58 protein-coding genes and 2 riboswitches (2 of these 60 cut by a window edge) are annotated in these 57,671 nt (G+C 39.8%); of the genes, 16 read left to right on the forward strand and 42 right to left on the reverse strand.

Going from position 1 to position 57,671, the window contains the following annotated elements; translation table 11 throughout:
* From AA0X95_RS24765 to cax, 5 genes are all read right to left on the reverse strand, one after another.
* On the reverse strand, positions 1 to 176 hold the start of the coding sequence (locus AA0X95_RS24765) for a fumarate hydratase (RefSeq protein WP_413302801.1). 1,378 nt of this gene lie to the left of the window's left edge; only the first 176 of its 1,554 coding nucleotides appear in the window; its start codon is at positions 174 to 176; the stop codon falls past the left edge of the window.
* A 172-nt stretch (positions 177 to 348) separates the two neighbouring features.
* Positions 349 to 546: an SE1561 family protein gene (locus tag AA0X95_RS24770; protein ID WP_308080863.1), complete on the reverse strand. Its 198-nt coding sequence runs from the start codon at positions 544 to 546 to the stop codon at positions 349 to 351.
* 155 nt (positions 547 to 701) lie between these two features.
* Positions 702 to 1,463: a YfkD family protein gene (locus AA0X95_RS24775; protein ID WP_413310230.1), complete on the reverse strand. Its 762-nt coding sequence runs from the start codon at positions 1,461 to 1,463 to the stop codon at positions 702 to 704.
* 127 nt (positions 1,464 to 1,590) lie between these two features.
* Positions 1,591 to 2,208 carry a YczE/YyaS/YitT family protein gene (locus AA0X95_RS24780; protein WP_413302804.1) on the reverse strand — a complete coding sequence of 206 codons (618 nt, stop codon included), beginning with the start codon at positions 2,206 to 2,208 and terminating at the stop codon, positions 1,591 to 1,593.
* 373 nt (positions 2,209 to 2,581) lie between these two features.
* Positions 2,582 to 3,628 carry a calcium/proton exchanger gene (cax, locus tag AA0X95_RS24785; RefSeq protein ID WP_413310233.1) on the reverse strand — a complete coding sequence of 349 codons (1,047 nt, stop codon included), beginning with the start codon at positions 3,626 to 3,628 and terminating at the stop codon, positions 2,582 to 2,584.
* Between the two features lie 192 nt (positions 3,629 to 3,820).
* On the opposite strand from cax, the gene AA0X95_RS24790 reads away from it, so the two are divergent.
* Both AA0X95_RS24790 and AA0X95_RS24795 read left to right on the forward strand, forming a co-directional pair.
* Positions 3,821 to 4,999, forward strand: coding sequence for an MFS transporter (locus tag AA0X95_RS24790; RefSeq protein WP_413302807.1), 1,179 nt, complete (start codon positions 3,821 to 3,823; stop codon positions 4,997 to 4,999).
* Positions 5,000 to 5,187: 188 nt separating this feature from the next.
* A complete protein-coding gene (locus AA0X95_RS24795) occupies positions 5,188 to 7,104 on the forward strand; it encodes a heavy metal translocating P-type ATPase (protein WP_413302810.1) in 1,917 nt (638 codons plus the stop codon).
* A gap of 233 nt (positions 7,105 to 7,337) precedes the next feature.
* Here the strand turns inward: AA0X95_RS24795 and AA0X95_RS24800 are convergent, their stop codons facing one another.
* Positions 7,338 to 8,174 carry a YihY/virulence factor BrkB family protein gene (locus tag AA0X95_RS24800; protein WP_413302813.1) on the reverse strand — a complete coding sequence of 279 codons (837 nt, stop codon included), beginning with the start codon at positions 8,172 to 8,174 and terminating at the stop codon, positions 7,338 to 7,340.
* 13 nt (positions 8,175 to 8,187) lie between these two features.
* Entirely contained in the window at positions 8,188 to 8,559 is a 372-nt protein-coding gene (locus AA0X95_RS24805) for a YtxH domain-containing protein (protein WP_413302816.1), read from the reverse strand.
* Positions 8,560 to 8,787: 228 nt separating this feature from the next.
* On the opposite strand from AA0X95_RS24805, the gene AA0X95_RS24810 reads away from it, so the two are divergent.
* Positions 8,788 to 9,015, forward strand: coding sequence for a DUF1128 domain-containing protein (locus tag AA0X95_RS24810; protein WP_413302819.1), 228 nt, complete (start codon positions 8,788 to 8,790; stop codon positions 9,013 to 9,015).
* Positions 9,016 to 9,051: 36 nt separating this feature from the next.
* On the opposite strand, the gene map is transcribed toward AA0X95_RS24810, so the two are convergent.
* On the reverse strand, positions 9,052 to 9,801 hold the full coding sequence (map, locus tag AA0X95_RS24815) for a type I methionyl aminopeptidase (RefSeq protein ID WP_413302821.1): 750 nt from the start codon (positions 9,799 to 9,801) through the stop codon (positions 9,052 to 9,054).
* A gap of 268 nt (positions 9,802 to 10,069) precedes the next feature.
* Between map and AA0X95_RS24820 the strand changes: the two genes are divergently transcribed.
* The gene (locus tag AA0X95_RS24820) at positions 10,070 to 10,402 is read left to right on the forward strand and encodes a helix-turn-helix domain-containing protein (protein WP_413302823.1); all 333 of its coding nucleotides are present in this window, start codon (positions 10,070 to 10,072) and stop codon (positions 10,400 to 10,402) included.
* A gap of 77 nt (positions 10,403 to 10,479) precedes the next feature.
* Here the strand turns inward: AA0X95_RS24820 and AA0X95_RS24825 are convergent, their stop codons facing one another.
* The 3 genes from AA0X95_RS24825 to AA0X95_RS24835 all read right to left on the reverse strand — a co-directional run bounded on the left by AA0X95_RS24825 (position 10,480) and on the right by AA0X95_RS24835 (position 12,873).
* Complete coding sequence (locus AA0X95_RS24825; protein WP_413302825.1) at positions 10,480 to 10,611, reverse strand: anti-repressor SinI family protein; 132 nt, start codon at positions 10,609 to 10,611, stop codon at positions 10,480 to 10,482.
* Between the two features lie 30 nt (positions 10,612 to 10,641).
* Positions 10,642 to 10,731: riboswitch (cyclic di-GMP riboswitch) on the reverse strand.
* A gap of 262 nt (positions 10,732 to 10,993) precedes the next feature.
* Positions 10,994 to 11,908, reverse strand: a complete 915-nt coding sequence (locus tag AA0X95_RS24830) for a pseudouridine-5'-phosphate glycosidase (RefSeq protein ID WP_413302828.1) — start codon at positions 11,906 to 11,908, stop codon at positions 10,994 to 10,996.
* On the reverse strand, positions 11,905 to 12,873 hold the full coding sequence (locus tag AA0X95_RS24835; RefSeq protein ID WP_413302831.1) for a carbohydrate kinase family protein: 969 nt from the start codon (positions 12,871 to 12,873) through the stop codon (positions 11,905 to 11,907). Before AA0X95_RS24835 ends, AA0X95_RS24830 begins: the two co-directional genes overlap by 4 nt.
* A gap of 263 nt (positions 12,874 to 13,136) precedes the next feature.
* Between AA0X95_RS24835 and AA0X95_RS24840 the strand changes: the two genes are divergently transcribed.
* Entirely contained in the window at positions 13,137 to 13,277 is a 141-nt protein-coding gene (locus AA0X95_RS24840; protein ID WP_413302835.1) for a hypothetical protein, read from the forward strand.
* Between the two features lie 704 nt (positions 13,278 to 13,981).
* On the opposite strand, the gene AA0X95_RS24845 is transcribed toward AA0X95_RS24840, so the two are convergent.
* On the reverse strand, positions 13,982 to 14,359 hold the full coding sequence (locus tag AA0X95_RS24845; protein WP_413302838.1) for a DnaJ family domain-containing protein: 378 nt from the start codon (positions 14,357 to 14,359) through the stop codon (positions 13,982 to 13,984).
* Between the two features lie 146 nt (positions 14,360 to 14,505).
* On the opposite strand from AA0X95_RS24845, the gene AA0X95_RS24850 reads away from it, so the two are divergent.
* The gene (locus AA0X95_RS24850) at positions 14,506 to 14,715 is read left to right on the forward strand and encodes a hypothetical protein (protein WP_413302840.1); all 210 of its coding nucleotides are present in this window, start codon (positions 14,506 to 14,508) and stop codon (positions 14,713 to 14,715) included.
* Between the two features lie 34 nt (positions 14,716 to 14,749).
* On the opposite strand, the gene hutH is transcribed toward AA0X95_RS24850, so the two are convergent.
* Together hutH and AA0X95_RS24860 are read right to left on the reverse strand one after the other, a co-directional pair.
* Positions 14,750 to 16,276 carry a histidine ammonia-lyase gene (gene hutH, locus AA0X95_RS24855; protein WP_413302843.1) on the reverse strand — a complete coding sequence of 509 codons (1,527 nt, stop codon included), beginning with the start codon at positions 16,274 to 16,276 and terminating at the stop codon, positions 14,750 to 14,752.
* Positions 16,277 to 16,601: 325 nt separating this feature from the next.
* The gene (locus AA0X95_RS24860) at positions 16,602 to 18,791 is read right to left on the reverse strand and encodes a DNA topoisomerase III (RefSeq protein WP_413302846.1); all 2,190 of its coding nucleotides are present in this window, start codon (positions 18,789 to 18,791) and stop codon (positions 16,602 to 16,604) included.
* A 163-nt stretch (positions 18,792 to 18,954) separates the two neighbouring features.
* Here AA0X95_RS24860 and AA0X95_RS24865 point away from each other — a divergent pair, with 163 nt between their 5' ends.
* Both AA0X95_RS24865 and AA0X95_RS24870 read left to right on the forward strand, forming a co-directional pair.
* Positions 18,955 to 20,226: an MDR family MFS transporter gene (locus AA0X95_RS24865; RefSeq protein ID WP_413302849.1), complete on the forward strand. Its 1,272-nt coding sequence runs from the start codon at positions 18,955 to 18,957 to the stop codon at positions 20,224 to 20,226.
* A 361-nt stretch (positions 20,227 to 20,587) separates the two neighbouring features.
* Positions 20,588 to 21,820: an aminopeptidase gene (locus AA0X95_RS24870; protein ID WP_413302852.1), complete on the forward strand. Its 1,233-nt coding sequence runs from the start codon at positions 20,588 to 20,590 to the stop codon at positions 21,818 to 21,820.
* A gap of 42 nt (positions 21,821 to 21,862) precedes the next feature.
* Here AA0X95_RS24870 and AA0X95_RS24875 read toward each other — a convergent pair whose 3' ends face one another.
* The 3 genes from AA0X95_RS24875 to AA0X95_RS24885 are packed head-to-tail and all read right to left on the reverse strand — an operon-like array spanning position 21,863 to position 24,026.
* On the reverse strand, positions 21,863 to 23,035 hold the full coding sequence (locus tag AA0X95_RS24875) for a hypothetical protein (protein ID WP_413302855.1): 1,173 nt from the start codon (positions 23,033 to 23,035) through the stop codon (positions 21,863 to 21,865).
* A gap of 13 nt (positions 23,036 to 23,048) precedes the next feature.
* Positions 23,049 to 23,435 carry a DUF6114 domain-containing protein gene (locus tag AA0X95_RS24880; protein WP_413302857.1) on the reverse strand — a complete coding sequence of 129 codons (387 nt, stop codon included), beginning with the start codon at positions 23,433 to 23,435 and terminating at the stop codon, positions 23,049 to 23,051.
* Between the two features lie 15 nt (positions 23,436 to 23,450).
* A complete protein-coding gene (locus AA0X95_RS24885; protein WP_335530422.1) occupies positions 23,451 to 24,026 on the reverse strand; it encodes a DUF6230 family protein in 576 nt (191 codons plus the stop codon).
* Positions 24,027 to 24,391: 365 nt separating this feature from the next.
* On the opposite strand from AA0X95_RS24885, the gene AA0X95_RS24890 reads away from it, so the two are divergent.
* A complete protein-coding gene (locus AA0X95_RS24890; RefSeq protein WP_413302859.1) occupies positions 24,392 to 25,894 on the forward strand; it encodes a LuxR C-terminal-related transcriptional regulator in 1,503 nt (500 codons plus the stop codon).
* Positions 25,895 to 25,958: 64 nt separating this feature from the next.
* Here AA0X95_RS24890 and queF read toward each other — a convergent pair whose 3' ends face one another.
* Entirely contained in the window at positions 25,959 to 26,459 is a 501-nt protein-coding gene (gene queF / locus AA0X95_RS24895) for a preQ(1) synthase (RefSeq protein WP_309866633.1), read from the reverse strand.
* 82 nt (positions 26,460 to 26,541) lie between these two features.
* Positions 26,542 to 26,588, reverse strand: a riboswitch (PreQ1 riboswitch).
* A gap of 154 nt (positions 26,589 to 26,742) precedes the next feature.
* On the opposite strand from queF, the gene mscL reads away from it, so the two are divergent.
* Together mscL and AA0X95_RS24905 are read left to right on the forward strand one after the other, a co-directional pair.
* Positions 26,743 to 27,144 carry a large conductance mechanosensitive channel protein MscL gene (mscL, locus tag AA0X95_RS24900; RefSeq protein ID WP_413302863.1) on the forward strand — a complete coding sequence of 134 codons (402 nt, stop codon included), beginning with the start codon at positions 26,743 to 26,745 and terminating at the stop codon, positions 27,142 to 27,144.
* Between the two features lie 48 nt (positions 27,145 to 27,192).
* Positions 27,193 to 27,831, forward strand: coding sequence for a Bax inhibitor-1 family protein (locus AA0X95_RS24905; protein ID WP_413302866.1), 639 nt, complete (start codon positions 27,193 to 27,195; stop codon positions 27,829 to 27,831).
* Positions 27,832 to 28,261: 430 nt separating this feature from the next.
* On the opposite strand, the gene AA0X95_RS24910 is transcribed toward AA0X95_RS24905, so the two are convergent.
* The 12 genes from AA0X95_RS24910 to safA all read right to left on the reverse strand — a co-directional run bounded on the left by AA0X95_RS24910 (position 28,262) and on the right by safA (position 40,847).
* Positions 28,262 to 30,007: an aromatic amino acid hydroxylase gene (locus AA0X95_RS24910; protein WP_413302869.1), complete on the reverse strand. Its 1,746-nt coding sequence runs from the start codon at positions 30,005 to 30,007 to the stop codon at positions 28,262 to 28,264.
* Between the two features lie 42 nt (positions 30,008 to 30,049).
* Positions 30,050 to 30,568, reverse strand: a complete 519-nt coding sequence (locus AA0X95_RS24915; protein WP_413302872.1) for an RNA polymerase sigma factor — start codon at positions 30,566 to 30,568, stop codon at positions 30,050 to 30,052.
* A gap of 100 nt (positions 30,569 to 30,668) precedes the next feature.
* Complete coding sequence (locus AA0X95_RS24920; RefSeq protein ID WP_413302874.1) at positions 30,669 to 32,000, reverse strand: polysaccharide biosynthesis protein; 1,332 nt, start codon at positions 31,998 to 32,000, stop codon at positions 30,669 to 30,671.
* Positions 32,001 to 32,112: 112 nt separating this feature from the next.
* Complete coding sequence (locus tag AA0X95_RS24925; RefSeq protein ID WP_413302876.1) at positions 32,113 to 33,879, reverse strand: FTR1 family iron permease; 1,767 nt, start codon at positions 33,877 to 33,879, stop codon at positions 32,113 to 32,115.
* Between the two features lie 30 nt (positions 33,880 to 33,909).
* The gene (gene efeB, locus AA0X95_RS24930) at positions 33,910 to 35,178 is read right to left on the reverse strand and encodes an iron uptake transporter deferrochelatase/peroxidase subunit (protein ID WP_413302878.1); all 1,269 of its coding nucleotides are present in this window, start codon (positions 35,176 to 35,178) and stop codon (positions 33,910 to 33,912) included.
* The gene (gene efeO, locus AA0X95_RS24935) at positions 35,179 to 36,027 is read right to left on the reverse strand and encodes an iron uptake system protein EfeO (RefSeq protein WP_413302881.1); all 849 of its coding nucleotides are present in this window, start codon (positions 36,025 to 36,027) and stop codon (positions 35,179 to 35,181) included.
* A gap of 346 nt (positions 36,028 to 36,373) precedes the next feature.
* Positions 36,374 to 37,006, reverse strand: a complete 633-nt coding sequence (locus tag AA0X95_RS24940; RefSeq protein WP_413302884.1) for a response regulator — start codon at positions 37,004 to 37,006, stop codon at positions 36,374 to 36,376.
* Positions 36,999 to 38,048 (reverse strand): sensor histidine kinase, encoded by a 1,050-nt coding sequence (locus tag AA0X95_RS24945; protein WP_413302886.1) that lies wholly within the window; start codon positions 38,046 to 38,048, stop codon positions 36,999 to 37,001. The genes AA0X95_RS24940 and AA0X95_RS24945 overlap by 8 nt, the downstream gene beginning before the upstream one ends.
* Positions 38,045 to 38,779, reverse strand: coding sequence for a cell wall-active antibiotics response protein LiaF (gene liaF / locus AA0X95_RS24950; RefSeq protein WP_413302888.1), 735 nt, complete (start codon positions 38,777 to 38,779; stop codon positions 38,045 to 38,047). The genes AA0X95_RS24945 and liaF overlap by 4 nt, the downstream gene beginning before the upstream one ends.
* Positions 38,780 to 38,883: 104 nt before the next feature.
* Positions 38,884 to 39,528 carry a PspA/IM30 family protein gene (locus tag AA0X95_RS24955; protein WP_413302891.1) on the reverse strand — a complete coding sequence of 215 codons (645 nt, stop codon included), beginning with the start codon at positions 39,526 to 39,528 and terminating at the stop codon, positions 38,884 to 38,886.
* Between the two features lie 198 nt (positions 39,529 to 39,726).
* Positions 39,727 to 40,074, reverse strand: a complete 348-nt coding sequence (locus AA0X95_RS24960; RefSeq protein WP_413302893.1) for a flagellar basal body rod protein — start codon at positions 40,072 to 40,074, stop codon at positions 39,727 to 39,729.
* Between the two features lie 161 nt (positions 40,075 to 40,235).
* On the reverse strand, positions 40,236 to 40,847 hold the full coding sequence (gene safA / locus AA0X95_RS24965) for a SafA/ExsA family spore coat assembly protein (protein ID WP_413302896.1): 612 nt from the start codon (positions 40,845 to 40,847) through the stop codon (positions 40,236 to 40,238).
* 111 nt (positions 40,848 to 40,958) lie between these two features.
* Between safA and AA0X95_RS24970 the strand changes: the two genes are divergently transcribed.
* From AA0X95_RS24970 to AA0X95_RS24980, 3 genes are all read left to right on the forward strand, one after another.
* The gene (locus AA0X95_RS24970; protein ID WP_413302899.1) at positions 40,959 to 41,333 is read left to right on the forward strand and encodes a DUF1360 domain-containing protein; all 375 of its coding nucleotides are present in this window, start codon (positions 40,959 to 40,961) and stop codon (positions 41,331 to 41,333) included.
* Positions 41,334 to 41,459: 126 nt separating this feature from the next.
* Positions 41,460 to 41,606 carry a hypothetical protein gene (locus tag AA0X95_RS24975; protein WP_413302902.1) on the forward strand — a complete coding sequence of 49 codons (147 nt, stop codon included), beginning with the start codon at positions 41,460 to 41,462 and terminating at the stop codon, positions 41,604 to 41,606.
* A gap of 194 nt (positions 41,607 to 41,800) precedes the next feature.
* On the forward strand, positions 41,801 to 43,330 hold the full coding sequence (locus AA0X95_RS24980; protein ID WP_413302905.1) for an FAD-dependent oxidoreductase: 1,530 nt from the start codon (positions 41,801 to 41,803) through the stop codon (positions 43,328 to 43,330).
* A gap of 850 nt (positions 43,331 to 44,180) precedes the next feature.
* Here AA0X95_RS24980 and AA0X95_RS24985 read toward each other — a convergent pair.
* From AA0X95_RS24985 to AA0X95_RS25005, 5 genes are all read right to left on the reverse strand, one after another.
* Positions 44,181 to 44,315 carry a hypothetical protein gene (locus tag AA0X95_RS24985; RefSeq protein ID WP_413302907.1) on the reverse strand — a complete coding sequence of 45 codons (135 nt, stop codon included), beginning with the start codon at positions 44,313 to 44,315 and terminating at the stop codon, positions 44,181 to 44,183.
* Between the two features lie 69 nt (positions 44,316 to 44,384).
* Positions 44,385 to 45,848: an amidase family protein gene (locus AA0X95_RS24990; RefSeq protein ID WP_413302910.1), complete on the reverse strand. Its 1,464-nt coding sequence runs from the start codon at positions 45,846 to 45,848 to the stop codon at positions 44,385 to 44,387.
* A gap of 141 nt (positions 45,849 to 45,989) precedes the next feature.
* Positions 45,990 to 47,123 (reverse strand): DEAD/DEAH box helicase, encoded by a 1,134-nt coding sequence (locus tag AA0X95_RS24995; protein WP_413302913.1) that lies wholly within the window; start codon positions 47,121 to 47,123, stop codon positions 45,990 to 45,992.
* 103 nt (positions 47,124 to 47,226) lie between these two features.
* A complete protein-coding gene (locus AA0X95_RS25000) occupies positions 47,227 to 47,526 on the reverse strand; it encodes a DUF5658 family protein (RefSeq protein ID WP_413302916.1) in 300 nt (99 codons plus the stop codon).
* A gap of 151 nt (positions 47,527 to 47,677) precedes the next feature.
* Positions 47,678 to 48,481 carry an MBL fold metallo-hydrolase gene (locus AA0X95_RS25005; protein ID WP_413310236.1) on the reverse strand — a complete coding sequence of 268 codons (804 nt, stop codon included), beginning with the start codon at positions 48,479 to 48,481 and terminating at the stop codon, positions 47,678 to 47,680.
* A gap of 351 nt (positions 48,482 to 48,832) precedes the next feature.
* Between AA0X95_RS25005 and AA0X95_RS25010 the strand changes: the two genes are divergently transcribed.
* Positions 48,833 to 49,453: a copper resistance protein CopC gene (locus AA0X95_RS25010; RefSeq protein ID WP_413302919.1), complete on the forward strand. Its 621-nt coding sequence runs from the start codon at positions 48,833 to 48,835 to the stop codon at positions 49,451 to 49,453.
* Positions 49,454 to 50,548 carry a copper resistance D family protein gene (locus AA0X95_RS25015; RefSeq protein ID WP_413302922.1) on the forward strand — a complete coding sequence of 365 codons (1,095 nt, stop codon included), beginning with the start codon at positions 49,454 to 49,456 and terminating at the stop codon, positions 50,546 to 50,548.
* A 219-nt stretch (positions 50,549 to 50,767) separates the two neighbouring features.
* Here the strand turns inward: AA0X95_RS25015 and kynB are convergent, their stop codons facing one another.
* The 7 genes from kynB to AA0X95_RS25050 all read right to left on the reverse strand — a co-directional run.
* A complete protein-coding gene (gene kynB, locus AA0X95_RS25020) occupies positions 50,768 to 51,388 on the reverse strand; it encodes an arylformamidase (protein WP_413302925.1) in 621 nt (206 codons plus the stop codon).
* Between the two features lie 123 nt (positions 51,389 to 51,511).
* A complete protein-coding gene (locus AA0X95_RS25025) occupies positions 51,512 to 53,488 on the reverse strand; it encodes a WG repeat-containing protein (protein ID WP_413302928.1) in 1,977 nt (658 codons plus the stop codon).
* A 147-nt stretch (positions 53,489 to 53,635) separates the two neighbouring features.
* The gene (locus tag AA0X95_RS25030) at positions 53,636 to 54,601 is read right to left on the reverse strand and encodes an ABC transporter ATP-binding protein (RefSeq protein WP_413302931.1); all 966 of its coding nucleotides are present in this window, start codon (positions 54,599 to 54,601) and stop codon (positions 53,636 to 53,638) included.
* Complete coding sequence (locus AA0X95_RS25035; protein WP_413302934.1) at positions 54,598 to 55,578, reverse strand: ABC transporter ATP-binding protein; 981 nt, start codon at positions 55,576 to 55,578, stop codon at positions 54,598 to 54,600. The genes AA0X95_RS25030 and AA0X95_RS25035 overlap by 4 nt, the downstream gene beginning before the upstream one ends.
* A 9-nt stretch (positions 55,579 to 55,587) precedes the next feature.
* On the reverse strand, positions 55,588 to 56,511 hold the full coding sequence (gene opp4C, locus AA0X95_RS25040; protein ID WP_413302936.1) for an oligopeptide ABC transporter permease: 924 nt from the start codon (positions 56,509 to 56,511) through the stop codon (positions 55,588 to 55,590).
* 13 nt (positions 56,512 to 56,524) lie between these two features.
* Complete coding sequence (locus AA0X95_RS25045) at positions 56,525 to 57,481, reverse strand: ABC transporter permease (RefSeq protein WP_413302940.1); 957 nt, start codon at positions 57,479 to 57,481, stop codon at positions 56,525 to 56,527.
* A gap of 55 nt (positions 57,482 to 57,536) precedes the next feature.
* Positions 57,537 to 57,671: the end of an ABC transporter substrate-binding protein gene (locus AA0X95_RS25050; RefSeq protein WP_413310239.1), read on the reverse strand. It continues 1,545 nt past the right edge of the window; 135 of the gene's 1,680 nt are visible here — the last part of the coding sequence; its start codon lies beyond the right edge, outside the window; its stop codon occupies positions 57,537 to 57,539.

The raw sequence follows: 57,671 nt of genomic DNA on the forward strand, positions 1-57,671 counted from the left end.
TGATCGTCTGCCATTTTGATGTTGTTCGTGATGGTAGCAAGGCTCATTGCCGCACTTGTACCGGCATTTTCAAGTTCCTTGGCTTTTTTTACAGCCCGGCGGACATCCTTAGGAAGCTTTGTAGACGTTTCAACGATTAGCTTGTACATGCTTTCTTGAAATTTTTCGATATTCAATTCGAGTACCCCTTTCCCTCTGTTCCCAAAATGTATCTATTTTCAATTTTATAACTTTTTCACGTTACCATTATACTCCTATACTCACGTGAATTAAAGGATTTGCTTGCAAACGAATTCATTCCATTATGAGGAAATTCTCTCCCCTCCTCAAATAAAAAGAGCCTGCTTATTAAACAGACTCTGGAATATCGCGATTATTAAATTCCTTACATTTAGACTCCATATCATCCAACATAGAGATTAAACGATCAATATCCTCAAGATCCGTATCTTCCGGATCAATTGCATCAAGCACATCGATAAACATATTTAAACGCTGTTTTAAAAAAGTAACTTGTGTGTTTTTATCTTGTAATGGACTGCCCAAGCTGCTCGCTCCTTTCGTGTTCCGTTTCATCCTATCGTAAATAGACGGTTGTTGGCAATAGTTATCCTTATTTTACCCAACTTTTAGAAAAGAAACTCACCATCCACCTGCAAAAAAGACCCCTGCAACCATTAAGCAGGAGTCATCTCTCAAAGTCATCGTGGACGCTCAGAAGCAGCAAACCCAAATGATACATAATCTTGAACAGGAATCCAAGCGCCAATTCCTTGTGATGTCACGTTCTTAACAACAATAAACTTTTTACTGCCCTTAAGCATCAAATACACTTCACCGTAAGTCACTTTACCTTTTTCATTTACCCCAGGTGCATACGCATAAAGGTAACCTAAGCGGTTTGGCGGGATATTGTAAATATGATCATTTTTGGTTCCAGCACCGATGATCGTCTCAAAGGCCAATGGAAGACGCGTCTTTTCCATCGCCTTTAACAGCATCATCTTTTTCACATCTTCAGGATTAGCAATTTTGGCAGTCAGGCCACCTCTAACGATTTTTTGAGCCTCTTGCACATACTTAATTTGGTATGGCACTTTTCCGCCACGGTTATCAAAATAATTGGTGTTAATTTTTTGGTACTCCCAATTCGGAGAGGTCTCCGTTGACTCATAGTTTAATGGCCATTGTCCGAGATAAATAATGGCTCGGTATCCAAGTGCAAACGGAGTGCTGTTGATACTTGACTCATTGAGCATACGAATTAAATCTGGATTTTGAATCTTTACTTTAGAAGAGTTGATTAGTTTTTTTGTTAATTCACTCGGCTGCAATAAAGGTAAGTCCTGTGTTGAATTCGGATACGTATTTTCCTTCGTGATATTTCGAACCGAGGCTGGAACTTGATACTTCACCTGGTCCTGTGCTTTTTGAGCGAAAGCAGATGGAATAAAGGTTAGCATTAATAGCAGTGTCATCAGAATCGATACATTTCTCTTCACGAGTTAAACTCCTTTCACTAATAGCATTACCATGTCTGATATTAGTTTTTTCGGAGTTCATAAATATTATCCATTCAAGCAATTAATTTCAATATTTCGCCTGCAGCCGAACCATTAATTTTTCAAAAAAAGGAAAAAACAGCTGAATAGCCGGGCCTACTGTAAATGTAATAATAATTGTTCCATATGAAATCGGTCCGTGTAATAAGAAGGCGGGAATTAATGCGGTAATCTCACCGATGGTTTTTGCCATCATTAAATTCACACGAAAACGTTCCTTTATGGCTAACATAAAGTTATCAATTGGACTCTGCGGAAATTTCGCCTGAATATAAATCGCCGCACCAAATCCGATAATTAAAATTCCTACCAAGAGCATCGCTAGTTTTGCAATAAATCCATGTACTTCAAATAATTCAAAGAACGTCATCAGCCAAAAATCAACTAAAGACCCAATCACTATAATTGTAAAAAGTGAAAGGATTGCCGGTCTTCTCTTTAATAGTAAGGAATTGACAATAACTAAAATAGCCCCATCAATCATGACCCATTTCCCTACTGATAACCCTATCTTCTCTGTTAAGGCTACATTCAGTGCATCCCATGCACCTACCCCAATTTCCGCTACCTTAATAGTCATACATACACCAAAAGTCATAATGACTAAGCCAAAAATAAAAAATAATAGCCTGATAAAAAATTTCATCGGTTTCTCCTTTAACATTGGTAAAAAAGTAATGTAAATGTAATAATCTGATTATTTACAAAATTCTAACTTGGATTTATAATAAACTTAACCTTTAAAAAAGGAGGGCAGTAATCAATCGACTACTTATACTTAATTGACTAAGGAGGTTGGGATTCCCGTCTTATATGAAATTCAACACTCGTGTTTTTATTGTCTATAACTAAACATGAAGGTTGGTGGTTGATGGTCCCAAAGAAATACGATTGATTTTTGAACCCTAGAAATCATGCTGTTTTATTATAGCATAGCCATTTAAAATTACTTCGTACATTTTAAAAAAGTGAAAAAAAGAGACTCTAGGCCAGTTAGCTTAGAGTCTCTTTCAGTTTTGTTAGAGTAGATAAAACCCAATGCCCATGATGACATAGGCTGCTAGCAATGTTAATCCTTCAAACCAGTTCGATTCTCCGTCGTTGGAGATAACGACCATTAATAGGACCGAAGAAACCATGGCGATTAATTCCTGCCAGCTAAATAAAAGCGGCATGGTGGAATCAAAGAACAATGAGACCAAAACGAGTACTGGTAAAACAAACATGGCCACTTGCAAAGTGGAACCGATCGCAATTTCAACTGCTATGTCCATTTTATTTTTATAAGCCATAACAATCGCAGATGCGTGTTCTGCCGCATTCCCTACAATCGCTACGATAATGACCCCGATAAACAATTCGGACCAGCCGAAGGTATCGCCTACATATTCAAAGGTATGTACAAGATGTTCAGATATATATCCAACCGCAACGGTCGCAATCGCTAGGATAGCAATCGCTTTTCCTTTGCTCCATTCCGGCTCTTCTTCCTCATGTGCTGCATGCTCATTATTTGACTGATACACGCCACGGTGCGTTACCAGTTTAAAAAATAAGGCAGCCAGATAGAGAAGTATCAAAATAACGGAAATTCCAATACTTAATGAAAGAGTTTTTGTCTCATTCATGTTCATGGCAAAAACCTCAGGAATAACAAAGGCAATAATCACAGCAAACATAAGTAGACCAGAATTATGGCGGGCATCATACACATTAAATTGCTGACGTTTGAATTTTATGCCGCCAATAAAAAAGGAAAGCCCTGCGACAAGTAGTAAATTTCCTAATACAGATCCAGTTAATGAAGCAAGAACCACTCCCACAAGTCCCGCCTTCAAGGCGAATATCGAAATAATCAGCTCAACTGCATTTCCGAAGGTGGCATTTAACAACCCGCCAATCCGCGGCCCCGCTACGATAGCCAAACTTTCTGTTGCTCTCCCCATATAGCTTGCTAGCGCAATAATAGTTAAACAGTACACTATAAATAAAACAATATATGACCAATGCATCAGCGTTCCTATAATGGATAATGGAACACCAATGAATGTCATGAGCATAAAGATTTTGTTCGTCACTACGTTACCTCCAAATATTATTTTCAACTATTATATATGTTTTTTCTATTTTCCCCTAAATTTTCCTTTAAAACATAAAAAAATTCAATTCCTTTTTCTCTTGCAAATCTTGATTTTTCTCGTTACCATTATTTAGGAACAATTTAAACAATTTGAAATTCGGAAACTGGAGAAAGTATCATGAATAAAATGTATTTACGGTTTTGGATATTGGTCAGTATCGTGGCCATTTCTGGTTTTTCTCAAGGTATGCTTTTGCCGCTGATTGCCGTTATTTTTGAAAAAAGTGGGGTTTCTCCTTCATTAAACGGTTTCAATGCTACAGCACTTTATATCGGAATTTTACTGGTCTCTCCGTTTATGGAATGGCCCCTAAGAAAATATGGGTATAAACCGGTTATTATTTTCGGTGGCGCACTTGTCTTTCTATCATTAGCATTATTCCCTTTATGGAAGACCTTTTGGTTTTGGTTTGTTTTAAGATTATTGATTGGTATAGGGGATCACTCCCTCCATTTCGCCACTCAGACCTGGATTACTTCGTTCTCACCACCTGAAAGACGAGGGAGAAATATCTCATTATACGGCTTATTTTTTGGAATTGGCTTTGCCACTGGACCATTAATGACACCGTTAGTGAATGTCAATGAAGCCTTACCATTTATTGCATCTTCCATTCTATGCTTAATTGGCTGGGGATTTGTTTTTCTTTTAAAAAATGAACTACCTGAACAAGAAGTAGCGATTAACTCTTTTCTAGGAACAATTAAGCAATTTAGAAAAGCCTTAAAGTATGGTTGGGTGGCCTTCTTACCTCCCTTTTCTTATGGATTTTTGGAATCATCATTAAATGGCAGCTTTCCTGTTTATGCTTTAAGAATGAATATTGATGTTTCTAGTGTCTCCATCGTTTTATCTGCCTTTGCCATTGGAAGTATTATTACCCAGCTACCGTTAGGCATGTTAAGTGATCAATACGGTCGGAGAAATATTTTAATTACAGTGCTTTTCCTAGGCTTTTTCAGTTTTACCGCTGCGAGTTTTATGGAGCATTCCACTATCGGACTTTCAGTTACCTTTCTTATTTCTGGAATGGTTGTTGGGTCGACCTTCTCTCTCGGCATAAGTTATATGACCGACTTGGTACCTAAAGAACTACTTCCGACAGGAAACTTATTATGCGGTATTTTCTTCAGTCTAGGCAGTTTAATGGGACCCATCATCGGAGGTTTATTTATTAAATACCTGCAAGATGTAAGTTTCTTTTACATTATTAGTACAATGCTTTTAGTTTTATCAGTTATCATCTTTTCTTTTGGCAAAAAATCATATCTACTGGTTGAACAACAAAATTCATAAGGATTTATATGAAGCAAGTTGATATTCATTGAATAGAATGTATGGTAAGATTAAATCAAATAGAAGTAAGAATTTTCGCTGTCATCCATTGATGACAGCTTTCGTGTTTTTTAGGGGTAATGAGTTTGATTATTCTTCTCAATTGGAAAAAAACTATGGACAAAGAGAATTTAAGGAGGGAGAAACAGATGAGTTCAGAAGCAAAGTCATTAAGCAAGGGAATTCAGGAACCGAGCTTTTTAGAAAAGATCAAACCACATGCAGAACTAATTGCCGCTGGCCTCAGCGGGGTATTGATAGCGGCCGGCTGGCTTCTTGATCAATACGGGCAAGGGGCTGATTCCATCGTTGCCTATCTGTTGGCATTTGTTATAGGCGGCTTCGCAAAAGCCAAAGAAGGGATCGAGGCAACCTTTGAGGATAAAGAATTAAACGTAGAAATGCTGATGATTTTTGCTGCCGTTGGATCAGCTATCATCGGCTATTGGACAGAAGGGGCTATCCTCATCTTTATTTTTGCAGTAAGTGGTGCCCTTGAGACCTACACAATGAATAAGAGCCACAAAGAAATCTCTTCTTTAATGGAGCTTCAGCCAGAAGAAGCCCTCTTGATATCAAATGGCTATGAAAAACGAGTCCCTGTTTCAGAACTTGCTGTTGGCGATCACATTCTAATCAAGCCCGGTGAGCGTGTCCCTTCTGACGGAATGATTATCAAAGGACAAACCAATATTGATGAAGCGGCAATTACGGGTGAATCCATGCCTGTTTCCAAGGGAGAACTAACAGAAGTCTTTGCAGGAACAGTAAATATGACAGGCTCAATTACTGTTGAAGTAACAAAATCAAGCAATGATACATTGTTTCAAAAAATAATACAGCTTGTTCAATCAGCCCAAAGTGAAAAATCTCCTTCTCAGCTTTTCATTGAACGCTTCGAAGGAGCTTATGTAAAGGTTGTCTTGCTTGTTGTTTTGGCCATGTTTTTTGTTCCCCATTTTTTACTTGGTTGGAGCTGGCATGAATCGTTCTATCGGGCTATGATCCTATTGGTTGTCGCTTCTCCTTGTGCGTTAGTTGCATCAATTATGCCTGCTACCCTATCCGCTATTTCTAACGGAGCCAAACATGGAATTTTAGTTAAAGGCGGTGTCCACCTAGAAAATCTAGGTCATTTAGGAGCAATTGCTTTTGATAAAACAGGGACACTTACGAAAGGAAAACCAGAAGTAACAGAGGTCATCGTAAAAGAGGGATTAGATAAAGAAAGTTTGATTTGGAAGGCTGCCTCTATCGAAAGCCATTCCAATCATCCTTTGGCACAAGCGATTGTAAAATTCGTGAAGCATAACACCCAGAAAGAACTTTTTCATCCAGACAGCCTCGAAGATGTTCCCGGCTGGGGCGTAAAGGCGGAAATCAAGGGCGAACAATGGAAAATTGGTAAGGCCGCTTTTGTCGGGAAAGAAGCGGTCGACAGGTTCTCAGGTGGAAAAGCAAAAGAACTTGCTAGTCAAGGAAACACACTTGTGTTTATCGAAATTAATGGAGAGCTTAGCGCGTTGATTGCCTTAAAGGACGTTGTTCGTGAAGAAACAAAGGTTGCAATCGACCATCTAAAGAAACAAGGAATCCGTACTGTTATGCTTACCGGTGACAGTGAAAAAACAGCTCGAGCGATTGCGGCTGAGAGTCATGTTGATGAAGTGTTTGCAGAATGCCTACCAGAGGAAAAAGTGGAGCATCTTAAAGCTTTAAAATCGAAGTACACTACAGTAGCGATGGTTGGGGATGGAATCAATGATGCCCCTGCTTTGGCCATTGCCAATGTCGGAATTGCCATGGGGGAAGGTACGGATGTGGCCCTAGAAACAGCAGATATTGTTTTGATGAAAAATGACTTGCCAAGAATAGCCGAGGCCGTCAATTTATCGCAGCGGATGAACAGAATTATTAAACAAAACGTTGTGTTCTCGATTTCTGTTATCATGCTCCTGATTTCATCGAATTTTTTCCAGGTTCTCGACCTGCCATTTGGTGTCATCGGCCACGAGGGAAGCACCATCCTGGTTATATTGAACAGCTTAAGATTGTTAAAATCTTAGGAGGCAAAGGTAAAGGAGGTTGACTCGGGAGTCACCCTCCTTTCTTTCATTAGTGGTAGCCATTCGAACCATTGGCTGATCCAGATGTTTTATTTCCTTTACTACCCTTGCCTTTTTGCTTTGTGCCGCCATCTTTTTTCGTATGTTTGGTCATCGCTTTTACCCTCCCTTACTATGGGGTTGTCCTTCCTTCATAGTTTGAACAGAAGAAGTATTTTCATGAAGGGAAAGTATTAGCAATTTGTCTTATTTTTCTCACTGTAAAAAGCATTGATTTCCCCGCCCAAAATAATAATGAAAGCAGAGATATATAACCAAATCATTAACACAATAATCGCACCAATACTGCCGTAAGTAAGGGAGTAATTAGTGATATTTCCAACATAAAAAGATAAGCCAATGGAAGAGATAATCCAGCCAACCGTGGCAAATGCTGCACCTGGAAAAGCACTGCGGCATTTTAGTTTTACATTGGGTGCAATCCAGTACAGGCCTGTGAAAATGAGAAACAGTATGATTGCACTCACTAGCCAGCTTAAGGCGTTCCAAAGCTTAATAAATTCTGTTGTATAACCTAATTGCGAAAAAAGAAACAGACCTATTTCTCTACCGAATACGGGTATGATAAGGGCAAGGATAAAAACAAAAATCATCCCGAATGTTAAGAATATAGCTGTTCCTCTTGCCACGATGAATGAGCGGCTTTCCTTGACGTTATACGCTTTGTTAAAAGCTCTCACAATCGCATTAATTCCATTGGATGCGGACCAAATAGTCCCGATAATTCCAAAAGATAATAGTCCACCATTACGATGGTTCATGATTTCATTCACATTTTTATCAATGAGATTAATTGCCTCTGCCGGCGCAAAGTCTCTAATCATCCCCAGCATATCCTCATGCGGAAACGGTATGTAGGGCAGTAGTGTAAATATTACGATAAGGAGTGGAAACAAAGAAAGTAGTAAAAAATAGGCCAATTGCGCACTTAATCCAGGAAGGTCGTCTTCTTCAATCCTGTGCCAAAGTAATTTTAGCAAAGATGAGCGTATATTTGCTGCTTTGTCCATTTCCTTCCTCCCTCTATTTATTCGTTATCTCTTCTCCAAGAACATCCTCTAATAAGTCATCTTCCTCGCTCTTAGCGAATGTCTCTTTCGTTTCTTTAATGATATCCGTCACCTGAGGTGTTAGTTCACGTAACTCGTCCACTTTGTCCGTAATATAGGCAATATCCTCACTCACTTGCTCAAAGGTTTCCTTAAGCTTAGAAGCCGTCCCCTTCACCTTATCGGCAATTTCTCCTGGGTTTCTCGCAATGTAGGATACCTTTCTAGACGTCTTTAAGACATTTTCTTTCATCGCCTGACGGGTTGGTTTATCTAGTAAGCTGATGGCTCCACCAGCGATTGCACCAATCAGCATGCCCCTCCAAAATTGATTCTTCTTTGTCATCTTAAACTCTCCTTAATCCTAGTAATTATCATTCATCTTTTTTAAAAAACAATGCCAAAGATTCCCTACATTTATTTTGCGTTATCTCCGTTACCTATGCAAGTCCGCGTTCTATTTTATACCCATTCTTTAACGAGATTAATCGTATGAATTTAAGAGAAGATTATATTGACAGATCATTTTTAACATGAAAAGATGAGATATATGAATTCGGAAAGGGTGACCGAAATGAATCTATCAGAAAAATCGATCGAAAATGTGGAATATATGATTGAACAAATAAAAGAAAAATTAAAGGTATTGAACCTTGGGGCTATTAAACCTTCTCACTTTGATGAAGAAATGTACGAAGAATTAAAAGAAATTTATGAAATGGTTCTAAAAAAGAACTCTTTCAGTCCTAATGAAATGCAGGCATTAGTTGAAGAATTAGGTAGTCTGAGAAAAAACAAATAAATAAAATGAGGTTGACTCCAAGGAGTCAACCTCATTTTATTTTTGCTCTGTTAAGATAATAGGGCCATCCTTAGTAACGGCAAGTGTATGCTCATATTGTGCTGAATATTTTCCGTCTACAGTTCTTGCGGTCCAGCCATTCGTATCCATCTTCGTTTGATATTGACCGATATTCACCATTGGCTCAATCGTAAAGACCATTCCTTCTTTAATCCTGGCCCCTTTTCCTGGCAGCCCGTAATGAGGAACATCCGGTTTCTCATGAATCACAGCCCCAATGCCATGTCCAATAAAGTCCCTAACAACCGATAATCCTTCACTTTCCACATAGGTTTGAATCGCATGCCCAATATCACCGATTCGATTGCCGACAACGGCCTGCTCAATTCCTTTATATAGTGCTTCCTTTGTCACTTTTAATAAATGCTCTGTTTCCTTAGAGACATTTCCTACTGCATAAGACCACGCAGAGTCCGCTAAGGCACCATTATAATTTACGACCATATCGATGGTAACAATATCTCCTTCTTTTAATGGCTCTTTTCTTGGAAAGCCATGGCATATTTCATCATTGATACTTGCACATGTTGCATATTCATAGCCTTTGTATCCTTTTTGCTCTGGGGTTGCCTTGTGTTCGGTTAAGAATTTATTGACAAACTGGTCAATTTCCCAAGTAGTTACTCCTGGCTTAATTAATTTAGCAATTTCCTTATGACAGGCCGCAAGGATTTCTCCAGCCTTTTTCATCGCTTTAATTTCACGTGGTGATTTCAGGACAATCATTCTTTTCCCTGCCTTTTTGATTATTTTTATGTATAGTAAGCTTTACAGTAAGTAAAAGAAGTTTAAGATACATTCTCATTTGGAAACACTATTAATATTAACTCGAATCCGTCATTTTTTCAAAAGAACTTCTTACCCGTGGGTTTTTCAAGATGACCATTTTATAATATTCACTATTTTGTCATATTCCTTCGTTCTTAATATGGTACTTTTTCATTCTTTTTGATAGAATTAACGTATAAATATGTTTAATAGGTGTGTGAATGGAATGATTGGTGATCGCGTAAAAAAATTTCGCTTAGAAAAGAAGATGTCTCTTTCAGAACTTGCAGAGCAAGCTGGGGTCGCTAAGTCTTATTTAAGCTCTCTGGAGAGAAACCTGCAAAAAAATCCATCTATACAATTTCTCGAAAAAATTGCTGCCGTTTTAAATCTACCCGTCGAACATTTAATTCATGAACAAATTAACAAGGATGATTTAGACAGTGAATGGATGAACTTAGTTAAAGAAGCTATGGGTTCTGGGGTTTCAAAAGAGCAATTTCGTGACTTTCTAGAATTTAATAAGTGGAGAATAAATCAAAATAATAGTAATGATTAATTTTATTCTATAAAGAAGAAAAGCATTCTACAAAAGAAACCTCTTTTAGTAGAATGCTTTTTTAAATATGTAACAAGTTAGTTCTTTTGAACTTCTTGGTGGAGGAAATCACGAACATCTGTAATAGATAAGCCAAGTTCTTTTGCTTCTAAAATTAGCGCCATCCATTCCTGATCAATTACATCCACGTCTCTCTCTGCAATAATCATTTTTTCTCCCCCTAAAATACACATAGTATTCCAGGTAACCCGGCCATCATAGCAAGAAAGGCCTGCCTTAGATCCTCGGCTTTGCGTCCCTACTTTTCAACAGGTTTGCCTTTTTCTGTTTATTCTACAACTTAAGTATTGCATTCTTCCATTTTTATATTATTTATCTAGGTATAAATACTTAATACTAAATGATATGTTCATTATATCTAGTCCTTTTATATTAGGTTGTTGTTTTTTGTCTTTTTTTTATAATTTTCAAACTACTTTTATACACAAATTATCCTATTTTTCTACAAAAACTCCCTTTTCCCTCCACTTTCAGTAAAAGAAATTAAAAAAAGAAGGATATTAGGTCAAATCCTCCCTTTAAAATAGTATATTATTTGCCGCCTTTTACTGCTGCAATACGAGCACCTATTTTGGCATTATGTTTTACCAGTGCAATATTTGCTTCTAAACTTGACCCTGCTGTTAGCTCTTTTACCCTGCTTAAGAGGAAAGGTGTGACCTCTTTACCATGAATCCCTTTACTTTTTGCCTCGTTTAAAGCAATCTCTATAACATTATTAATTAAAGCTTCATCCATTGCATAGGGTTCTGGAATGGGGTTGGCAATGACGATTCCACCTTCTAAACCTAAATCCCATTTAGTCTTCATTAATGCTGAGGCTTCCTCTGGTGAATCCACTCGGAAATTTACTTTATAAGGGCTTGTTCTCGTATAAAAAGCTGGCAGAATCTCTGTTTGATAACCAACGACGGGCACTCCGTTGGTTTCTAAATACTCCAATGTTAAGCCTAAATCAAGAATTGATTTTGCTCCAGCACAAACGACTGCTACATTTGTTTTTGCTAATTCCTGCAAGTCGGCGGAAATATCCATTGTTACTTCTGCGCCGCGGTGAACACCGCCAATACCACCTGTCACAAACACGTTAATTCCACCCATTTGTGCACAAATCATGGTCGCTGCAACCGTTGTGGCCCCGTGTTTTTGTGTTGCGATTATGTAGGGAAGATCCCGCCTGCTAGCTTTCATGATCTCCTTACTAGTGCCTAAGAATTCTAATTCCTCATCAGATAAACCGATTTTGATTTTCCCATTAATGATGGCAATAGTTGCTGGTACAGCGCCATTCTGCCTGATAATTTCTTCTACTTCTCTTGCAGTCTCTATATTCTGAGGGTACGGCATTCCATGTGAAATAATCGTCGATTCAAGTGCAACAATTGGCTTCCCTTCTCTTTTTGCTTCAAGTACTTCCTCTGAAAAGGACAGGTATGCTTGGTTCATCGTTTGGTGACCCCTTTACTAAAGTATTTCTGGTAGGTTTCAAGTAAGGATTGCTGGTTTAATTCGGGATTTACCGTTTCATTTGAATGAATGGTTATCAATGAGCATGAAAGACCAATTTTACAAGAATCTTCGGTACTCAAACCCTTAAGATATCCAAATATAATTCCGGCAATGAGAGAATCGCCTGCCCCAGTTACATCCACAATAGGAACAGTTGGAGGTATTAACGCTCCCGCTTCGCCATCCTTTGTATAATAAATTAATCCCTTCTCACCTCGGGTAATAACTACTTTCTCCACACCTTTTTTCATAATGACTTCAGCTGCTTGGTAGAAGTCTCCTTCTGATCTTATTTCTAGGTTGGATAACGCCTCTGCTTCTTTATGGTTGGCTACAAGCCAGGTTACACCTTCAAGGGATGCTGGGAGCTTTTCTGTTTTAGGAGCGGAAACTGTAGCAATACAAATAGGTTTGTTGAAGTTTTTACAGTCAGTAATTACTTGTTGAATGATGTTTTTTGGAAAGTTTGTATCTAATAAAATCATTTTTGACTGTTCTATATGCATCCATATCTCTTCAAAAATGGTATCTTTCACTTCATCATAAATAGCCATATCGGCTAGTGCGATTTCCATTTCACCTAATGGATCAAGTACGGCAGTATAAGTGCCAGTAGATTTTCCTTGTATGATTTGTGTAGGGCATACTTCTACAAAATGTTTAGTGTTTTCTAGGAGCCATTCCCCTTCAGGATCTGAGCCAACATATGCAAACAGAGATGCTTTTAGACCTATTCGGCCTGAGTTTTCTGCAATATTTCTTGCGACTCCTCCCCGTGACATGGAGCTTATGGCTGGGTTTGATGTTCCATACTTCAACTGTTTAATCGCCTGAATTTTACGGTCTACATTCGCTCCACCAATACAGAGAATATCAAAAATGATTGCTTCCTCTTTGTTCATTGTTAGCATCCACTCCTTAAGATCCTTTGTTAAGCAAGTCAAAATTTCAAAATATTCCCTACTCATATAACTATTACGATACGTATCTTGAAAATCCTGTTATAAAAATAGAAAAACATTTTGCTATTTGAATACACTGCTTAGCAACAAGGATTTATGTTAATAAAATTTGTCTAAAATGTGACAGATAACATATAATATAAACAACATATAAATATACTAAATATTATTAATATTCAAAATAAAGGTCGGTGTTTAATGCTATGACTGTGATTCATGTTTTAAATTACTCGATTCCGATTGCGTTTATGGTGTTTGCTGGTTTTCTACTCGACCGTATGTGCAAACCGGCCAAACAGGAAGACGCCTCGACTGGTGAGACTTCAGGGGGAGAAATAAAATAAAGCTGGTGAAAGTGTATGCGCCCACTTTCACCAGCTTTTTTTGTTAGCTTTATTAATTTGTATCAAGCGAGAACGACCCTGCGTGACCGATTTGCCTTTTCCACATGCTTTTGGGGCTCTTAGACCTCTTCTTCGGACCGGTTTGCCTATACTACGTGCCTTAATTGCCTTGTGGAAATAATTTAGTTCGCTTAGACGGGGGCTATGAGACCGTTCTGCCTGTTGGAGAAGGGCTTTGGTCGCTTAGACCGGGGTATGAGACCGAACTACCTGATGGAGAGGGGGTTTGGTCGCATACACGGGTTCTATGCGACCGTACTGCCTAATGGAGAAGGATTTTGGTCGCTTAGACGGGGGCTATGAGACCGTACTGCCTCATGGAGAAGGGGTTTGGTCGCTTAGATGGGGGCTATGAGACCGTACTGCCTCATGGAGAAGGATTTTGGTCTTATAGACGGGGGCTATGAGACCGAATTGCCTCATGGAGAAGGATTTTGGTCTTATAGACGGGGGCTATGAGACCGAATTGCCTCATGGAGAAGGATTTTGGTCTCATAGACGGGGGCTACGAGACCGGTGTGCCTTTTCCACTACCTTTGGAGGCACGTATACCTTTTCCACAACCTCTTGAGGCACGTAGATCACTTCTACGTTACTGATTCCTCACTTTAGCACCCACCTTGGGCACGTAAAGATCTCTTATATTAATATCTTATTTTCTTCTGTACCTTGTGCTCATAATTTTTAAAAATGGCGGAGTTCGTTTTAACCCCTCGTTTGGACATTAGTTGGTTAAACCAAAGGAGTTTTTCGTTTAATTTCTTTTGGAGGCTTTCTTTCTCATTGGAGTCATCACATTTCTTCATTAAATCCTCGATCGTCATCATTTCTTGCCGCAACTGACCTTCTTCCTGGGTATATCCTGCATTTTTCAGCAATTTGTAGGCCATACGGAGCTCCTCAGGAATTCCCGATAAATCCTCTAATTGCAATGGTTTACCCAATCCTGGCAGATTTTCAAATTCACCATCTTGATAAGCCTTTTTTATGCGGTCTTCTGAGACAATGTGAAACAGATCCATGCTTTAGACCTCCTTATTATTACCATTTTCCCTATAGTAAGTATATCAAGTCACGTCTAATAATTAAAATGGCAACCTAGTTCAATCCGTAATTATTTTACGAAGATTTGGGAATGCTACATGCGTAGATGAAAGGAGTGTTGATTTTGTCACGCGGAGAACATTTTAACCATAAGAACAAGAATCATCCTGGTAATTTTCCACAAGATAGCTTAACCGAGAAAAAAGGAAAAGAAGCAGTTGGGGATGAAGAATTCCTAGTAGTAAGAGAAGCATTTAAAAATAGAGTCGAGAATGAAGAAGAATATCGCGGCGATACTGCCCGATTGCTATCTGAACAGGATCAGACAGAGTAAAAGGCGTGAGTTTTCACGCCTTTTCCAATGCACATTAATATTGTTCTTTTTCCAAACTGAACTCTTTTATAAAATGAGAAATCTCAATTTCTTTTAGCCATTTAGCCGCTTTCTCAATATCCTTTGAGAACACGCGGTCTTGTTTAATGGAAGCTACTTGCTCGCGTCCCTTTTCATAGAATTCTTTTGTTTGAGTAGCCATTTTTTCAATCCCACGAATCTCAACCGCCTGCATGGCACAAATCAATTCAATAGCTAACACTCTTCTAACATTTTGAATGATTTGATACGCATGCCTAGAGGCAATGGTTCCCATACTCACATGGTCCTCTTGGTTAGCTGAGGATGGAATCGAATCCACACTCGCTGGATGTGCTAGTGTTTTATTTTCTGATACAAGTGCCGCAGCAGCATACTGCATAATCATTGCACCTGATTGCAAACCAGGCTGTGGGCTTAGGAATGCCGGTAAATCATTTAATTGCGGATTCACTAAGCGTTCAATTCTCCGCTCTGAAATATTGGCCAATTCTGCAACTGCAATTTTCATAAAATCCATCGCAAAAGCAATTGGCTGTCCGTGGAAGTTTCCTCCCGAAATGACTTTTTCCCCATCATCAAAAATTAAGGGATTATCGGTTGCTGCGTTCATTTCTATTTCTAATTTTTCTTTTACATAATCCAAGGCCTGCCATGATGCACCGTGAACTTGCGGGATACAACGTAAGGAGTAAGCATCCTGTACTCTCAACTCGCCTTGCTGAGTCGTTAATAAACTATCACTTAAATAACCACGAATTCTTCGCGCCGTATCAATTTGCTGTTTGTAGCCCCTTGCTACATGAACTTCTTCCGCAAAGGCGTCAATAATACCATTCAATCCTTCAATTGTCATAGAAGCGATCAGTTCGCTTTCATACGCCAGCTGCTCTGCTTCTAGATAACCAACCACACCCATGGCTGTCATCGCCTGTGTCCCATTAATTAGAGCCAGGCCTTCTTTTGCCTCTAATGTAACTGGTAGGATTCCTTCTTGTTGAAGAGCACCCATAGACTCCATCCGATTTCCTTTATAAAAAACTTCCCCTTCCCCAATTAAGACTAAAGCAAGGTGGGACAGCGGCGCTAAATCACCGCTGGCACCTAAAGAACCCTGTTGCGGAATAACAGGAATTATCTCCAGATTAACTAACTCTAAAAGTTTTTCAATAATAATCGGTCTAACCCCAGAAAAACCCTTAAGCAGTGCATTAGCACGAAGAAGGACCATTGCTTTAGAAACAATCTCAGGAAATGGTTCTCCCACACCACATGCATGTGAGCGAATTAAATTTAGCTGAAGGTCCTGAACATGATTTTTATCAATTAACACATCGCTGAACTTTCCAAACCCAGTCGTAATCCCATATACTACTTTCGATTCTGAAACAATTCGATCAACAGCTTCTCTACTCTTTTTAACGGCATCCATACTCTTCTCTGAAGCGCGAACCTTTTGACCGCGGTATAATACTTCCTTCATTTGTTCTAGCGTTAGACTTTCACCTGTTAATGTAATCATTTTTCTCGCTCCTCTACCACTTTAATATAATAAAGAAAGAGGCTAGACTCCTTATCATCTTAGATTTGGAATCCAGCCTCTTTTATAATTGATTTTAAATATGGAATTGTTTTTTGACGATTGCTCATGAAAATCATTCCATTCAAATTTATTATTATGATTATAACTATTGTATGAGAGGAAAACTCAACATGTCAACTAAATTTTCTGAATTTTAGTACAATAATACTTTAGCAGAATAACGAACGAAAGGAATGTACAGTTCCTCTTATAAGTAAAAAAGCGCTAATCCTTGTTACGGGATAGCGCCTTATTAAATATGGAATTAATCAAACTTTAATCCTTTTAATGCTTCTGCCAACGCATTGTTTATAGGTTCTTCCTCTTTGTGCTGGTTTTTCAAATATTTTTGTACTGTACGTTTATCGACCTTTCCACCTGATTCTTTTTTGCGACGTGCCTCAAAAGCAGAAAGTTTTTCACGATATCCACACTTACATGCGAAGATTTGCCCTTCCCCTTCACCACGCAATTCTAGTTTCTTATGGCATTGTGGGCAGCGTGCATTTGTTACGCGGGAGACATTTTTACGATGTCCACATTCACGATCTTGACACACGAGCATTTTACCTTTTTTACCGTTCACTTCAAGCATCGGTTTTCCACAGTCTGGACATGATTTTGTGGAAATATTATCGTGCTTATATTTCTTATCACTGGCTTTAATTTCAGCAACGATTTCTTTTGTGTAGTTTTTCATTTCGTTGATGAACACGTCTTTTTTTAACTTGCCCTGAGCTATTTTATCAAGCTTTTGTTCCCACTCCGCTGTCAATGTAGGTGATTTTAGCTCTTCAGGAACTAAATCCAACAATTGACGACCTTTAGAAGTAATATGAATGTCATTGCCACGCTTTTCAATTAAGAATGAATTGAATAGCTTGTCAATAATATCAGCACGTGTCGCAACAGTCCCTAGTCCACCAGTCGATTTCAAGGTGTCTGCAAGTTGCTTATTTTGTGTGTCCATATACTTCGTTGGATTTTCCATCGCTGACAGTAATGTCGCCTCAGTAAATCTAGCCGGCGGTTTAGTTTGACCTGAAGTTTGTGCGATTAATTTTACGTTTAATGTATCCCCTTTTTCGATACGAGGTAATATTTGCTCTTTCAGATCATCTGTATTATCGTCGTCATCAAGTCGATTATTGTACACTTCTTTCCAACCCATCGATAGAATGGTTTTTCCCCTTGCAACAAAGTTCTCCTCACCAATTTTTGCACGAAGGGTTAATTGCTCGTACTCGAATGCGGGGAATAACACAGCTAAGAATCGCTTTACCACTAAGTCATAAATTTTTCGTTCTTTATCTGTGAAGGCTGAGAAGTTTACATATCCTTCTGTTGGAATAATTGCATGGTGATCAGATACTTTACTATCATCGACGAATGCTTTCGAAGCCTTTATCGGCTTACTTAAGATTTTATTGGTTAATGGACGGTATTCTCCCACTCCACACGCTCTCAACCGTTCAGGAAGCGTTCCGACAATATCTGAAGAAAGATAGCGAGAATCTGTACGAGGATACGTTAAAACTTTATGCTGCTCGTACAACTTTTGCATAATATTTAGTGTCTCTTTCGCAGAGTAGCCGAATATTTTATTGGCATCTCGCTGTAATTCAGTTAAGTCATAAAGACCTGGAGAAAAGGACTTCTTCGGCTTTTTCTCAATTTCTGTTACAGTAGCTTTATTGGTGCCTAGCTTTTTCACAATCGTATCTATTTTTTCTTTGTCAAAGCTACGACTGTTCCCTTTGGCATCTTGCCAAGTCAGCTTTAATTGCTCTGTAGTTTGAGCTTCAATGCCGTAATAGGTTTGTGCTTTGAAGTTTTTGATTTCTTCCTCACGTGCTGCAATGATCGCAACAGTAGGGGTTTGAACACGACCACAGTTCAATTGGGCATTGAACCTGGTGGTTAATGCCCGTGTTGCATTCAGACCGATGTACCAGTCTGCTTCTGAACGTGCGACAGCTGAAGCATATAAATTGTCATAGGCTTTACCAGGCTTCAGGTTGGCAAAGCCGTCTTTAATCGCTTTATCTGTAACAGATGAGATCCATAGACGTTTAATTGGTTTGTTGACTTTAACTTTATCAATAATCCAACGTGCAACTAATTCTCCCTCCCTGCCTGCGTCTGTTGCTACGATTATTCCATTAACATCACTTCTAGTCAGTTGACTTTTGACCGCATGAAACTGTTTTCCAGTCTGCTTAATGACTGTCAATTTCAAGCGGTCAGGCAGCATAGGTAGATCTTCTAAATTCCATGTTTTATATTTCACATCGTAATTTTCTGGGTCAGCAAGTGTGACTAGATGTCCAAGTGCCCATGTAACGATATATTTATCGCCTTCAAGAAACCCATTTCCTTTTTTATGACAATTAAGCACACGTGCAATATCACGTGCGACAGAAGGTTTTTCAGCAATTACAACACTTTTTACCAAATCTAAAACATCCTTTCAGGTTTTCGTATGTTAACTATAGCATACGTCCCATTTGGATTCAGTAATTCCGAAGTTTCCAATGTATTCCCTGCTTTTTTCTTGAATCTCCTTCCCTGAGAATAGTATGATGAATTGACATGATTATGAGAAATGGGGATTCAACATGAGAATTAGAGATTGGGACCCAAATTTAAAGGTTCGCTTGTATAGTGAAGCCATGATGAATATTACCTTTTGGATGTTTTTCCCGTTCTTAACCATCTATTTTGCAGATGAGTTCGGTAAAAATAAAGCAGGATTACTCTTAGTTTTTTCGCAGATTTTCTCAGTAGCTGCTAATCTGATGGGCGGATATTGTGCAGATCGTTTCGGAAGAAAAAGAATGATGGTTCTCTCGGCAATTGGGCAAGGGCTTTCCTTTTTAGTATTTGCAGCAGCCAGTTCGCCATGGCTCCATTCCCCTTGGATTGGATTTATATCGTTCGCAGTTGCAGGGGTATTTGGTTCCTTTTACTGGCCTGCGAGCCAAGCGATGATTGCAGATGTCGTGGAAGAAAAGCACAGAAGCAGTGTATTTGCCATTTTTTATACATCTATTAATATTGCTGTTGTGGTCGGCCCTATTTTAGGATCCATTTTTTATGTTCACTACCGCTTTCAGCTATTACTTGTAGCTGGATTTGTTTGTATTTTATTTGGATTGATTCTTGCTAAAATGATTAGAGAAACGGCACCAGTTAAACAGAATGCTGCTCTTTCTAGCGACGGAAAGTGGTATTACTTTTTACTCAATCAACTGAGGGATTATTCCCTCATCATAAAGGATAAGACCTTCCTATTATTTATCCTGGCGGGAGTCTTGGCTGGGCAGACGTTTATGCAATTGGACCTCCTAATTCCTGTTTATATAAAAGATTTCGTAAAAAATCAAACACTCTTTTCTGTGGGTGATTGGGCGTTTACGATTAAGGCTGAACAGGTATTTGGAATCGTCCTTGCCGAAAATGGCTTGCTTGTATCCTTGTTAACGGTGTTTGTAACAAAGTGGATGGATCAATATTATGAAAGAAATGTATTCGTTATCTCCTCCGTTGTGTACGCCATCTCCATCGTTATCTTCAGTCAAACTCATTGGATATGGGGATTAATTTTGGCAATGGCTGTTTTCACGTTTGCTGAATTAATGGGTGCAGGACTACAGCAGAGCTTCGTTTCGAAGCTCGCACCTGAGCATATGAGGGGCCAGTATTTTGCAGCAGCCAGTTTGCGGTTTACGATCAGCCGGACCATTGCTCCGCTTGCCATCCCAATGACCGTGTGGATTGGCTATAATTGGACGTTTTTCGTACTTTGTATTCTTGCCCTCGCAAGTGCGGCACTGTATTGGATTATGTTTGTACATTTTGAAAAAAAAGCTACCATTACGGGATCGTAAACACGGTCCCATTTTTGTATTTAAGTTCAAATAAATTTCGAAAAATTGTACTAAAATGTTCACATCTACCTCTTTTAATATTATAATTAACTTGTAAACGGTTAATATATAAGGACGGTGGAATGGATGGAATTGTCACAGTTCATGTCTCCAACCTCAGTATCAGGAATCATTACTTTTCTAGTGGTATTTTCAGCAGGTGTTTATTTTAATATAAAAGTGTACGGTAGTAAGCTGCAGTAGAGATGAAATGTCTCTACTGTTTTTTTGTAAGTAGATTCCAGCTACATTTTGTTATCGGTTTCTTTTTCCAAAGAAAAACGATACAATATAGGAAGATTCTGAAAAAGGAGATATACATATGAGTGATTTTCAAAAAAACCTTGAGAAATATGCTGAGCTTGCTGTTAAAGTCGGTGTAAATGTTCAGCCAGGCCAAACGTTGGTCGTCAATGCCACTCTTGACGCGGCAGAATTTATTCGGTTAGTGGTGAAAAAAGCCTACGAATCAGGTGCTCACAATGTCATTGTGAACTGGAACGATGATACGGTTACAAGAACAAAATACGATTTAGCTCCGGATGAGGCATTTCTTGAGTACCCTGTTTGGCGTGCAAAGGAAATGGATGAACTTGCAGAAAAAGGTGCTGCCTTTATGTCTGTCGTTTCCCAAAGCCCAGACTTGCTAAGTGGCGTTAACCCAGAACGTATTTCCAACTTCAACAAAGCGGCTGGAAAAGCTTTAGCGAATTATCGTAAAGCTGCACAATCAGATAAGGTGAGCTGGACTGTTATTGCCGCTCCATCCCCAGCTTGGGCAGCTATGGTTTTCCCTGATGAGCCAGCTGAAAACCAAGTAAGCAAACTTTGGGATGCGATTTTCAAAGCTACACGCGTAGATGTAGAAAATCCAGTGGATGCTTGGAAAAAGCATGACGAGACTCTCCATGAAAAGGTAAAATACCTAAATGAGAAACGATACCAAAAGCTTCACTATACAGCTCCAGGTACAGATTTAACGGTTGAACTTCCTGAAAAACATATTTGGGTGGGTGCCGGAAGCATTAATGAAAAGGGCTTCGAGTTCATGGCCAACATGCCAACGGAAGAAGTTTTCACTGTTCCATTAAAAACGGGTGTCAATGGTACGGTTGCAAGCACAAAGCCGTTAAGCTATGCAGGAAACATCATTGACCGTTTCTCGATTACATTTGAAAACGGACGGATTGTTGGATACCAAGCAGAACAAGGCGAAGAAATTTTGAAGCGTCTTGTGGAAACTGACGAAGGTTCTCATTATCTTGGAGAGGTGGCGCTGGTTCCTTATAATTCACCAATCTCCCAATCAAATGTTCTTTTCTTTAATACCTTGTTTGATGAGAATGCTTCAAACCATTTAGCGATCGGAAGTGCCTATGCTTTCTGTATCGAGGGTGGTAAGAAAATGTCATCTGAGGAATTAGCTGAGAATGGACTTAACGAAAGTCTTACACACGTAGATTTTATGATTGGATCTCCTGAGATGGACATCGATGGTATCACAGCCGATGGAAAAACTGAGCCAATCTTCAGAGCAGGAAACTGGGCTTTCTAATATCACACAGAGAGAGGATGACCATTATGGTCATCCTCCTTTTTATTGAGAATACACAATCGCTCCGTCCTTTTCTTTCGCTATTTTTTCACGCATTTTCTTTAGCTGCTGGACCGGGTCCTCATTTAATACCTTACCTAATAAATTTACTAGTCCTAGTGAGCTTAGTAGGCTCTTTTCCCAGCTTTGAAGTTCTTTTGTTAGTGTCGTGTCATTCTGACAGATTGAATTCAAAGGTACCTTTTTCGAAATGGCTTCATCAATCAGGTCTAATGCCAATTCCTTTGTGATGGCTCCCTTGGCAGTCTTTAACTGCTCGCACGTCGTTTGAACGACTTGATCAACCTTTTCTTTTGTACCTGTTACAATAGGCTCCACTGGTTTTAATACTGGTTCAAGTGGTTTCGTAACTGGCTCTAAAGGTTTTAACACCGGTTCTAGCGGCTTTAGGACTGGCTCGAGTGGTTTCAACACAGGTTCTAGCGGTTTCAACACCGGCTCGAGTGGCTCCAATACAGGCTCAAGTGGCTTTGTTACTACACCAACCACATCTGGAAGCGGGTCGGTGACAACTCCGATACTGCCAGAAGACTCATCACCCTTGCCACCTTCCTCACACGTCAGCGGCAAATGTCCATTTGATATTTTTTCAATCTCTGTATCTATCTGATTAATAGGTAACATACTTAAATCTTGTAAAAGCTTACTCTGATCTGGATGAGGAGCCCCCTGCTTACCAGCGACTGTGTCGAGGAGTAACTGGTCAATAATACTGTTTTTAGATTCCATATAATGAGCATTCATAACCACATTTTCCATCCCCAGCTCCGGAATCGTCTCTGATGCATTGACACAAGCACCTTTAAAGGAAATGGCCGTTGTATCCACTGTCATATCTTTTACAGTGACGGGACCTTTTGCCTTTAAGGTAATCGTAACTGGGCCATTGGAAGATTCTAACTGCTTCGTTAGTCTCATTCCATAGATGACCGCAGATTTATAGTGGAATCGCAGCATGGGCTCCTGATCACTCTCAGACGTTTCCCGCTTCACAATGGAAGCGGTCATACCCGATCCAACTACACGGTCCGCTTCTATAACAAAGCCTTCATTTGCTTTACTTTCGGCCTTTGCAGAGGAGCCGAAAGGGAAGAATGATAAAAACACTAGCTGGATACAAATGTTTATAACGAAGTATTTGCTTTTCCACCACATAGTTTGCTCCCCTTTAGACAGTATGGACCGTCTCATCAACTCTGTTTGGAGGTGCTGCCTTCACTTGAACGGGAGCAAGACGCCATGCCATTAACAACGCCCCTCCGATAATTCCAAAAAGGGTTCCAAACAGGAAGCCTCCTAATGCCCCAATCACCGAGAGAATGGATAGAAAAATAGTAAAGATTCCTAGTATTTTAGATGCATTAGGGAAAAATAGGGCAACGATACCTAACAACGTAATGACTCCGCCAAACAGTAAACCTATAATGGCTATGGAACCAGGAAGAAATGTACTGAGATAAAGGTTTAATGGGACCCACGAGATCATTAGACCACTAAGAATGGTAATCGCTGCTCCCCCTAGCGGCCGCTGTTTTCGCCACATTTTAAATGCCATGAAAGTCCCTCCTCATTATTTCTTATTAATCTTTTCAACTGTTAATCTCATTCCGTTCATGTTTATCGTCTTCTGAAATAAGTAATGAGTTTTTAATTTTGCATGTTCCAATGTAATTTTAGAAGAGGTTTGCTGGAATTGTTTCTGCCAGTCATCGCTATGCTTTTCCTGGAGTACTAAGTTCTGAAATTTGGCGTTGGCTTCAATAAGTCCGGCATCATGCTGCAAACCAGTAATTTGCACCGGCTTGGAGGCAGTAATTTTAACACGGATCCATTCTCCACCAACTTGGAAGTCCTTGTATAGCTGTAGATTGTCGATCGTTAAGGTTTCGATTAGATTAGTGCCTTGTGGGGCTGAATCAGAAGAGCTTGTTTCTCCCATTTTCGGGTAGAAAACATAACCATTTCCTTCTAATTTATCAAACTCTACATAAAAGTCCCCTACACCTGCTATAGGAACCGCATAGGCAACCCCAGATATCCCAAATGATACTAAAAGCAGGGCAAGCGCTATGATTCCTGTTCCTAATGCAGACCAAAAAACCTTTTTACTTGTGGTACCCTCAACAAGCTGAATCGTACTTTCCATGAAACCCCTCCTATTTTCCCAATTTTCAATAAACAACCTTTCCTTTACAATACTATCTAAGGTATCCTCCTTACAATCACGGAAAATATCGTAAAAAATAGAACCCCCCGACAAATGTCGGGTATAGTTTTTTCACTACGGACATATTGGAAATTTTTTCTTCGTATTATTTAAAAAAGATACGTTCATGCTCATTGGTGATTTTGGCACACTGTTTATTGGAGCGGAAGGCGCGAAGACTCCTGCGGGAGTACGGAGCAGGGGAGACCCCGCAGGAGCGAAGCGACGAGGAGGCTCCCCGGCACGCCCGCGGAAAGCGAAGCGCCTGGAGCGGATCAAAAATACTTGTTACGGAGGTGGATGAAATGAAGCATAAAATCGAACAGCTTGTACAAAAGGGACTGACCCTCTTACTTGAATTGAAAGAGCCATTCTTGATGGAATGGAGGAAACTTCAACCTACATTAAAAATTCAAAACGACCATTTAGTAGATGAAATTGATTCGATGATTCAAATAGCATTAAAGAAGGTTTCAGCCGGAAAAGCTCCCAATGCAGATACCTTCATCCATTCAATCCTCATAGAATGGCAAAATCGATTTTCGACCGAATACAATGAATCCGATTCCATTTCACTCGTCTCAACAATCGAAAATATATTTCATAAGCTCCTAGCAGAAAAACCGGCAGCCACTTTTCTTGACCACCAGGCCATTCAATCGTTTTTTTCGCGAATGATGGATCAGGCATTGTTAACACAAAGCTGGGAGGAACAAAATAAGAAGTGGATGAAAAATATGATCGTCACCAATATCATTCCCATGAAGTGGGCTGCTGTGGTTAAGAAGGAGCTGGAAAACTACCAGATTGAAAGTATTGTCTGTTCAGACGATTATCCAGTAGACACCCACTTAATCGACATGTGCTCCAATTTAAAAGCCAGCCAAATCTGCCATCTATCATCAGCGATAAATAAACTAATCGGCACAGGCGAGGAGGAAAGTGACATTGTTCAAGTACCTTGTCTGAATGATGTGTTACTTGTTTGTGTACGTGATCCTGGAACGACGATTACAGAGCATCAGTGTGATTTTATAAGAGGCATGTATCTTCGACAGTTAAAACTCCAACAGCTTGAGAGCAGGATGGAATGGAAGGATGGTTCCCTTCTCTTCTTACAGCATTTATTACGTGCACGGAGCGTGGATGATGCCGTAAAGGCGATTACAAAGGGCTTAGTCGACTATATGCCATTTAGTCGATGTGGGTTGTTTTTATATAATCATTACGAAGACAAAGGGATTGGCGTTTCGGGCTATAATGTCAACATTCCTTCTGTACAGCAAATCCAGGAAGAAATATTAGGGCTCTCCTTAATAGAAAAATATTTAAACTCGTTAACCCATTCGCAGCCGCTTTACTTTTCGAACGCTTTAGATGTGTTACCAAAAAAATACGTAAATGAATTTCAACTTCGCTCATTAGTTGTGTTACCTATCTTCGTTCCCACAAAAAGCAAACTGCTTGGGATTGCTCTATTAGATCAAGGTGAAAATTCGCAGTTTGATATCAGCATGCAAACCTTATCGACGCTCATCAAATTTGGGCATTATGCCGGCGAATTGTTGTATTCGATATGGGATGAGGCCCTCCATCAATTTGGCGGTACGCACTCTGTCTTAACCATGCGTGAAAAAGAAGTATTACAACTGATCGCCGGAGGTGCTTCTATCAACGAAGCCGCTGAAAAATTACACCTGAGCAGCTATACTGTAAGAGATTATGTATCAGTTATCATTCAAAAATTAGAAGCCAAAAACCGAACAGATGCCGCTGTGAAAGCCATAAAAATGAAACTCATTTCATAAAAAGGAGCAGCTTCTATCAGCTGCTCCTTTTACGCACTAACGCATCGGGGGACTGTCCCCAAAATTAGCGGTTATCAATTTTTTCTGGGTATAGATCGTGGTTCATCATACGGTGATCGGCCATTTGCTCGTATTTTGTTCCTGGTCTTCCATAGTTGCAGTAAGGGTCAATGGAGATTCCGCCTCTTGGTGTGAATTTGCCCCATACTTCAATATAACGAGGATCCATTAACTTGATTAAATCATTCATGATAATATTCATGCAGTCTTCATGAAAATCTCCATGGTTGCGGAAGCTGAAAAGATAAAGTTTTAAGGATTTACTTTCAACCATTTTTTGATCTGGGATATAGCTAATATAAATCGTTGCAAAGTCAGGCTGACCGGTTTTCGGACAAAGACTTGTAAACTCAGGGAAATTGAATTTAACAAAGTAATCACGGTTTGGATGTTTATTATCAAACGCCTCTAAAACCTCTGGCGTGTATTCAAATAAATACTTTGTTCCTTGGTTTCCTAATAATGTTACACCTTCTAATTCAGCTTCTGTTCTTCCTTCTGCCATTGTTAGTCCTCCTTATATAACCCGTTTATAACTATAAGAAAGAAATAAAAAACCATATCCTAAGGATATGGTTGAATTCTCCATTTCCATAGTTTTTTATAGAGGGTGTCTGCTATGAACCTCTCCCCAGTATTCGGGTATCCATGTAATTAATTTCATAGTAACTATAGTGAATTTTGTGTCCACTGTCAATCAGCATTTTATGGGAAGCCCTGGATGAGTTGAGAAGGGAAAGCTATAAAGGTACAATAGTAGTAAGTATAATTGTAGGAGGTTGTATGCCATGTGGAACGAATTTAAGAAATTTGCCATGAAAGGCAATGTCATTGATTTAGCAGTCGGGGTTATTATTGGGGGAGCATTTGGAAAAATCGTTTCTTCTCTCGTTGCCGATGTCATCATGCCGTTAGTAGGGTTGCTCCTAGGAGGCGTCAAATTTACGAACCTTATGGTAAAAATAGGGGGAGCCGAACTAAAGTATGGACAATTTATCCAAAACGTCGTCGATTTCTTTATCATCGCCTTTTCCATTTTCCTTTTTGTAAAGTTCATTAATCGCTTTAAAAGGAAAGAGGAACCTGCTGCAGTTGTTGAAAAAATCAACCGCCAAGAAGAACTCTTAGCTGAGATTCGCGATTTATTAAAAGAAGATCGAGATCTTTTAAGAAAAAATGAAACATCTTGACCTCTTGTACGTATATTCTATTAATAAATAAATTTAGAGGTGAAAAACTTGTATACTCAAACATCAACTGAGTTTATGCCATCCGTTTTACGGACATTTGCTCTATCGCTTGCTATCGCTTTCTTAGGCACGATGGCTGGTGCGTTTGTAGTACCACCGGGACTCTTTATCCCATTAATGATTGTAGAATTTGTGATGCTTATGGCCGCATTCTTTTTTAGACGAAAAAAAGCCATCTCGTACTCATTCCTTTATGTCTTTACCTTTATTTCAGGGATCACGCTATATCCTATTGTTGCACATTACCTAGCGACATCAGGAGCAAACGTAGTAGTTATGGCCTTTGCAAGTACTACCGTTGTTTTTACTGGTATTTCTATTTATGCTGCGAAGTCAAAACGTAATTTCTCGTTTTTAGGTGGATTTTTGCTGGCTGCCTTGCTTGCTTTAGTAGCCATCTCTATCTTTAATATTTTCTTCCCGTTAAGTTCAACAGGAATGCTTGCTTACTCCTTTATTGGCGTACTTGTATTTAGCGGTTATGTACTTTTCGATATCAGCCGAATGAAGCATTATGGTGTAAGAGCAGAAGAAGTTCCATTAATGGCCTTAAACTTGTACCTTAATTTTATTAACCTATTTATCAGCATTCTTCGTATCTTGGGGATCTTCTCAAGTAAAGATTAATAGCAAAAGGAGCTTGGGATCGAATCCAAGCTCCTTTTACTTTATTAGTACCTGGTTTATCACGTAGATTGGTTTTATGTTACCCGGCTTTCTTTTCCGTATCCACTTCGGGCACGTAGACCGCTTCTACGTTACCCAGTTCCCTTTTCTGTATCCATTTCGGGCACTTAGACTGCTTCTATGTTACCGGTTCCCCTTTTCCTACACCTCTTCGGTCACGTAGACCGCTTTTACGTTACCGGTTCCCCTTTTCCTACACCTCTTCGGTCACGTAGACAGCTTCTACGTTACCCAGTTCTCTTTTCAATACCCATTTCGGGCACGTAGACTGCTTCTACGTTACCCGATTCCCTTTTTCAATCACATCTTGGGCACGTAGACCAACTACTACTCCCTACAAAAAACACGATGTTTCTTTTTTTAAACCTTGTTATTTTTCAAAGGAATTGATTAAAGTTAATCCCCGGTTAATCATTTGTTTAACTGATGAGTCCCAGTCAGTATTTTGCAACCCGCCCATGATAGCGTTTACATTTTGGTGACCCTCATCATGCATTTTATAAAGTTCTAGAATCTCTAAGCGCAGTAACCACTCTTTAGGATATCGGTCATCTAAGATGGCTAATACGTCATCTACATGAAATGCACTTTGATCATTCCAAACTGAACCTTCACGTATGCTACGAATCTCTTCATATAAGCTTTCTAGCTCATTCCATTTCGGCTGCTCTGCATCTTCCTTAGTTTCTTCGAGTTCCGTCCATTCAAAATAAGCATCAGGATCTGCAGCACCAGCAAAAACCGAATCAATGCTTGCACCCACGGCCATATCGAATGTTCCCCATGCTGGTTCAAACAAAACCTGGTCTTTATAGGTTACTTGGCAGTCTTTAAAGGAGATGATCACAGGTTTGGAATCTGAAAAAAGAACTTCTTTTACCGTTCCCTCAACCAATACTCCACTCTCAAATGTTAATTGAGCCTTCTTATCAACCTCAATACCCAAATCCTTTAATTCAACCTTAGAGCATTGTTCAAGGACTACATTTCCCTTTAAACGACCAATTGGTGTACCAAAGCCTTTACGATGTGTTTCTTTCCCATGTCCATCTAGTTGTTGATTTTTGCAGGCTAATGCTGTTGGACCCTTCGTCTTGAGATAAACGGCTTCCTTTTTTTCATTTATTAAGACATCAGCTAGAGTTCCTGTAACTTGCAGGCCTGAGGAAAAACAAATCGTTGCCGTGTTTTCTGTCTGCAGTGCTTGAACGAGACTCTCAGTTCCTCCTTTTCGGAAGGCCATTGTCGAAGCAAAGTCATCAATAGCCGTGACTAAGTCATCAAAGCTTTTACAAACAAATAACTGTGGCTGCGGTTTCGTAACATCATACGGGGTACTTATGCAGGCTTCAACGGAAAATGGAATTTTACGGACATCATCCTTCAAACAGCTTTGGCTCTCTCCCACCGAAGATAGCAAGCCAGCCCCGTATATGATTGGGTGATCGAGCTCACCAATTAATCCGTATTCCACCGTCCACCAAAACAATCGTGATACCTTATCTGCTTCCGATAAACCTTTCAACTTGCTGCGCGCTTCAGCTACCTGCATCTCCGCCTCTTTTACTTGCTCCGGAGTAGAATTGGGGTCTTCTGCCACAATCGTTAAATGACGAACCGCCATAAACACCTGGGCCTTTTCTTTACTTGAGAGAGCCTTTGCTCCCATTTCACCGATTTTCCTTACAAATTCGCGGTAGGATTCATCTAAAAGAATGGGCGCATGGCCAGCTGCTTCATGGAGCATATCTGGTGCAGGCGTATAGGCAATGTTTTGTACGTTTCGAATTTCAGTGGCAATCGGTAAGAGGCGATTGGCTAAAAATCCATAGAAAGCTGAGCCTGGAATGAGTCCATCGATGGTCACCGCACCCCAGCCAACCTTCGAAAGACTCGTATTCATATCCTCGACTTTTGGAATGGATTCCGTCTTGATACCTGAATCTCTTAATCCATTCACATAAGCAGGATGGGCAATTCCCTTTAAGAAATAATGGTTTTGCTTCATAACAAAACGCCAAACTGCATGCTCAATTGGCGTATAACGATGGTAATGTTGCTTTGAAATATATGGCAGTAAATTTGCAGGAATATTTTTTGTTTCTTTTCCATTCATTTTAAACTTCCCCTTTTCAAAGAATAATTACATATGGAGCTTTTAAGCTAGTGATCGCATTTTTGGTCGGAGCCGTTCCTTCGCTCTTTTCATTCTTGTTTTTACAGTAGACATAGGAAGATTACTTTTTTTCGCAATTTCTAATAGAGACAGATCTTGATAGTAATAAAGATAAATAGGATAGCGATAAATTTCGGGTAACAGGTTTATCTTTTCCGCCATTTGCTTAGCAGAAAAATTATGTAGGACTTCCTCTTCTGGAATGTAGGGAGATTCGAATGAGACAGAATACGAATACACTTCTTCCTTCCAAAAATGCTTTGACTTATTTTCCTTACGCCAATAATCCCGGCATTTATTAATTGCAATCGTATATAACCAACTTTTATATTTACCTTGCTCCTTAATTGAAGGATATGCTAAATAGGCAGAGAGTAATACTTCCTGATATAGATCCTCCGCTAGTTCCTTATGTTTGACTAACGAGAAAATATATTTATAGATGGTTTTTCCATATTCATTAACTAATTCCTCAAACGAATTCACTAATTGCTGTTTCATTTCAACCATTCCCTCCAAACAAAAAAACTTTCTATATTAATAGACGGAATGGACAGACCTGACCCCTACACTTTCTTTGTGGGGACAGTCCCCCGGCGCTTTAGCGCAACGGGGGACTGTCCCCCGCCTTCATAAAAAGTGAGACGCCAATTTTTTTACAGATGGTTAAATAATGCATCAGTGCCAGTAGAACGGAGCCTGTATTCATTCCTATAATCACTCCATTCATTCGCCAATCCGGCGAGGAACCAAGCCATAAGATGAGCCCAAAGGAGATGACAATCGACCAAACGATGTGTATAAAGGCATCTTTAATCATATCAAGACCGATCATAAAGGCTTGCATTGGCATGATAAAAAAGTGAAATAAGAAATACGGCCAGAGTAATTGCAAAAATACAGCCGATGTATCTGATTTAAAAAATAATGATGTTAATTCAGGAGCAAAAAAATAAAAAATGGTTACTGCTGCGACTCCATAGATAAAAGTAAGCTTCATCACTTGTTGCAACATTTTTTGTAGAGTAGGATAATCCTTTTGTGAATGGGTTTTTGACACGGCTGGAATCAGGACAATCATTAAAGAATGGGCAATAAAGGCCGGAAAAAATCCGATTGATACAGCTACACCCATTAACATCCCAAATTGTTCGGTTGCCAGTACATCAGTCATTCCTGAGTGTACCAATGCGGCCTTGATGATAAATGGTTGAATCGCACCGGTGAAAGCAGAAAACAACCGAAGTCCTGTCGTAGGGACGGAAACGGCCATTAGATTCTTCCGTACCACTTTGCGATTGATGTTGGAAAAAGGCTGGCGCTTCAATTGTTGGAATTGAATAATAAACAAGTAGACTAGGTAAAGAAAGACGACAATCTCACTGCCAATCAAAGTACCAATCGCAATTAACAGTGATTCCTGTGGATCAAATTCAAACAAACGGAAGAGGATAAACAATCCAACAAGTTGGATAATTTTTCTTATAAAGTTAGAGATGGCGATTCTTCCCATCTGCTGTTTACCCATAAAATAGCCTCTGGCAACGCTAGTAAACGCAATAACAGGAATAAGAATCATCACCAGCCAACGAATATAAGGATGATAGGCATTAAAGACTGGAATAAACGGAAGAACGGCCGCTGTTAGCAAAAAAAGAATACTGGTAAACACAACTGTTATGGTAATCGCATGATGCAAAATATTCCGATGGTAGCGCTCTTCTCTTTCAGCAATAAACTTAGAAATCGATACCTGAAGTTCAAAGCTTGATAGTAAAACGATTAAAAAGATGGAAGGCAGGATGGACATATAAAGCCCTAACCCATGTGATCCCAGCTCTCGTGCTAGAATCATATTCACTAGTATTTCAATCCCTTCCCCCAAGAAGGCGGAAGCTGCCAAAAATAAGATCCCTCTATAGTAAATAGCCATACATCGACTCCCCTTTGACCCAATCTTACTTTTAATAACCTATGAGACAAGTTGTAAGATTAGTAGGAGAATTTTTTTCAGCTAACGAAAAAAAGGGCTTATGAGTGCCCTTTTAAACTTCTGCAGAAACCATCTGTTTTCCTTCTCTTTTTTTCATAAAAAACACTATTAACATAATCACAACAAGTAAAACTACTTGAGATATAGTTGTTTCCCAAGTTGGATAAAGTCCAATCCAATCCACAAATGGGAATCCTTCAACCGTACTTGTTGGAATCACATTAGATATTTGCAAGGCATGAATACTGATTCCAAGAATTTTAAAAGCCAAAAAGTAGATTAAAATCGTGGCCGTTTTAAAGAAAAGTCGAATTGGAATCTTCACACTGTACTTGATAATCACAAAGCCGACAATGACTAAAATAACAATCGCTAACAAGACTCCGCTTATAAGCTGCATTAAACTTATATAGGGAGTAATTCCTGTATAGAAGATAATCGTCTCTGCACCTTCACGAAAGACGGATAAAAAACTTATGAAGGAAAACGAGAGAAGACTCCCTTTGGCGATCGCCTGATGCATTTGTTGATTGATGTACTTGTTCCAATTTCCAATACTCGATTTATTGTGTAGCCAAGCCCCTACTGTCAGCATCATCACAACCGCAACCACACCGGTTAATCCCTCAATATATTCCCTGCTTGATGCCGCGACAATTTGTGAAAAGACGATGTTGATGATAATCGCTAAAACCGCACTAGCTAAAATCCCTGCAACAACCCCAGACCAAATCCATTTCTGTTTTGAAGACTGTCCCATCTTTTTCAAGAAGGCAATTAACGTAGCAACAACGAGTAACCCTTCTAAACCTTCTCGTAAAATAATCAAGGCTGCATCCCATAATGTGTAATTCGTTTTACTAAGTAAAGGGGCAAGTCGGTCACTGATTTTTTTAATGATATCAGTAGCTTTTTGAGCTTTCACCTTTTCCGAATTTAACAGACTGATGGCCGTAGGGATCTTCGTTTCGATATCACTATACAACCCACTGTCCCTTGTCTGAACATCGCCTTCTACCATTGGCCAAATGCTTAGAATCTCATTCAGCTGAGAGCTCGCACCTTTGTAATCTTTTTGAGAAATCTGCTTTTCAGCCTTATCCAACAAAGTAGCTACGTTGGTTAGCGAAGCGTCACTCTGGAGTTGTTTTGAAGTCTTTCCAGCCAAAAAGTTATCCACTTCAATAGTTAACTGTTCAAGTTTTTCCTTTGCTTTTTCCAGGTCGGCAGGCTCTTGTGTAATCGCGATTCGTACGAGAGCCATATATTTTTCAATATTCCCGTATGCAGCAATACTTTCATCATGAACGAGTTTTTCAGAAGCCGTCCACTGGTTCAACACTTTTTGGTATTGACCTTTTAAACTGGTAGTCTCTCCTTTTTCAATAGAACTCTGCATAGTGCTAATAAGTGGGAGTAATTGCTTGACCTGCTCTTTTGCTTTTTCTTTATCCTGTGGATTTTGTTCTTGGTCATACAAAACAACGGCACTTGAAAGAGACGAAAGGCTTTTTGCAAGTGTCTCATTTTCTACATTGCCTTTGGCTAGTAAGCTTTGAACCTCTTTTAATTCCTGGTCAACCTTTTTAGCCTGCTTACTATCGGCTTTCTTAATTCCCTTCCAATCGGCTGCAAATTGCTCCATATTACTAGAAACAACAGCAAGTTCTCCATCCTTTGCCTTCATTAAACTATCTCCGATTAGCACAAAAAGCTCATCATGATTCTCAGCTGCTGAGACTGGATGGATGGTTTGAAAAATTATAAAAAGTACCGCTATTAATAGTAAAGGCTTGGAAATAAGCTTAAATCGTTGCATTTGTCTCTCTCCCTTGAAAAAGGAAAAACACTAGTTAAATAGTGTCTCTCCTATAAAACTTCCCTTTTTAGCCCCTGGTAAACAGGCAAAAATCGCACTTCCACGGTGGGATATATATTCATTTAATTTATCCATTTTAGCTAGTCTTTGTTGGATAGGAATAAATTGCTTACTTGGCTTTCGCTGATAACCTAGGAACAACAATCCTGCATCAAAACTACCTGTTTTCTTATCCATCCCATCGGAATATGAAAAGGCTCTGCGAAGAATTTGCTCTGAGCCATCCCCAAGAGATAACCGTACATGCGAATCCGCAGGAATGGAATCAAGATCCACTTTGTCAAATTCATCTTTTTTCCCTAATGGAGCTCCACTATCACGATGTCGTCCAAATGTATTTTCCTGTTCCTTTAAATTGGTCCGGTCCCAAACTTCGATAAACATTTGAATTCGACGGACCACAAGGTAACTGCCATTCACCAGCCAATTAGGACCATCACCAGGCTGGACCCATACCTGCTCATTCATTTCTTTTTCACTATTTACATCAGGATTAATGGTGCCATCCTTGAATCCCATTAAATTTCTTGGTGTTTCATTTTTGGCATCAGCTTGTTTAGTCCGCTGGAAGCCCGTCTGTGCCCAACGTAATATCGCTTTCCCTCTAGCAATCCGAATGAGGTTTCTTACAGCATGGAATGCTACCTGCAAATCATCCGCACAAGCTTGGATACACAAATCCCCGCCAGTCCATTCTTCTTCTAAGGCATCTAGCGGAAATTTTGGGAGATCCACTAATTCTTTCGGCTGCTTATTTTTCAACCCAAACCGGTCTTGATTATCTTTTTGAAAAAGAGAAGGTCCAACTCCGAAGGTAATGGTTAAGTTTGATGCTGATAATCCAGCTGCCTCCCCCGTATCTTGTGGTGGCAAGAATTCATTCCCTGTGAGTTCGCCGATCGACTTCCCTTCTGTCATCAAAGCCGCCGCTTTTGTCCAGTCCTTAAACAGTTTGACCAACTCTTCTTTTTTCGAAGTGGTCACATCTAAGGAAACAAAATACACATGGTTTTGTGTTTTTGTCGTGATTCCGCTTTGGTGTTTACCATAAAAGGGGACGATATCCTTATCTGTTCCCGAAGTTGCTGCCTTGCTTTCCTGGATGGAAAGGATTCCGCCAAGACCAGATGCACCGAGAATCACTCCTACCCCGCCGATTCCAGCCGTTTTAAGGATATCGCGTCTCGAAACCTTTTTTTCATTTATTGTCTCTAAGCTGTTAGTCGTATTCGTTGTCAATTAAGACGCCTCCGTTACCATTCCAATTTGAGATAGCGGTTCTGCCAACGCATCAATCGCTTGGCTCAGTTCCTTCACTTGCGCTTCTGTTAATTCCGTATAAAGTTTATAGCCTTCACCGTTTTTATGCTGATTCAATAAAGCATACACATCATCAAAGCGATCCTGAATTTCTTTAGATACCTCTTCATCTTTTTCCTTTAAGGCCGGTTGGAGAAGCTTATAAATTTTTTCTGCCCCCTCTACGTTAGCTGCAAAATCATATAAATCCGTATGAGAGTAACGGTCTTCCTCCCCGGTTACTTTTGAAGTGGAAACCTCATTTAAAAGATCGACAGCTCCGGTAATTAGCAGATCAGGTGTCACCTCTACGGTATCTACCTTTGCACGTAAGAGGTTTACATCTTTCATCAGTTGGTCAGCGATTTGCTCATACCCCTTTGTTGTCTTGTCAATCCATAAACCTTTTTCAAGTTTATGGTAGCCGCCCCATTCTGCATCAGGTACGTCCCCTTCACGTGCATCGATTTTAGGATCGAGATCCCCAAATACCTCTGCAATCGGTTCTGCCCGTTCGTAGTGCATCCGTGCTGGTGCATATAGTTGCTTCGCTTTTTCTACTTCTCCATTTTTCACGGCAGTTGTAAAGGCCTCTGTTGCCTTAACAAATTCTTCGATTTCACCGATCGCGTACTCGCGGTATTCTTTTGATACACCTTCAAGAGCAACTGATGTTTGATTTTTTGTTTCTTTTACTTTTTCTGTTGTTGTAGTTTTCTCTGTATTTGAGCATCCGAATAGCAGACTGCTAGATAATAATAATGTTCCTGATACTTTTAATAGTTTCATATGTAAAAATCCTCCCGGTAGATGATAATGATTTTCATTATTAATATAATAACAGTAATTGAGAAGGATTTTCAATTACTTTTTTAAAAAAAGCTCAACTTACTATTAAACTCATGAAATTTGTTTAGGAGCTTTGTAGTGTGAATGGTAATAATGACAAGGGCTAATTAGTGGAGTCAACTAGTTACCATCAACCGTGAATATTTGCTTCAATAGGCAATAGTCACCTCAACTAGTTACCATCGACCGTGAAAATTGTCCTCAACGGACAATAGTCACCTCGACTTACGCATTTATAGCCTGAAAAAACAAAAAAACTATCCACTGTAGGGATAGTTTCTCGTTTTTATTTGATTAAAGAATGCTTAAACGCATAGATCACTGCTTGGGTTCGGTCTTGTACATTTAGCTTACTTAGGATGTTGCTGACATGGGTTTTGACTGTCTTAAGTGCGATAAATAATTCATCGGCAATATCCTGGTTGGCTTTTCCCTCTGCCATTAGCAGTAGGATTTCCAATTCCCGACTGGTCAGATCTTCGTGTGGCAGATGAGTATGTTTCTGGCGCATCTTCACCATCATTTTCCCCGTGACTTCCGGCTCAAGTACGGATTGACCATGGTATGTAGCACGAACAGCATTGGCAATTTCGCCCGCTTTAGAAGTCTTCAGCATATAGCTGGTTGCTCCCGCCTCCAGGGCTGGGTACACCTTCTCATCATCTAAAAAGCTTGTAACAATAATAACCTTTGCTTCCGGCCATTGTTCGATGATTTGCCTTGTTGCCTCAATCCCGTCCATTTCCTTCATAACCAAATCCATTAAAATGATATCAGGACGCAGTTCGAGTGCAAGCTCGACTCCTTTTTTTCCATCATCCGCTTCACCTACCACTTCAATGTCAGGCTGCGCGGATAAATAGGAGGAAACCCCGATTCTCACCATTTCATGATCATCAACAAACAAAACTTTAATCATACGCACCATCCCCATTTACCATCACCGGAATTTTCACTTCCAGCCTTGTCCCTTTATTTTTAACACTAATGACTTTTAGCGTACCGCCTACTTCAAGTGCCCGTTCATGCATATTTTGCATTCCGTAAGAACCAGCTTTCATTTCGTTTACCTCAAAACCAATTCCATCATCTACAATCCTAAGAATAGCAAAATCATCTCGTTTGACCATCAGGACCTCTAAGCTGCTCGCTTTTGAGTGTCTCAAGGTGTTCGAAATGGATTCTTGCAGAACCCGGAAAAGATGGTCTTCTACACCTTTATCTAACGGAAAATCTTCTACTTTCCAATTAATATCCATTGTTACCTTTTGAGATAATTCGATTAACAACTCTTCAATTCCTTCTTGCAGCGTTTTATTCTTTAAGGCAACGGGTCGCAAATGAAGAAGGAGTGCACGCATTTCAAGCTGGGATTGATGGATCATCTCTTCCACCAATTTCAACTGCTTTGCTTCGCGGTCATTTTCTGCCTCTTGTTTTGTTTCATTAATGGCGGACATCATCATTGATGCGGCAAAAAGTTGTTGACTGACTGAATCATGTAATTCACGAGCAAGACGGTTCCGTTCCTGCTCAATCATTTCTTGAATTCTTGCTTCCTGATCTTCTACTTTTTCAGTAGCTAACCGTTGGGACAGCTTAACTTGCTCTGACATTTGTTTACCAATTTTGTCAATCCGCTCGGCAATGGTTTGCATTTCTGCAATGGCAGGCTTCCCTTCTGCGTCCATTACTCGTCCCTGCTCTAATTGATGAAGGGAATGATCAATAGCAAGAAACTGTTTCCGCCAAAATAAACCAGAAACCGCACCCAAGAGAATCCCCATCACAATGCTGAAAGCAGGAATAAAAATAACAAATGGAATATCCATAAAATGCCGTTCCCACAATTCGGACCAGCTGTTTAATGGAAACACAATGGTAAAAATCGCTGCAACAATAAGGGCCATGAGAAACGAGCAAGCGACACTCCAGACTATCTGGCGCTGGGTTGTACTCATATCCTGCTCACCTCTAAATTCCCAACAATAAGTGAGGTAAAGATTTTCACCTTTTGCTCTGATTCCTCATAACCAGGAGTTTTTAATTGAAAAACTTGATTAAATATCTTTGGTTCATGGTTACCAAACACCATGGTTGAACCTACCACACAGGAGTGGTTAATGCATACATCTATTTCATATGGAACATGGATGTGAATATTGCCGATAAGGTTTCGAATGAAAATCACTGTTTCCCCTTTTGGCAGCATCGTGTAACTGAGGTCAATAACGGTATCCCCTATCCCCGTCTGGATGTTAACATCCTTCCATTCATACACACCAGTCGGTGTCTTCTGCTGACCTACTAACAAATTTTCAAACAGTGGTTCGACTTTTATGATGGTCTCTTCTTGCAGTGATGTTTCAGGTGTCTGAATATCCAGTGAAATTTTCTTTGGATTCTTTTTTGATTGTAGGTATTGAATAAAAAAGTGAAGTAAGATGGCTAATAGTAAAAATCGAAAGGTCATCATATTGAACACACTAATGACAAAGATGACAATTCCAGCTATAGTAAGAATTTTTCCTTTTTTTCTCCCGGCCTTCCTCCGACCTAAATATATAAACACGCTGGCGATAAAAAGGGAGAATATAAGCCCTTTGTTGAAAAATAAAATCTCCAACAACAAAATGACCACACCGATGATCACCAGCCATCCTAAATAATCATTTTTTGTATGTTTAAACATCGACTCACCCTCCCTTTTTATGCCTATGTATGTAGTCCTTGCGAATTTTTTATTGGGTAAAAGGCGTAGAAACCTACGCCTTCTTTAGAATACCATATTTGTTATTAAATGGACTTGCTTTCTTCTAATTTCATTTCTTTTTCCAGTTGAGCGATTCTTGCATCAATCGTATTACGATAATAAGAGCTGTTGACTTGATTCTCCAAACGATCGAGATAGTTCTCGATGTCTTTGAATTTTGAAAAAGCCGCATCGGAATACGTATTTGAATCAAGCACTTTGTTGATTCGGAGATTGGCGCGAGTGACGTTTTCACGTCCCATCAATTCCATTCTGCGAAGGTGCATATCCTTAAGCTTGTGCTTCATCTCTTCATATTTTCTTTCTAACTCCCCAAGTTGGCCTTTTACCTGTTCGAGTGAGGCACTTAGACGGCTTGCACGTTCAGCATATTGTTGATGTTCTGCAGCAGCAAATTCATATAGCTCCGTTTCTCCTGCTTTTGAAGCAACTTCCGCTTGGTGTTTTCTTTTTTCTGCTAATTCCATCGCTTGATGATATTCTCTTGTAAATTCATCTCTTAATGTATTTTGGCGTTCTAAAAGTTTTCTTACCTTTTCTGTTTCTTGCTCGGATTGGCGAAGGTATTGATTCAGTAAGGCAATTGGGTTGTGTTTTTCCTTGTTGTCTAGAGCCTCATGTAAATCAGCAGTAATCGTGTTTTTAATTCTTGTGAATAAGTTTGTCATTTTAAATTCTCCTTTAAATTTTAGTTTTTTTAAATTGGTTGTTGTTTTCCGCTCCAGGCGCTTCGCTTTCCGCGGGCGTGCCGGGGAGCCTCCTCGTCGCTTTGCTCCTGCGGGGTCTCCCCTGCCCCGTACTCCCGCAGGAGTAATCGCGTCCGCTCCAATCAACAGAGCACCAAAATCAACAATGGTTTCCAATTCTTAATAATTTTTTAGTTCATTCCACTGTTTTTCAAAATTGGTGAATGGATCTGATTCTTCTTTTTTCATGCTGTGCTTGTTCCCGTTCCATTTTTTATAGACGAGGTAAAGCACATAGGCTGCTCCTACTCCAATGATGGCTGGTGCGTTGTGAAGGGAAGCCACTAGGACGATGAGACCGATGATTCCAAGCCCAATTTTTCCTCCTGTAGATTCAGCCTTTATAAATTGTTTGAATATGAAGTAGAGAAGCACCAAGCTAACAAGTAACCCCACCATTGGACCGATTGTTGAAAGTAAGATGATAGCTGCTATCCCTCCAGCTACCAATAAACCGAATTTCTTCATTTTGTTTCACTCCTTTTCTTTTCTTGATTTCATCTTACCTTTTTTCTTTTGTTCTCATAATTGCGCCTGAGCTTGATTTTTATATCGGTCTCAAGACGTAGAAAGGGTCAGTCCCTTAAGCCTATCGCTTAAAAAACTGACCCTTTTTCATTATTTAAGTCTTATTTCGAGATAAACATTTGCACCCAATAATAGCCGTAAGAGCCGCCTTTGGCGTAGCCCACGCCAATACGGGTGTTGGAGCTTAAGATGTTGGCACGGTGGCCTGAACTGTTCATCCAAGACTGTACCACTGATGCAGGTGTCGTTTGACCGGCAGCTATATTTTCTGCAGCCGAACGATAGGAAATTCCAAAGTTCTTAATCATATCAAATGGGCTTCCATAGGTTGGGCTCGTATGGCTGAAATAGTTTTTATCGCGCATATCATTTGCCTTATAGCGAGCAACCCTTGATAGCTCCCAATCTGCCGTCATTGCCGGTAATCCATTTTTGGCACGTTCTTGATTGGTTAATTGAATGACTTGATTTTCTACACTCTTAATCGCATCGAAATTAGGGATGGTCACCTTTTGGCCAGGATAGATCAGGTTAGGATTTTTAAACTGCGGGTTCGCCGCAATTAACTCAGAGATTCCAACCTGATACCTAACAGCGATTTTCCAAAGCGAGTCTCCTGGCTGAACCGTGTAATATTGCTGAGCAAATGAGACGCTAGGAATACAAAAAAGAGATAGGAAGAACAACAAACTAATCCAAAAAGATTTTTTCATTTTTTCGCCTCCTCCGAATATATAATCTTGATTTCAGGCTCAAAATATACAAGGAACTAAAAAAATATATCATTTTGCCTGTTACAAATTGATTTTTTGGAGGATGAAGATTTGAAGGAAATTTCATGGATGACCTATATTATGTTAATTTTAGCGAGCTACCGCTTAACACATTTAATTGTCTTTGATAAGATTACCGAATTTATTCGCAGACCGTTTGTCAAAAAAGTGAAGGTAGAAACGCAGGATGGTACGGAAACAAAGGAAGTTCCCACTTCCATGTTTGGTTATCTTTTGAAATGCTATTGGTGTGCAGGCGTTTGGAGTGCCATTTTACTTGGCGGCGCCTATTTGCTTTTTCCAAGAGTTTCCTTTGTCGTTATATTAATCTTTTCCATTGCCGGCGGTCAGTCTATTATTGAGACCTTCGTGGGTGTCAATATTAAGAAGGTTGATTACTATTCAAACTTAAAGAAGAAAGACTAAATAAAAGCTTTGAAACATTGGTAAAATTAATCCCCCCTGAGCATATATTTTAGAAAAGTGGCTGGCTTAAAAGGAGTACGATTCCTTTGCATCTAAGACAGCCTCAATAAAAAAGGGGGATTTTCAATGGCTGTTTGGTGGGTCACAACCATCGGTTTTGTCCTTTGTCTTGGTTTTGTAGGTGGTACACTCTTTCATTTCCTACGAGGAGCACTCGATTCAGAGGATTCTACCCGAATCGATAAAATTAACTCCGATGAGGATTCCCTTTAATCTGGTTTGACCTGGAATCAGGTATGTATTAAGAAATTCTTTGAAATCATTTGAACTCATACACTGTTTTTCGGACCCTGAGTTACTCTCAGGGTTCTTTTTCCGTTCTAGAAAAATAAATTTGCGTTAACTACATGATTTTTTTAGTTTAGGAAAAATTATACATGTGATTATTACGAGCTGGAGGAATACATATGAGTTCATCTGAAAATACACCAAAGTTCCCGAAAACCTTTTGGCGTGAAATAGAATTTCCCTCTTATCCAAAATTAACTGAGGACCTCTCTGTGGATGTAGCGATTGTAGGTGCCGGAATTACCGGTGTTACGACAGCATATTTATTATCCATAGAAGGTTTAAAGGTTGCCCTTATAGAGGCAGGGAGTGTCTTAAATGGAACAACCGGCCACACCACCGCTAAATTAACAGCACAGCATGGGCTGATTTATGATGAATTGATCAATCATTTTGGAAAAGAAAAGGCAAGACATTATTTTGAATCACAGATGGATGCTATTCAATTTGTCGAAAGTACGGTACAGGAAAAAGGAATTGATTGTGATTTTAGCAAAGAAGATGCCTATATTTATGCCGTGACAGACGAGTATTCAGAAAAGCTGAAAATTGAATGGGAAGCTTACAAAAGTTTGGGAATTGATGGTGCTTTGAAAGACTCTATTCCCTTTAATATTCAAACAACAGCAGCCCTAATGATGAGCAATCAAGCCCAGTATCACCCACTCAAATTTCTAAAAGCTTTGCTAGAAGAAGCTGTAAAGGCAGGCTGCATGGTATACGAGAACACAACGGCTGAGGATATCGAAGACGATTATTCCGAACCTAAGGTGGTAACGAAGGATGGGCAAAGAGTAAGCTGTAAGCACGTAATCGTGGCCTCCCATTTTCCTTTTTATGATAAGCCTGGGCTTTATTTTGCAAGGATGTATGCAGATCGTTCGTATGCCATTGGCCTGAAGACGGATAAAGAGTATCCAGGTGGAATGTATATTAGTGCAGACAGCCCATCTCGTTCGATTCGGTATACACCTTATAACGGGGAGAAATTATTAATCATCGGTGGTGAAAACCACAAAACGGGTCAGGGCGTCGATACATTAAAGCATTATGAAGCATTGGAAGCATTCGCTGAAGAGGTATTTGGGATTAAGGAGTATGAATATCGGTGGTCTGCTCAGGATCTAGTGACCCTTGATAAGCTGCCATATATTGGGGAAATCACATCTGGACGTGAACATATATTAGTAGCTACAGGTTATAAAAAGTGGGGTATGACGACGGGAATTCTTGCCGGTCAATTGCTATCGGATTATGTCATGCAACGAGGCAATCCTTACCAAGAACTCTACTCCCCTTCACGCTTTCAGGCAGATCCAGATTTATCGAATGCCCTCACAACCAATGCTGATGTTGCCAAGCATCTCTTGAAGGGTAAGCTTGAAATCGTTGAGAAGATTACCGATGATCTTCAAGATGGTGAAGGCGCGGTTGTTATGTATAAAGGAAAAAGAGCAGGTGCCTATAAGGATAAGAATGGTAAGCTTTATATTGTGGATACTACTTGTACTCATTTAGGGTGTGAATGTGAATGGAATCATGCCGAAAAATCATGGGATTGTCCATGCCATGGTTCTCGTTTCTCGTATGCCGGCGATGTAATCGAAGGCCCAGCAAGAAAACCACTGGATCTGCTTGAAAAAGGTTAAGTTTTAGAGAGTGGAGTTTGTGGCTATTAGTTTGGATGAAGGACATTTTCATTGTGCTCGTTCTTGGTTTTGTCCTTCATCCCCTTGATGAAGGACATTTTTCATGTGTCCCCGCTTGGTTTTGTCCTTCATGAGCTTGATGAAAGACATTTTCTATGTGTCCGTGCTTCGTTTTGTCCTTCATCCACTTGATGAAGGACATTTTCCATGTGTCCCCGCTTGGTTTTGTCCTTCATGAGCTTGATGAAGGACATTTTCTAGGTGTCCGTGCTTCGTTTTGTCCTTCATCCACTTGATGAAGGACATTTTCTAGGTGTCCGTGCTTCGTTTTGTCCTTCATGAGCTTGATGAAGGACATTTTCTAGGTGTCCGTGCTTCGTTTTGTCCTTCATAAGCTTGATGAAGGACATTTTCTAGGTGTCCGTGCTTCGTTTTGTCCTTCATCCACTTGATGAAGGACATTTTCTAGGTGTCCGTGCTTCGTTTTGTCCTTCATCCCCTTGATGAAGGACATTTTTCATGTGTCCCCGCTTGGTTTTGTCCTTCATGAGCTTGATGAAGGACATTTTCTAGGTGTCCGTGCTTGGTTTTGTCCTTCATCCCCTTGATGAAGGACATTTTTCATGTGTCCCCGCTTGGTTTTGTCCTTCATGAGCTTGATGAAAGACATTTTCTAGGTGTCCGTGCTTCATTTTGTCCTTCATCCCCTTGATGAAGGACATTTTCCATGTGTCTGTACCTGGTTTTGTCCTTCATCCCCTTGGCTCCCGAGACCCTTAAGGGAGTAAAAACAAAAATGCACACGCGATTTCACGAAAAATGAAATCACGTGTGCATGATTAAATCCTTTTTATTTACTATTCGGGCGGTTATGTTTGATCGCTTCGCCGGTTGTAAACTCAACCAGCTCCTCGCTCATAACCATTGGCTTTTTACGATTGTTATTACGGTTTGCATTCTGATTTCCCAGTTTCTGTCTACCCACACTTACCAGCTCCTTTTCGAGAAATAAGAAATACAATGATAGTATGGGTGAAAACAAATCAGCTTATTCTTATTTAAGGATAGGGGCTTTTCTACATTTTGTCATCTGTTCATAAGTATAAGCTACTTCAATTAACAGTGGCTCACTATACGCCGTTCCTGCAAACGTAATGCCTACAGGTTCCCCTACAGCTGTAAATCCAGCAGGAACAGCAATCGATGGATATCCCGCCTTTGCGCTAATATGTGACCCTTCTTCACCAGGGAAAATGATGACATCCAACTCATATTTTTCTAAAGCATAATCAATCCCTTGCTTCGTCGAATGATACAGATCAAACTCCAATGCATCAAGATAAGCAGCCTCCGTTAGCCTACCACTCGTGCCTTCTGATTCAAGCAATACTGCTTGCCCATATTTAAGCATTTTTTCCTCATCCTTCTGATTAAACTCAATCAGATCAGCAAGTGATCGAATACCAGCAGAAGGGTGCAACTGATTCAAATAGGCATTTAAATCTGGCTTAAACTCATAAGTTAACACATCATACTTCCATTCCGCTTTTGCAGAAGGAATCTCAATATTTTCAACAATCTCTGCTCCTGATGCTTTCAACACTTCTAAAGCAGAAGACACAACCGCTTGCTTCTCTTTACTTAAAAGCTCCATGAATCCATCGACTGCAATTCCAATTCTTTTACCTTTAAGTCCTTCTTTTAAAAGGAATTCCGTAAAGTCAAAGTGATTAAACGGATTTGTTTTCGTAATAGGATCCAGTTCATCCTTTCCACACAAGGCATTTAGCAGAATGGCCGCATCTTGTACCGTCCTAGCCATCGGTCCAGCGGTGTCCTGTGTATGCGCAATCGGAATAATCCCTCTTCTGCTAATTAATCCCACTGTTGGCTTAATTCCTACAAGAGAGTTTTGACAGGATGGGTTCAAGATTGAACCGGAGGTCTCCGTCCCTACTGCAGCGGCTGCAAAATTGGCCGCTATTGCAGCTCCTGATCCAGCACTAGAGCCACCGACATCAAAGGTTCCTGGTCCATATGGATTGAGCACCTGACCGCCTCTTGAACTATAGCCGCTTGTCATTCCATATGACATAAAATTAGCCCACTCGGTCATATTAGTCTTTCCAAGAATAACTGCTCCGGCTTTTCGTAGCTGCTCTGCAACAAAAGAATCCTTTACTGCAATCGAATCCTTTAAGGCTAGAGATCCCGCACTTGTATGCATTTTGTCGTGAGTATCAATATTATCTTTAATTAAAATGGGTATTCCATGTAATTGGCTGCGCGGGCCATTTTCCCTTCTCTCCGCATCCAGCGCTTCTGCAATTTGCAAAGCATCTGGATTAATTTCAAGGATCGAATGCAGCTTTTGATCATATAGTGAAATTCTATGTAAGTACATGAGTACCAATTCTTTTGATGTAAGCTCACCGCTATCCAACTTCTCTTGGATTTCACTGATGGTTACTTCCTCAAGCCACTCATCATGCATTTGTTTTAATTTTACGTTTTCCATTGTCTTCCCCTCCAATTCTTTTTACAATTCAAGATAAATGGTCTAAATCCTTTTCTCGAGGCAAAAAAAAGCAGTGGAGCCTCCACCGCTTTTTTGGGGACAGTCCCCCGGCGCTTTAGCGCAGTGGGGGACTGTCCCCCACTATCTTGTTCTTTGTTTTTCATCAACAATTTTGCCTTGATAAAATACTCTCTTTTCAAGCGGAACATTTAGCTCTCGACAATAACGCTTAAGCTCTCTTTCTTCTCGTTCTGTAACAAGAGAGATTACTGTTCCATTTGCACCCATTCTTCCTGTTCTACCTGCTCTGTGGACATATTGAGCAATGTCCTTTGGTGAATCAATCTGAACAACATGGGTTACTCCCTGAATATCAAGTCCTCTTGCTGCTACATCCGTCGCAATAAGCATATTCATTTTACCATCACGGAACGATTTTAAAGCCGCCTGACGCTCCAGTTTCTTCATGTCACTATGAAGAATGCCGATGGAAAGCTCCTTAAAAAGTAATTTTTCTTTCAATACTTGAATCTCACCAATATCATTAATAAACGCAAGAGACTTGCTATTCTCTAAGCGGACAATTTTTTCAAGAAGCTTGATTTTATCTCTTGGTTCACATAGAAAATAAATATGTTCTACCTCTCCAGAGGAAGCTATTTCATCCTTTTCAATGCGTAGAACCTCCGGATCCTTTGTAAGATCCTTTGCTAATTTTTCTGTTACTGCTTTCATCGTCGCAGAGAATAAAACCACTTGACGGTCATTCATCGTTGATTTAACAATGTTTTGAACTGTGTTTAAATGCTCTGGAATGAGCAACTGATCGCCTTCATCAAGGACAACCAATTTCACTTCGTGCATTTTCACCTTTTTCTGTTTAATTAGTTCAAGCAGACGGCCAGGTGTAGCAAAGATGACTTGGGGACGCTTTTTTAATTTTTCCAGCTGGCGTTTCACGTTTGCCCCACCAATAATGGATGTGCCCCTGATTCCGCTTCCTTCTGACCATTTTTGAAATTCCTGATACACCTGCATGACTAGTTCTTGTGAAGAAGCTAATACAACAGCTTGTAGTCCTTGCACATTCGTATCTATTTTATGTAACAGTGGTAGTAAATAAGCAAGTGTTTTACCTGTTCCTGTTGGTGACTCAGCGATTAAATCTTTTCCTTCCAAAATCAGTGGAATTGCCGATTCTTGGATTGAAGTCGGAGTTTGAAACCCTGATTTTTCCCATGCCTCCTGCAAAATAGGCTTTAACGTATTTAACATATTGTACTCCTTTATTAATACTCGTTTTTCTTATTATTTGTATTTATATATCGTATTGATACTATCTTAATTACCTTGGAGTGTCTACAATCAATGTAGTTAATTAATAGGAAGTATTCATATAGAGGAAAATCCATGCAGCATGAATCACAAGGACGGAAAAATATAAAACACAGGTGGATAGTAAAAGAGCCTTTGTCCATCCCTTTAATGGCCGTAAATAGAACAATCCTAATAATAGCAGTGGAAGAGATATTTTAATCAAATAGAAATAAGACCAGCTTTTACTAATAACCACCTTCATCACTGGATTTCCTTCCGTAACAAATCCAGAAGCAATCCCAAAGTGAGTTAAAACAGCATCTAGCAGCCCAGCGACCAGTAGGAATATACAAAATCTCATTGGCTCCCCCTTTAAACCAAAATTATATTAGTAACCAGTTTATCTACTTATACTTATGCTAATACATTCTCAATCAAATGTTCTTATTAACGAACGACTGAGTGGAATAATAGGGCTGCTTCTATAGCAACCCCCATCTCATAAATAAAAATCAATTGACATATCTTCCGCTTTCAGGCCTGCCGATCTCACTAAAATGTTCAACCAAGTAATGAAGATTTTCTTCTAATTCTTCCCCACTCATTGGCAAACCGTGTCCAGTAACAGCAATCTGAGGCTTTAGCGCTTCAAGTTTTTTTACCGATTCATAAGCGGCATCCCAATCGGTCGTGTAGTATTTGGGCGGTCCACTGATTTCTTTGGCCTGTGTCATTACCTTATAAAGCGACTCCTGTTTGACCGTTACAAACGCATCACCGGCAATTAGCATCCTATCTTGTTCACGGAAAAGTGAAACATGGCCAGGTGTATGGCCAGGTGTATGTATCCATTGCCAATTAGGCATAAATGGCACAGAGCCATCCGAAGGAAGTGCGTTTACGAGCGAACTAATATTAATCCCATGATTAGGGAACATAGGTGATAACTTAGCCACTAAACCACTGTCCACACTTGGATCTCCTGGAGGATAATCCTTCTGTCCAGTTAAATACGGAAGTTCCTCTTCGTGCGCATAAACAGGGACATTCCAGTCTTCTAATAAGGCAGCAATCGAACCAACATGATCAAAATGGCCATGAGTTAAGATAATCGCTTTGGGAATCGCATGCTCGCCGAATCTTTCTTGGACCATTTCCTTTATTTCTTCTGCTGACTTAGGCATACCAGCATCAACGAGTACAAATTCATTTGTCTCATTTGGGTTTCCCACCAGGATCAGATTGACAATCTGGTCCGTATAACTAAAGACATCTGGAAGAACAGCTATACCAACGCCATTGCCGATGGATGACATCGGAAGAAACGTATTCTCAAATTTGCTATCTTTTTCGATTTCCAAATGTATTCCTCCCTTTTTGCCTAGTATTAATCTGAGAGGAAAAATTATTACAGTATCTATTTTTTTATGTCATTCCTTTTTAATTATATATTATAAAGCACGTTTTCGTTCTTAATAAGTGTAATTTTATAAAAAAAGAAACTGCTTTCAATGATCAGTTCCTTATTTTTGAAAAAAATTGATTTATATCAAGCAAAATAGGTCTTAATTTCGAAAGGTTTGTGAACTTTACATGCAAATTGATATAAAAAGAAGAAAATGGTGATAGAATGACAACAGTTAAATAACAATATAACGGAGTTGAAAATGATGTTTAATAAGATATCTTTAATCACTGCTCTGTTGTTTTTTCTATTAGGAACGAATGTGTTTGCCCATTCCCATTTAGAAGATTCATCTCCTAAAGATGGCGCAGTGCTTACTGAATCATTGAAAGAAATTACGCTTACGTTTGAAACAAATTTAGAACCGACAAGTACATTTACATTGGCTGATGCAAACCGTGCAACTATTGCTCTACCAGTTGAAATTAAAGGCGACCAGTTAGTTGGTGTTTTGCCTGAGGATCTTGCAAACGGATTTTATTCAATACACTGGAAGATTATTGGGACAGATGGACATCCACTTGAAGGAGACCTTTCTTTTACTGTACAATTGCCTGAGACAAGTAGCTCAACAGCCCAAGTTAGTAGTGCGGATTCAGCAACTGAAAAAGATGAGCAAACATCAACTGAAGAGGCTAAACCTACAAACACAGTATCCTCATCCAAGTCGACTGATGGGAAAGAACAGGCTGCTTCTATACCTACAACAGCTAGTCCTTCTGAGCCATCTTTCAAGGATTATGTCATCCCGTTTTCTGTTGCCTTCATTATTATTGTTGGCTTAGGGAGCTATTGGTTAATTTTTAGAAGGAAGCATGCCTAAATGTTAATTTTGAATGTACTGAGTGAAGCTTTGCTTTATTTATGTTTTTCATTGTTGCTCGGAAGTTTTATTATCAATCTTGTACCCGAAAACTACCGTCCTGAGATTAAGATCTCAAAAGGGGTTATCCTGGGGGCAGTTCTAGGAATTGCCCTTTTTTCCTTTGTGCCTGTTCTAAGGATTATTCTATATTTATCTGAGGGCGGGTTGGGATTAGGGAGCACACTGCAATCGGTGTTAACTAACTTTGAGTCAGGTAAAGCCTGGATTAAAACAGGAATCCTTTCGATCATATTGTTTATATTTCTTCTCCCTATTAAGGTGGAGCGGAAACTTTACTTATCTATTACTGGTTTAATTCTGACACTTGCATTGATTGGAACCATCGGCTTGTCCAGTCACGCCAGTTCACTATCTAAATGGCCTGGTTTTTTTACTCACACCGCTCACTTACTAGCTGTTAGCACTTGGATTGGCGTTTTGATAATCGTCAGCTGGTTCTCAAAAAACCATGACAATTGGCTGAAGTTTTTAACATGGTTTACTCCCCTGGCCGTGATTTGCTTTCTTATTACAATCATTACTGGGATTGCCTTAATGACCTTTGTGATGGATGTAAAGGACTATTCGAATACATGGCCATTATCTTACGGGCAAGCTCTCTTGGTTAAACATTTAACGATTGTACCATTACTCGTATTTGCTTTTATTAACAGTGTAGTTGTTCGGAAAAAGCTAGCCACTGATTCGACCTTTAACCCACTTTCATGGGCCAAGCTCGAGAGTGTCATTGTGTTACTACTTTTTACTGTTACCGGAGCACTAGGACAGCAATCTCCACCGCATGATATATTAATTACACTAAAAACAGAGGGTGTCTCATCGCTTTTTAGCTTTTTTCATTCGAGTGAAGTTGTTTTTCCGTTACATGTAACACTTGGTCTTGGATCCGTAAGTTTGTTACTAGTCGCCATGTTTTTTCTCATATTAATGGTCATTATTTTTGTAAAAAGAGCTCAAAAGAGTCTAACCATTATGATGAGTGCCTTATTTATTTTCACGGCCTATGTAGCATTGATGTTAAGCATAAAATAAAAAGTTTGCATGTTAATTTCCACTCCAGGCACGAGCGGTTCGCGGGCGTGCCGGGGAGCCTCCTCTTCGCTTACGCTCCTGCGGGGTCTCCCCTGCCCCGTACTCCCGCAGGAGTCTCCGTGCCTTCCGTTCCAATCAACAGTGTACCCAAATAAACAATGAACTTGAACATAGCCAAATAAAAAGAAGAAGCGCGAGTCTGCTTCTTCTTTTTCATTTTCAGTTTTTACGAAGGATTGCGCGGACTGGACTTCCGTCTCCCTCAACTAAAGGTAATGGCAAAGCGATGAGTTCATAATCACCAGGTTCGATCTCATCGAGGAGGAGTGATTCTAGGATGTGAATTCCTTGTTGGTTTAAACTGTGATGGGCAAACAGTTCTTTGCTGTCTATTGGATCTACCGATGGGACATCCAGACCGATAAGCCTAATACCCTTCTCCGCTAAAAATGGAGCCAAATCCGGCTCAATATGGGGTATCTTCTCCGGAAATTGATCGGGATTCTTCCAGGCAAGGGTTTTAAATATGATTCTCGTAACACCATCAAGATTGATATCTTTTACATCGGCTGCTCCAATACTATCTTTCCCTGCCATGTCTACTACTCTTGCAGGCCCTATGTATAATGAAAGGTCTAACTCTATGATTCTTTTCCCATTGTTATCAAAATGAAACGGAGCATCGACATGTGTACCTGTATGGGTGCTCAATTCCAATCTCCCAACATTAACCGAGCCGCTTTCCTCCATCGGCCACGAAACTTCATATTGAAAAGGAGTATCCCCAGGCCACACCGGCATTCCATTGACCAACTTTCTAGAAACATCGTAAATCCTCATAAAATTCACTCCTTCTATTTCCAATGGTATTTATTCACATTATTTCACATAGCCCTTATCTTTTTCTATTGTTATTTTTAACTTCTTTGAAAAAAAAGGCAGGAGTAACCTCCTGCCTTCAACTCAATGAAACGATCTCCAAAATCCTCCAGCTTGATTAAGGATACTCTTCAATTCGTCAAATGGAATCGTAAAAGTGGGGAATCCCGCAGCAAAGGCTGCAATTTCATAAGGCTTAAAGTAAATATTTAAACCTTTCTCATTAATAAAAAAGGGCTGGTCTTCCTTTATTCCATGAAAATCATCAGGTGTGATGTAGGAATATTGATCATCGTTTTTGATTTTGTTTCCAATGAAGTCACTGATGATTTTTACGAACGGACTCCCCTTCTTGAACAAATCCTTTAACTGATACATTGTCCCGGTTTTAAGGTTTATATGAGCATATTTGGAAATAGGCATACCATGAGCCGCACAAGATACATAATCATACCCGGTAATTTCAATTATCAGTAAATCTTTTTGATAAAAAGGGAGCTCAAAATCACCATCATAGCTGGATTCCAGCTGTGTATGGGAAGGTACTGACTTTACACCAGCAAGCTTTGCTAAGGCTGCATTCACGGCTGCCTCATTAGGAATCCCTCGTAGTTGTGGATAGTAAACTAAATAATCTTTATTGGGTCGATATTTTTGTTCTAAAATGAAGTACTGCTTGGTTAGGGGGATCATAGTGTTTTGCTTCCATACTAAATCACCGTTAAGACTAAAATATTGTAATCGCATATCGACTTCACTCTTAATCATTGTTTTCTCAATTTGCAATGTGCCAATCCCGTTAACCAATGGCAGGTGCTTCGCTCGCCTTCCACTTTTATCAATAAAGAAAGTATGTTGGTCATCAGATACAGAAGCCACCCCTTCTTCAAAGGTTGTGATTTCATTAAAAATAAAACCGGTTAGAATATGTCCTTCAGAATCCCCCAACGCATAAATAAACTTGATACAGGGCTGTTCTGGCTGCCTTTCCTTACCAACGGCAAACCGGTTTTCCCCTAGATTGATAAGATAATTGTAGTTTGGTTTTATGACAAAATGCCCTTTTTGATCAATTAACCCGTAGCGTGCTTGGTTACCCTCAGACACAGAAACAATGGCACGCCCATCTATGAATGGTTCTGCATCAGTAAAACGAGGTTCTATAACGATTCTTCCTTCTTCATCGATAAATCCAAATTTCCCATCTTCCGTTTTCTTGAATGCTAGTAACCCTTGACCATACTGACCGACGAATGCATATGGAAAGGATTTCAGCACCTTTCCAGTTAAATCAATTAACTGAAAGGTCCCTTCCTTCGTTTTTACAATTGCTTTTCCATCCTTAAAATCACTTGTAGAAACATAAATTAGGGGAATGACTTCCTTACCTCTTTTGTTCAAGTAACCATATTCATACTGGCCGTGTTCATCCTCTATCGCTGCTGAGACGCGCCCCTCCTTATAATCTGGGATAATAACAGAATAGGCTTTTTCGGTGATTTCCTTGCCGCTCTCATCAATTACCTTAGTCCCTTGACGGTCATTAACAATGGCTCGGCCTTCTGAAAACGGCTGAATCGTATCATATTTTGGTTTTACGATAAAATAACCCTTTGCATCAATGACACCTGATTGATTCCCCGATCTAACGATGGCGAGCCCATTCTCTTGAAAGTCTCTAGCCTCATCATAAATGGCAGGAAGGACAAATTTTCCTTTCGCATCAATATAACCCCATTTAGTTCCGCCTATTTTTTTGATCGGTGCAGGAAACAAATAAACGGCTCTTTCCTCTTGTGCAATAGAGAAGTCCTGAACGGTTCTGTTAACCATTTCGTTTGTAGGGGGATAATAAAACCAATACTGTCCGTTATAGTTTTTCAACACAAATAAATAAAGCTGCTGATGGTATCGGTACAGTCCGAATACTTCATTTATTCCATCACGGTCTAAATCTTCCCAGTGAAGTACTGCTCTACTATCTCGATAATACAATTCTGCACCAACTGGGAGATAAGGAATAATCCAAATTGCCAAATCTTTGTCACTTCCAAACATCATGATTCACCCAATTTTACTTTTCTATATATATATGAAAAAGGGTGGGCTTTGTGTTTTTAGAAAAGAATTGACGTTTAAAAGCTCCAAAACTAAAAAGAGACAAAATTAGACTGGTGTCGAATTTTGCCTCTATTCTAGCATCATATTTTATACATAATGACAGGCTACATAATGACCCGCTTCCACTTCACGGTATTCTGGTACTTTTTCAGCACAAAGGTCAGTCGCGATTGGGCATCGTGTCCGAAATTTACAACCTGAAGGTGGATTGATCGGGCTTGGAATGTCTCCTTTTAAAATAATCCGTTCTCTCTTAGCAGTAGGATCTGGAATGGGAACTGCCGATAAAAGGGCTTTTGTATATGGGTGCAATGGACGATCAAATAACTCTTCCTTAGGAGCTAATTCGACAATATTCCCTAAATACATAATGGCAATCTTCGTACATAAGTGCTCTACTACACTTAAGTCATGAGAAATAAACAGATAAGAAAGTCCATTTTCTCGTTGCAAGTCACTAAATAGATTAATAATTTGCGCCTGAATGGATACATCAAGGGCTGCCACCGGTTCATCCATAACAATAAACTCTGGATTCAGAGCCATTGCACGGGCAATGACAATACGCTGGCGCTGCCCCCCGGAAAATTCGTGGGGATAGCGATCAATATGAAAGGGAGACAAACCGCACTTTTCCATTACCTCTAATACACGCTCACGCACTTCTTGTTTAGAAACAAGGCCGTGTTGTACCATTGCTTCGCCAATTGCGTCTCCAACCCTTATTCTTGGATTTAATGAACTGAACGGATCCTGGAACACTAATTGTGTTTCAGTGCGGAGATGACGAAGTTCCTTTTTCGATAAGGAAAAGACGTCTTTTCCCTTAAATTTCACTTCCCCATCTGTTTTATCATGGAGACGTAAAATGGTTTTACCAATGGTAGATTTGCCGCTTCCTGATTCTCCTACAAGCCCGAACACTTCCCCTTTTTCTATGGTAAAACTGACTCCATCAACCGCTTTAACGGAGTCTCCTAATTTCTTAAACATTCCTTTTGAGGAAGAATAATATTTTTTCAGATTATGAACCTCTAACAATGTTTCACTCATCGATTAGCACCTTCCTCATATAACCAGCAGGCTGCTTTTTGTCCTTTAGTAACCTCCGTTAAAGCAGGTTGTTTCATACGGCAAATATCCATTGCATGCTCACACCGATCGACAAAATAACAAGACTCATTTAAATCTACTAAATTTGGTACTTGGCCTGCAATGGTATAGAGGCGATCCTTCCGTTCACCAATGACAGGTTTAGCCTTCAATAAACCTTTCGTATACGGATGCTGTGGGTTAGCAAAAAGTTCAAGAACAGGTCCTTCTTCAACAACCTTTCCAGCATACATTACAACAACATAATCAGCCATCTCTGCTACAACGCCAAGATCGTGGGTAATCAATAATATGGAAGTGTTAAATTCCTTTTTTATATCACGTAACAAATCCAAAATTTGTGCCTGTATGGTTACGTCTAGTGCAGTCGTTGGTTCATCGGCAATGATAAGCTTTGGATTACAGCTAAGGGCAATGGCAATCATTATCCGTTGCAACATCCCACCGCTTAGTTCATGGGGATAGAGATTGACGATTTTTTCAGCATTCGGGATGCCCAGCATCGTAATCAATTCCATCGCCTGTTTATACGCATCCTTCTTACTAAGTAATAAATGTTCCTGGATTGGCTCAATCATTTGTTCGCCAATTGTGAATACGGGATTTAACGAAGTCATGGGCTCCTGAAAGATCATGCCAATTTCATTACCCCTTAGACGGCGGATATCCTTTTTATTTAAATTCAGCAAGTTTTTCCCGGCAAAGTTAATTTCGCCACCTTCAACTTTTCCGTTTTCAGGAATCAACTGCATTAAAGATAATGCAGTAATACTCTTCCCACAACCTGACTCGCCGACAATACAAACCGTTTCCCCTTCACGGATCGCAAAGCTGACGTCATTTACTGCTTTAACGACGCCGTTTTCCGTGTAAAAGTTTGTTTGGAGATGATTTACTTCCAACAGCATCTCATTCATACCATTTCCCTACCTTCTCATTTTCGGATCAAGCGCGTCCCTCAATCCGTCTCCTAGTAAATTAATTGAAACAACCGTTAGAAAAATAGCTGTTCCTGGTGGAATCCAAAGCCATGGCCGTTTTCTAAAATCCATGAAATTATTAGCCGCATCCATCATATTCCCCCATGATGGTGTTGGCGGAACAACGCCCAGCCCTAGAAAACTTAGTGCAGACTCACTCAAAATAGAGCCCGCAACATTTAAAGTTGCTACAACAAGAAGAAGCGGCACCGTGTTCGGAATAAGATGATGTAAGATTTTACGACGGTCAGATAAACCGAGTACTTCTGTTGCTTGCATAAATGGCTGTTCCTTTAATGATAAAATTTGTCCTCTTACTAGACGTGCAAGGCCTGGCCAGCCCACAAAGCTGAGCATAATCATAATAATATAAAGACGGTATTCAGTGGGTACTTTCCATTCAGATAAAATGGCCGCCAATATCAAGAGAAGCGGCAAGCCGGGAATGGACATAAGAATATCAGCTATACGCATGATAACCATATCAACAATGCCGCGATAGAACCCGGAAATCGCCCCTAACAATGAACCAATCAATACCGATAAAAACATCGCAGCAATCCCAATGGTTAACGAGATTTGTCCTGCCATCATTAATCTGGTTAGGACATCCCGCCCATAGTTATCCGTGCCAAGCCAATGTGCGCTACTTGGAGGCTGGTTCATATCCGCTACATTCGTCCGATCAAGGATATAAGGAGAAAAATGCGGTCCGATAAAACTAAGCAAAAACATAAAACATAAAAAGAATAAACTGACTATGGCTAATTTATTCTTTTTCAAGCGGCGATACGTTTGCTTCCATAACGAAGGTGATTTTACAACTGTCTTCGTCTTTTGTTTATTTACAATGGGATTTTGTGTTTCCACACTAATTCCCTCCCTATTTCAATCTAATTCTTGGGTCAACAGCCGCGTAGGTTACATCCGCTAAAAAGTTTCCGATGATCGTTAAGCAGGATAAAAACATCGTAAATGCCATCAGAACAGGGTAGTCACGGAAACTAACAGATTCCAGCTGGATTCTTCCAACACCAGGCCAATTGAATATTTGTTCCATAATTATTGCTCCGGAAAAAAGCCCCGGCAATTCAAAAGCCAGCAGCGTAATCGCTGGGAGTATAGCATTTTTTAAAGCATGTTTAAAAATAACGACACGTTCCTTCAGTCCTTTAGCTCGAGCTGTTCGAATATAGTCTTGACGGATCACCTCGAGCATCCCTGTTCGAAAATACCGCGTTAACGAGCCAATGCTAAGGAGTGTTAGGATGATAACAGGAAGAATCATGTGCTTGCCAACCTCAAGAAGATGAGCAAACCCTGTACTATTACTTCCAGTATCAATCATTCCCCCTATTGGTAGGATTTGGAGGTCCACTCCGAACCATTTAATAAAGAGTAAGCTAATAAAAAAGGATGGAAATGACATGGCAGCAAAGACAAAAAAAGTCACAAAACCATCAAACCAAGAGTATTGCTTGATAGCGGAGAGGACCCCTGTTACTAGAGCAATCGACCAGGTTAAAAGTAAAGCAAAAATGGCTACAAAAAACGAATTCCAAACATACTTATTTAACAGCGATAAGACCTGTTCCTGATGCTTTAATGAGTAACCAAAATCACCGTGCAAAGCATTTCCAAGCCATGTAAAGTACCTATGTAACACAGGTTGGTCTAATCCATAGAGCGCCTTTAATTCTTGAGCTCTTTGCGGGGTTAAGTTGATATTAGAATCAATGTAGTCACCTGGCAGCATGGCAAACAAAAAGAATATAATAAATGATGTTCCAAATAAAATCACAATCATTTGTAAAAAACGTTGTAAAACATACTGTTTCATTAATTGTCCCACCTCACAAATAAAGTGCCTAGCTTATCGCTAGGCACTTTATTGATTACTTTTTAATCGAAATGTTTGGCAAGCTAGCGCTGATGCCTGTATAGTTATCAGGATTTAAACCTTGAATTTGACCACTGATTGCTCTTGCACTTTGACGGTAATGAATAAGAATAACCGGTGGATTATCATT

The organism is Neobacillus phoenicis, from assembly GCF_047302305.1.
GTDB lineage: Bacteria > Bacillota > Bacilli > Bacillales > Cytobacillaceae > Neobacillus.

Bases quoted from the DNA above. Each gene is read 5' to 3' on its own strand.
- AA0X95_RS25000 (WP_413302916.1), bottom strand. From the start codon at position 47,526: ATGAGATTTTGTATATTCCTACTGGTCGCTGGGCTGCTAGATGCTGTT.
- AA0X95_RS24955 (WP_413302891.1), bottom strand. From the start codon at position 39,528: ATGACAAACTTATTCACAAGAATTAAAAACACGATTACTGCTGATTTA.
- kynB (WP_413302925.1), bottom strand. From the start codon at position 51,388: ATGAGGATTTACGATGTTTCTAGAAAGTTGGTCAATGGAATGCCGGTG.
- safA (WP_413302896.1), bottom strand. From the start codon at position 40,847: ATGAAAAAATCTTTTTGGATTAGTTTGTTGTTCTTCCTATCTCTTTTT.
- AA0X95_RS25045 (WP_413302940.1), bottom strand. From the start codon at position 57,481: ATGAAACAGTATGTTTTACAACGTTTTTTACAAATGATTGTGATTTTA.
- AA0X95_RS25035 (WP_413302934.1), bottom strand. From the start codon at position 55,578: ATGAATGAGATGCTGTTGGAAGTAAATCATCTCCAAACAAACTTTTAC.
- AA0X95_RS24820 (WP_413302823.1), top strand. From the start codon at position 10,070: ATGATTGGTGATCGCGTAAAAAAATTTCGCTTAGAAAAGAAGATGTCT.
- AA0X95_RS24975 (WP_413302902.1), top strand. From the start codon at position 41,460: ATGGCTGTTTGGTGGGTCACAACCATCGGTTTTGTCCTTTGTCTTGGT.
- hutH (WP_413302843.1), bottom strand. From the start codon at position 16,276: ATGATTACATTAACAGGTGAAAGTCTAACGCTAGAACAAATGAAGGAA.
- efeO (WP_413302881.1), bottom strand. From the start codon at position 36,027: ATGAAACTATTAAAAGTATCAGGAACATTATTATTATCTAGCAGTCTG.
- AA0X95_RS24885 (WP_335530422.1), bottom strand. From the start codon at position 24,026: ATGGAAAGTACGATTCAGCTTGTTGAGGGTACCACAAGTAAAAAGGTT.
- AA0X95_RS24990 (WP_413302910.1), bottom strand. From the start codon at position 45,848: ATGGAAAACGTAAAATTAAAACAAATGCATGATGAGTGGCTTGAGGAA.
- AA0X95_RS24795 (WP_413302810.1), top strand. From the start codon at position 5,188: ATGAGTTCAGAAGCAAAGTCATTAAGCAAGGGAATTCAGGAACCGAGC.
- AA0X95_RS24960 (WP_413302893.1), bottom strand. From the start codon at position 40,074: ATGAAGAAATTCGGTTTATTGGTAGCTGGAGGGATAGCAGCTATCATC.
- AA0X95_RS24920 (WP_413302874.1), bottom strand. From the start codon at position 32,000: ATGGCTATTTACTATAGAGGGATCTTATTTTTGGCAGCTTCCGCCTTC.
- AA0X95_RS24890 (WP_413302859.1), top strand. From the start codon at position 24,392: ATGAAGCATAAAATCGAACAGCTTGTACAAAAGGGACTGACCCTCTTA.
- AA0X95_RS24825 (WP_413302825.1), bottom strand. From the start codon at position 10,611: ATGATTATTGCAGAGAGAGACGTGGATGTAATTGATCAGGAATGGATG.
- AA0X95_RS24980 (WP_413302905.1), top strand. From the start codon at position 41,801: ATGAGTTCATCTGAAAATACACCAAAGTTCCCGAAAACCTTTTGGCGT.
- AA0X95_RS24995 (WP_413302913.1), bottom strand. From the start codon at position 47,123: ATGTTAAATACGTTAAAGCCTATTTTGCAGGAGGCATGGGAAAAATCA.
- AA0X95_RS24810 (WP_413302819.1), top strand. From the start codon at position 8,788: ATGAATCTATCAGAAAAATCGATCGAAAATGTGGAATATATGATTGAA.
- AA0X95_RS24800 (WP_413302813.1), bottom strand. From the start codon at position 8,174: ATGGACAAAGCAGCAAATATACGCTCATCTTTGCTAAAATTACTTTGG.
- queF (WP_309866633.1), bottom strand. From the start codon at position 26,459: ATGGCAGAAGGAAGAACAGAAGCTGAATTAGAAGGTGTAACATTATTA.
- AA0X95_RS24875 (WP_413302855.1), bottom strand. From the start codon at position 23,035: ATGTGGTGGAAAAGCAAATACTTCGTTATAAACATTTGTATCCAGCTA.
- map (WP_413302821.1), bottom strand. From the start codon at position 9,801: ATGATTGTCCTGAAATCACCACGTGAAATTAAAGCGATGAAAAAGGCT.
- AA0X95_RS24790 (WP_413302807.1), top strand. From the start codon at position 3,821: ATGAATAAAATGTATTTACGGTTTTGGATATTGGTCAGTATCGTGGCC.
- AA0X95_RS24870 (WP_413302852.1), top strand. From the start codon at position 20,588: ATGAGTGATTTTCAAAAAAACCTTGAGAAATATGCTGAGCTTGCTGTT.
- AA0X95_RS24840 (WP_413302835.1), top strand. From the start codon at position 13,137: ATGACTGTGATTCATGTTTTAAATTACTCGATTCCGATTGCGTTTATG.
- AA0X95_RS24835 (WP_413302831.1), bottom strand. From the start codon at position 12,873: ATGAACAAAGAGGAAGCAATCATTTTTGATATTCTCTGTATTGGTGGA.
- AA0X95_RS24805 (WP_413302816.1), bottom strand. From the start codon at position 8,559: ATGACAAAGAAGAATCAATTTTGGAGGGGCATGCTGATTGGTGCAATC.
- AA0X95_RS24775 (WP_413310230.1), bottom strand. From the start codon at position 1,463: ATGCTAACCTTTATTCCATCTGCTTTCGCTCAAAAAGCACAGGACCAG.
- mscL (WP_413302863.1), top strand. From the start codon at position 26,743: ATGTGGAACGAATTTAAGAAATTTGCCATGAAAGGCAATGTCATTGAT.
- AA0X95_RS24925 (WP_413302876.1), bottom strand. From the start codon at position 33,879: ATGCAACGATTTAAGCTTATTTCCAAGCCTTTACTATTAATAGCGGTA.
- AA0X95_RS25005 (WP_413310236.1), bottom strand. From the start codon at position 48,481: ATGTCATCCATCGGCAATGGCGTTGGTATAGCTGTTCTTCCAGATGTC.
- AA0X95_RS24910 (WP_413302869.1), bottom strand. From the start codon at position 30,007: ATGAATGGAAAAGAAACAAAAAATATTCCTGCAAATTTACTGCCATAT.
- AA0X95_RS24880 (WP_413302857.1), bottom strand. From the start codon at position 23,435: ATGGCATTTAAAATGTGGCGAAAACAGCGGCCGCTAGGGGGAGCAGCG.
- AA0X95_RS25015 (WP_413302922.1), top strand. From the start codon at position 49,454: ATGTTAATTTTGAATGTACTGAGTGAAGCTTTGCTTTATTTATGTTTT.
- AA0X95_RS24945 (WP_413302886.1), bottom strand. From the start codon at position 38,048: ATGAGTACAACCCAGCGCCAGATAGTCTGGAGTGTCGCTTGCTCGTTT.
- AA0X95_RS24915 (WP_413302872.1), bottom strand. From the start codon at position 30,568: ATGAAACAGCAATTAGTGAATTCGTTTGAGGAATTAGTTAATGAATAT.
- AA0X95_RS25030 (WP_413302931.1), bottom strand. From the start codon at position 54,601: ATGAGTGAAACATTGTTAGAGGTTCATAATCTGAAAAAATATTATTCT.
- AA0X95_RS24830 (WP_413302828.1), bottom strand. From the start codon at position 11,908: ATGAACCAAGCATACCTGTCCTTTTCAGAGGAAGTACTTGAAGCAAAA.
- AA0X95_RS24865 (WP_413302849.1), top strand. From the start codon at position 18,955: ATGAGAATTAGAGATTGGGACCCAAATTTAAAGGTTCGCTTGTATAGT.
- AA0X95_RS25025 (WP_413302928.1), bottom strand. From the start codon at position 53,488: ATGATGTTTGGAAGTGACAAAGATTTGGCAATTTGGATTATTCCTTAT.
- AA0X95_RS24780 (WP_413302804.1), bottom strand. From the start codon at position 2,208: ATGAAATTTTTTATCAGGCTATTATTTTTTATTTTTGGCTTAGTCATT.
- AA0X95_RS24845 (WP_413302838.1), bottom strand. From the start codon at position 14,359: ATGGATCTGTTTCACATTGTCTCAGAAGACCGCATAAAAAAGGCTTAT.
- AA0X95_RS24940 (WP_413302884.1), bottom strand. From the start codon at position 37,006: ATGATTAAAGTTTTGTTTGTTGATGATCATGAAATGGTGAGAATCGGG.
- AA0X95_RS25010 (WP_413302919.1), top strand. From the start codon at position 48,833: ATGATGTTTAATAAGATATCTTTAATCACTGCTCTGTTGTTTTTTCTA.
- liaF (WP_413302888.1), bottom strand. From the start codon at position 38,779: ATGTTTAAACATACAAAAAATGATTATTTAGGATGGCTGGTGATCATC.